Origin of the sequence: Streptomyces sp. NPDC059454 (assembly GCF_042749965.1) — a bacterium.
GTDB lineage: Bacteria > Actinomycetota > Actinomycetes > Streptomycetales > Streptomycetaceae > Streptomyces.
This window is the reverse complement of record NZ_JBHYVC010000011.1, coordinates 113,365-163,134: the sequence shown is the minus strand read 5'-3', so window position 1 is coordinate 163,134 and position 49,770 is coordinate 113,365. Positions and strand designations below refer to the sequence as shown.

The following is a 49,770-nucleotide window of genomic DNA, read 5'->3' as shown; positions in this document are numbered from 1 at the left end:
GCCCCCCCCTGTATTTTGTGTTCCCCACCTTCCCGCGCCGGGGCGGGGCGGGGGTTTCTTTCACCCACCGGGGGGGGGGGTGCCTAACTCCCCCCCCCACCGCCCTCGGCGTTCCGCTGTGTCGCGCCAGGGTTCCGCCGCGTAGTACCCGGTTTCCGGGCTGTCACGTCCGGCGCGAGGCTCCCATCGCGCGGGAGAAGACCGCCGGGTCGCCCTCGAACCCCTGGACGCCGGGACGGAACTCCCAGGGGCCTGATCCCTCCCGGACGAACTCCGCGACCGTCGCCGCCGTGGCTCCGAGGACACCGCCGAAGTCGTCCTCGGCCAGCACGGTGTAGCCCTCGCGGATGCGCAGACCGGGGTTGCCCACTCCGGAGAACGTCCGCCGTCCCTGGTGCTGCTGTATGACGACGCCGACCACCACGCGCGCGTACCGCTGGTCGAGCCGGTCCAGCTCCAGCGTCATGACCTCGTCGTAGCCGAAGCCCTTGCCGTCCTTGCTGTCCCGGTTGAGCGTGATGGTGCCGTCAGGAGAGCGACTGTCGAAGTGCACCACGTAGGCGGGATCGCCGTGCGGGGCGTCCGCCGGATAGGGCGCGGCGACGAGATCCAGGTCGGTGGAGGGCTGCCCCGACGGACTCGGGTCCCACCTCAGCGAGATCTCGACCTTGCGGATGCCCTTGTTGAGGCCGTTCACCAGTCTTCCCCTTCCCCGTGACCGTCCTGCCCGCTCACCCCAACTGTCGGGCCTTCCCGACAGGTTGCCCATCCTGCCACGCGCGTGGTGGCGGACGCCGGTAAGCAGTCACTCCGAGGGTGACCGACGCCACGCTCCCTGGCCTTACGATGGCGCGGTGCTGGTCAAGTGGATTCGCTGCACCGTGGTGGACCGCCGCGGGTTCGAGCGGGGGCAGCGTAAATGGGCGGGGCTTCTGGGGGAGCCGGGGTTTCGCGGGCAGGGCGGAGGCTGGAGCCGGGGGCGGCCGGACGTGGCGCACATCTTCTCCTTCTGGGAGAGCCGCGCCTTCTACGACTCGTTCATGGCCCGCTCCCACGACCGGCTCGCCTCGGCCCAGTCGGGCACGTTCAAGGACGCCCAGGTCAGGCTCTTCGACCACCGCTTCGACGTGAAGACCGGGTTCGAACCGCGTTTCACGGACGCCGACCTGCTCAGGGTGGCGCTGTGCCGCGTGCACGAGGAGCGGTCGGAGCACTTCGTGCTGATGCAGGAGAAGGTCTGGAACCCGGCCATGGCCGGCTCGCCCGGTATGGTCCGGGGTCTGTTCGGAGAGGCGCCCGGGCACGAGTTCCTGGTGCTGTCGATGTGGCGGTCGGCCGCCGAGCACGGCAAGTACCGCACCGAGCGGGTGGAGCGCCTCGCCCTGCGGGCGCAGACGGAGGCCGACATCGCGGCCCTCGCGGGGGACATCGTGGAGATGGAATCGGCCTGGACGGTCTGATGTCCGGACGCGGAACGGTGCGCGCCGGCGTGGCGCGGGGTGCGGGATGTGTGTGACCTACGCCGTATGGGGCCCGCACGGGTGCTTGTCCGGCCGTCACCCGATCTAGGGTCTTGGCATGGCACGACCACGGCGCATCGTCCTTGTCCGACACGGTGAATCAACGGGCAATGTTGATGACTCCGTTTATGAGCGCGAACCCGATCACGCCCTGGCCCTGACCGAGCGGGGCACGTCGCAGGCGGCGGAGACGGGTGAGCGGTTGCGGGAACTCTTCGGCCGTGAGCGCGTCAGCGTCTACGTCTCCCCCTACCGCCGCACGCACCAGACGCTGAGCGCCTTCCGGCTCGACCCGGAGCGGATACGCGTGCGCGAGGAGCCGAGGCTGCGCGAGCAGGACTGGGGCAACTGGCAGGACCGTGAGGACGTGCGTCTGCAGAAGGCATACCGGGACGCCTACGGGCACTTCTTCTACCGGTTCGCCCAGGGGGAGTCCGGAGCCGACGTCTACGACCGGGTCGGCGGCTTCCTGGAGAGCCTGTTCCGCAGCTTCGAGGCCCCCGACCACCCCCCGAACGTCCTGATCGTCACCCACGGTCTGGCCATGCGGCTGTTCTGCATGCGGTGGTTCCACTGGACCGTGGCGGAATTCGAGTCGCTGTCGAACCCGGGGAACGCCGAGATGCGCGTGCTCGTTCTGGGGGAGAACGGCAAGTACGCCCTCGACCGGCCCTTCGGGCGCTGGCGGGATCCGGAACCCTACGGGATCACCGGATAGACGGAGGGGCACCGGATAGAGTGGCAGGGCGATGACCGCTGATTCCTCTTCCGCCGGGCGCCTGGACCGCGCCCTGGCCAGCCTGCGCGGCGTGTCCGTGGGGGACGCGCTCGGCTCCCAGTTCTTCGTGCCGGTGAACTACCCGCTGCTCAAGCGCCGCGAACTGCCTCCGGCACCCTGGCAGTGGACGGACGACACAGAGATGGCGTGCTCCGTCGTCTCCGTCCTGGCCGCACACCACCGGATCGACCAGGACGCCCTCGCGAGGTCCTTCGCCACGCACCACGACTTCGACCGGGGTTACGGGCCGGCGGTCAACCGGTTGCTGCGGCTGGTCCGCGAGGGCGGCGACTGGCGGGAACTCGCCGCCGCGCTCTTCGACGGGCAGGGGTCGTGGGGCAATGGCGCCGCGATGCGGATCGCCCCATTGGGGGCCTGGTACGCGGACGACCCGGAACAGGCCACCCATCAGGCCGAGATCTCCGCCTACCCCACGCACCAGCATCGTGAGGCCGTGGTCGGTGCCATGGCCGTCGCGGCGGCGGCCGCGCTGGTCGCCGCGCCCGGCGGGCCGCCCGGCTCGGACGCCCTCCTCGACGGGGTCATCGCGCTGGTGCCCGCGAGGAGCGCGGTCGGCGCGGGGCTGCGCCGGGCCCGGGACATGCTCGACTACGGCGACGCGGCCACCGTCGCGGCCGTGCTCGGCTGCGGGCGGCGTACGACGGCTCATGACACCGTGCCCTTCGCGCTCTGGTCGGCGGCCCGGGCCCTGGGCGACTACGAGCGGGCGTTCTGGACGACCGCTCAGGTGGGCGGGGACGTCGACACGACCTGTGCGATCGTGGGCGGCGTGGTCGCCGCCGAGAAGGCGGGGGCACCGCCCGCCGAGTGGGCCGACCGGGTCGAGCCCTTGCCGGACTGGATGCGGACCGCGGTCTGAGGGCGGGGGCCGGCCGCCGCCTCGGTCCGCGGGCGGGGTTCGGAACTCTCTGTACATCCCGGGAACTCTCCGTGACCGGCTGCCCGTTGTCGAGACATCCGCTGTGTGAGACATGGGGTCTGACACGTGTAGATGCGTCTGTTGCGCGGGAGCGGTGCGGAGGAGGGGCCGTGTTGGTGATCGTGAAAGCGTTGCCCGGGGCCGTGCTCGCCCTGATGAGTGCGGGCCGGCCCGGCGTTCGCCGGCCGGGTCCGAAGACATCGGCCGACGAGCTGCCGGGCCGGACCCGCGGTGTCCCCTCTTCAGCCCATGCCCGGTCCGGCCGAGCCGGACAGCGCCTCCAGGTCGCTCTTGCGGACCCGGATGACGAACCATGCGGTGGCCAGGGCGAGTACGGCCATCGCGGCAGCCGGGATGAAGGCGGTGGAGATGCCCTCGGTGAGCACCTCGTGGCCCCAGGGAGCGGGCAGCTGGTGCGTCTGGGCGAACTCCGCCTTCTGCTCCGGCGTCCCTTCGGCGAGGAAGCCCGGGAGCTGCTTCTCCGCCTCGTCCTTGCCGGCCGTGCCGAACACCGTCGTCAGGAGGGCCAGTCCCACCGACCCGCCCACCTGCTGAGTCGCGTTGAGCAGCCCGGACGCGGCGCCTGCCTCGTGCTGGGCCACCCCGGAGACCGCGGTGAGCGTCAGCGTCACGAAGTTCAGTCCCATACCGAAGCCGAAGACCAGCATGGGGCCGAGGATGCCGCTGACGTACGAGCTGTCGGAGCTGATCAGCGTCTGCCAGGCCAGCCCGATCGCGGCGAGCGCCGACCCGACGAGCATGAACGGCTTGGGGCCGAACACGGGAAGGAACCGCTGGGACAGACCGGCCCCGAGCGCGATCACGACCGTCACCGGCAGGAAGGCGAGACCGGCCTCGATCGGGCTGTATTCCAGCACGTTCTGCACGAAGAGGACGATGTAGAAGAACATGCCGAACATCGCCGCGGCCAGGCTGAGCATGATCACGTAGGTGCCCGCGCGGTTGCGGTCGGTGAACATCCGCAGCGGGGTGATCGGCTCCTTGGCCCGGGACTCGATCAGCGCGAAGGCCACCAGCAGGACCACGGCGGCCACGAAGGAGCCGATGGTCAGCCCGTCCCGCCAGCCTTCCTCCGCCGCGCGGATGAAGCCGTAGACGAGGGAGGCCATACCGGCCGTCGAGGTCACCGCGCCCGCGATGTCGAAACGGCCGGTGTGCCGCTCGGACTCGTTGATGTACATCGGTGTGAGTACGGCTATCAGCAGGCCGATCGGCACATTGACGAAGAGCACCCACCGCCAGTCGAGCCACTCGGTGAGCATGCCGCCCGCGAGCAGGCCGATGGCGCCGCCGCCCGCGGAGACCGCGGCGAAGATGCCGAAGGCGCGATTGCGCTCGGGGCCTTCCGGGAACGTGGTGGTGATGAGCGCCAGCGAGGTGGGCGAGGCGATGGCGCCGCCCACGCCCTGCAGGACGCGCGCGGCCAGCAACTGCCACGGCTCCTGGGCGAACCCGCCGAGCAGAGAGGCGAAGGTGAACAGCAGGATGCCGGTCATGAAGACACGGCGGCGGCCGAGGATGTCGCCGGCCCGGCCGCCGAGCAGCAGCAGGCCGCCGAAGGTCAGGGTATAGGCGCTGATCACCCAGGTGAGGTCGGTGGTGCTGAACTCGAGAGCGTTCTGGATGTGCGGCAGCGCGATGTTCACGATCGTCGAGTCGAGCACCACCATGAGTTGGCAGGCCGCGATGACGGTGAGCGCGATGCCGGGACGTCCGTCCCGGCGGGCCGCACCTGGCTTCTGGTTCTGAGTCAAAGGAGAGGTTGTCACTATGGGTCCCCCACGAGTGCGTCAGTGAACGCTCGCGTTCACTGTTGCGTCAACCGTATGAGTCCCCGACAGTGAACGCAAGCGTTCACTTAATGTGTTGTCGCTCGGCGCGTCCCCCTCGGTCGCCGCGCGTTACGTGCTTCATCCCCGAATGCCCGCTTCTTCTGCTCGTTGGAGAGTCAGATGGTTTCTTCGAGCTGGGTGGCCGCCCAGGATCGGACGGCCGCCTCCCGCCGCCGTGGTGCCGTGCTGGAACGCGCGATCCTCGATGCCGCCCTGGAGCAGCTCAGTACGGTCGGCTGGAACGGCCTGACGATGGAGGGCGTCGCAGCGGCCGCCCAGACAGGGAAGGCCGCCGTCTACCGGCGCTGGCCGTCAAAGGAGGATCTGGTCGCGGACGCGCTGCGGGCCGGGCTGCCGCATTTCGACGCGGCACCGGACCTGGGCGGCGTACGCGAGGATCTGCTGCACCTGTGCCTGAGGGCGCGCGACGCGATGTTCTCCCAGTCGGGGTCTGCTCTGCGCTCGGTCATTCACGAATGTGACACGCTTCAGGCCGAGCGCTTCCACGCCGTCATCTTCGACGGGGTCGTGGAACCCACCATCAAAATGCTGCGCGACGTGATCGAACGCGGAATGGAGCGGGGAGAGGTGCGTGCCGACGCGGCGAACGGATATGTCTTCGACGCCATTCCGGCGATGATGATGTATCGCTCGAAGGTGTGCGGCAGTGAATGGCCGGACATCGATCTGGAGGAGATGATCGACCAGTTGATGGTTCCGCTGCTGCGGCCGGACGGCTCCTGACCGCGGTTTCCGCGAGCCGCCGGCGCCGCTCGGGGACCGGGGTGTCGCGGGCCCTCGCGGGCGGCGTACGCTAAGGGCGCCATGCCGTACGAACCACCTACTCACACCGTCGAGCGCTCTCTGCGCGCCGCGACCGGGGCGAAGATCGTTGCAGGTGTCGACGAGGTGGGACGCGGCGCGTGGGCCGGCCCTGTCACCGTCTGCGCGGCGATCACCGGACTGCGCCGGCCCCCGGAGGGTCTCACCGACTCCAAGCTCCTCACCGTCAGGCGGCGCACCGAGCTCGCCGAGACACTGCGGAGCTGGGTGACCTCATACGCCCTGGGACACGCCTCCCCCGAGGAGATCGACGCCCTGGGGATGACGGCCGCGCTGAGGCTGGCGGCGGGGCGTGCGCTGGGGGAGCTGCCGGTCCGGCCGGACGCGGTGATCCTCGACGGCAAGCACGACTATCTCGGCACGCCCTGGAAGGTCCGTACGGTCATCAAGGGCGACCAGTCGTGCGTGGCCGTCGCGGCGGCTTCGGTGATCGCCAAGGTCCAGCGCGACAAAATGATGGCCGAACTGGGCGTCGACCATGCAGACTTCGGTTTTGCGGACAACGCCGGGTATCCGTCGCCCGTGCACAAGGCCGCACTGGAGGTTCGGGGACCCACCCCGTACCACCGGTTGTCGTGGGCGTATCTTGATGCGCTGCCCCAGTGGCGGCATCTCAAGAAGGTCCGCGGCTGGACGGAAGGGCGCGTTCCGGAAATCGAGGGTCAGCTCGGCTTCGACTTCTGACGGACCGCTCGCACTCATGTGCCACCCGGCGGCGCGAGCCGTACCAACGTTTGATAAAAATCAGCTCATGCCTCTCATTCCCGAGGAGCCTCAGATTCACGAGAGTGCCCAGGGTCCCCGCACCGCGCCGACCCCCCGCCCCGTACCCGGTCCCCGACCTGCGGCTCCGTCGCGTCCCGGTCGTCCCGGCCCGCCGCGGCCCGCGCCGCCGGTGCAGCGCGCGTCGCGCGACGCGGCCAAGCCCGTTCCTCCGGGCCCGCCCGCGCCCGCGGCGGCCACCCCGCAGCTCCAGCTGATCCCGGCCTCGGCCCAGGGGGCGCTCGACGCCGCCGAAGAGGCCGTGGACCTGCTGCTGGACTCGGGCCGCGCCCCCGGCGACGTGCTGGTGATCACCACCGGCGACCCGCATCCGTGGGCCACCCACGAATTGTCCTTCGGCGAAGCCTCCTACTGGGCTCAGCACGACGCCGGTGACGACGTCTTCTACACGGACGCCGAGGTCGCCGAGCGCGCCGGTGCGCGGCCCGTCGTCGTGGTCGCCGTCAACGGAGGCCCGGAATCCGCGACCGCCTCCGCCCTGTCGGTGGCGCGCGCCCGGGCCGACGCCCTGCTGATCGTCTGCGGCGACCCGCAGCGCGTCAACTCGGTGCGGGGCGCGGGCGTCTGAGCCGACCCCTCGGCGTCCGGCCGGACGCCGAGGGGTCGCGGACACCGCGGTGGCGACGTCCGCACGGTCGGGGACTCGGCGTGCCCGGGACCGGAGCGGTGGATGCTCTTGGGTCTCCGCCGCCTCGATACCGGGCCGGGTCAGGCGTCGTGCGGACGCGCCGTGCCGTTGTGCGGCCCGCCCGCGCCACCATGCGATGCCCGGATGTCCGGCGGCGTCCCCGTGACGTCAGCGTGCCGCCGCGCGGCGCAGGACCTCCGACGCGGCGCCACCCGTGCGCGGTATCCGGGGCGGTGCCGCGGACGTGGCGAATGGTTCCGGTGCCGAGCCGGCGCTGGGGTGGCGGCCGCCACGTCCCTCGCCGAGGACCTGCCACCCGTCACGGGTCAGCGTGATGTACGCCCCGCAGCGCAGCCCGTGCAGGGTGCAGGCGTCCCGCAGTCCCCACATCCACGCACCGTCCTCCTCCGTCCAGCGCGCGTCGCCGTCACGGCAGTAGAGCAGCACGGCGGTGCGCACCGGGGTGCGGCGGCGCAGGTCGTGCGGGATCACCCGGCGCAACTGGTCCAGCAGCACATTGCGGAGCAGCCAGCCGTCCGCGGAGGTGGTGCGCCGGGTGAACGACGCGCTCGCCCGCACACGTTCGTCCGGATCGAGTACGGCGACGACCGCGGTCGCCGGACCGGGACGGTGCCGGGCGTGCAGTCCGCTGACGACCTCCCGCGGGCTGCCCAGCAGTGGGATTCCCGCGGCGGCCCATTCCGCGGGTTCGAGTACACGGTTGGCGGAAGCGGCGGACGTCGACAGCGATGCCGCCGAGGACGGAGCGAATCCGAAGGTCACGGTCCTCCCTTCGGCTACGCCCGGACTGCGGGCAGGGTCGGATTCGGGGGAGCGCGCACGCAACGGAGGCCTACCTGATCGGCGGGCGAGCCGTGCGGGTGCGTCCTTCAATTCTTCCTGTCGAACTTGGATGCGGCAACGAGCAATTGAGGCAGCGGCCCGGTATCGGGTGTTCTGTGGCTAATATCCCCACCTGTTGGACGGGCCGAACCATCAGCCCTGTACGGCCAGCACCAGCGGCAGCACGCCCTGTGCACCGGCCCGCCGGAGCAGGCGCGCCGCGACCGCGAGGGTCCAGCCCGTCTCCGTGTAGTCGTCCACCAGAAGGACCGGGCCGCGCGCCTCGGCCAGCGCGGCGGCGAGGTCGGCGGGCACGGTCAGCGCCCCGTCGAGGGCCTTGAGGCGCTGGGCGCTGTTGCTCCGGGAGGCGGAGTGCGCCTCGCCCGTGTAGGCCACCGATCCCAGCAGCGGCAACCGCCCGATCTCCGCGATGCGTGCCCCGAGCGAGTGGATCAGCCGGGGCCGGCTGCGGGAGGCGAGAGTGACCACCCCCACCGGCCGGGGCCGGGGATCCACCGCCCCCGGAGCCCAGCCGCCGGTCCCCTTGGCCCAGTCGGCCAGCACACCCACCACGGCCCGGGCGACATCGTCCGGCACCGGACCGTCCGGCGCCTGCGGCGTGAACATCGGACGCAGCCGGTTGCCCCAGCCGATGTCCGAAAGACGCCCCAACGCCATGCCCCGATCGGCCTGTTCCCCCGCCGGAATGCGCCCCTTGAGATCCATGCCGATCGCCGGAAGCCCGGTGGGCCACATCCGCCGGGGCTCCACCTCGACGCCCGCCCGGCCGAGATCCACACGGGCCGCCTCGAGGGCGGCCGAGGATGCCTCGGGGGTGTACCGGGCGCCCGCGCAGTTGTCGCAGCGTCCGCAGGGCTTGGCGCCCTCGTCGTCCAACTGGCGCTGCAGGAACTCCATCCGACAGTCGGTGCTCGCCGCGTACGCGCGCATCGCCTGCTGTTCGGCCTTGCGCTGGCGCGCCACCCACGCGTACCGCTCGGCGTCGTACGTCCACGGCCGCCCGGTCGCGATCCAGCCGCCCTTGACCCGCCGCACCGCCCCGTCCACGTCGAGCACCTTGAGCATGGTCTCCAGCCGGGAACGGCGCAGTTCCACCAGCGGCTCGAGGGCCGGCAGCGACACGGGCCGGTCGGAGCGCGCGAGGACGTCGAGCGTACGGCGCACCAGGTCCTCCGAGGGGAAGGCGAGCGACGCGAAGTACTCCCAGATCGCCTCGTCCTCCTTCCCCGGCAGCAGCAGCACCTCGGCATGCCGGACGCCGCGCCCGGCGCGGCCGACCTGCTGGTAGTAGGAGATGGGGGAGGAGGGTGAGCCGAGGTGCACCACGAAGCCCAGATCGGGCTTGTCGAAGCCCATGCCGAGCGCGGAGGTGGCGACCAGGGCCTTCACCTTGTTGGCGAGCAGGTCCTCCTCGGCCTGCTGCCGGTCGGCGTTCTCCGTCCTGCCGGTGTACGAGGCGACGGTGTGCCCGCGCTGCCGCAGGAAGGCGGTGACCTCCTCGGCGGCGGCCACGGTGAGCGTGTAGACGATCCCCGAGCCCGGAAGTTCGTCCAGGTGGTCGGCGAGCCAGGCCATCCGGTGCGCGGCGTCCGGCAGGCGCAGCACACTCAGGCTCAGACTCTCCCGGTCCAGCGGGCCCCGCAGCACCAGCGCGTCCGACGAGCCTCCCGTGCCAAGCTGTTCCGCGACGTCGGCGGTGACACGGGCGTTGGCGGTGGCGGTGGTGGCGAGGACGGGCACGCCGTCCGGGAGGTCGGCGAGCATGGTGCGCAGCCGGCGGTAGTCCGGACGGAAGTCGTGCCCCCAGTCGGAGATGCAGTGCGCCTCGTCGACCACCAGGAGTCCGGTCGCGGCGGAGAGCCTGGGCAGCACCTGGTCGCGGAAGTCCGGGTTGTTCAGCCGCTCCGGACTCACCAGCAGCACATCGACGTCGCCCGCGGCGATCTCCGCCTGGACGGAGTCCCATTCCTCGCTGTTGGAGGAGTTGATGGTCCGGGCGTGGATTCCGGCTCTGGCCGCGGCCTCCACCTGGTTGCGCATGAGCGCCAGCAGCGGGGAGACGATCACGGTGGGGCCGCTGCCCCGGGCCCGCAGCAGCGAGGTGGCCACGAAGTAGACCGCGGACTTGCCCCAGCCCGTGCGCTGCACGACCAGGGCCCGGCGCTTGTCGGCGACCAGCGCCTCGATCGCCCGCCACTGGTCCTCGCGCAACCGGGCCTCGCCCGAGGCGTCCCCGACGAGGCGGGCGAGAACCGCGTCGGCGGCCGTGCGGAGATCCGCGTTGCTCGTGTGCTCCATGGGTCCATACAACAGGACGCCACTGACATGCGGGCGGGCGTGCGGGAGCGATCCCCGCAGCCCGCGGTCGGTGGCATGTCCCTGATCGGACTTATCCACAGGGCAAACCGGAAGGCCGTAATCCGCGAGATGGTCTTCGCATGACGAATCACGGCGAAACCACTGGATCCCCCGAAAACGGTGACATCTCCGGGCGTGACACCGGTCCCCGGACACCCGGCGGCGACGAAGACCGCACACCGCGTCCGCAGGACGTCACCTGCACCGCGTACGACAGTCGTGGCGACGGACAACAGGTCACCCTGCGCTCCCCGGCCGAGCTCGCCGATGCCCTGCCCTACCTGCTCGGCTACCGTCCCGAGGACAGCATCGTGCTGGTCGCCCTGCACGACAAGGACGGACGGGGCCGGTTCGGCGGCCGCGCCCGGCTCGGTATCCCCGCCAACCCCGACGACTGGTCCTCCGCCGCCCGGCAGCTGACCCACGGCCTGGTGGCGGGCAGCGAGCGCCGGGGTGCCCGGCCCGAGCAGATGGTCGTCTTCCTCTGCCACGAACCGGGCCGGGGCGAATCCGGCCGGCAGGTCAAGGAGCGGCTGGGTCCGCTCGCCCGCACCCTGCGCCTGGAGTGCGGTGCCCTGGACATCCCGGTGGTGGAGGCCCTGTGCGTCTCGGACGGCCGCTTCTGGTCGTACTGCTGCGACGACGAGGGCTGCTGCCCGGCCGAGGGGACACCGATGGGCCTGCCCGGCACCTCGGTACTGGCCGCCGCCGCCACCTACGCCGGGCTCCAGGTCCGCGGCACCCTGCGCGAACTGCGCGCCCGGCTCCAGCCGTGGGAGCACTCCGCCGCCCGGGAACAGGAGGCCGCCCTGGACGCCGCCGGCCTGGCGCTGATCCCCAGGATCCTCGACGCGGAGGGCCGGCACGAGGTCGCCGAGGAGACACTGGGGCTGGCCGAGCGGATCCGGGGCCGTCTCGCCGACGCCCCGCCCGTGCCCGGCGTGCTCCCGGCGGACCTGCGGGACGACGAACTGCTCGGGCACGACGAGGCCGCCGCGCTGATTCTCGGCCTGCAGGACCGCACGACCCGCGACCGCGCGGCCGAGTGGATGGAGGGCGACGAGGCGGGCCCGGCCCTCCGCCTGTGGCGCGCCCTGGCCCGCCGCTGCGTCGGAGCGTACGGCGAACACGCCGCGGCACCCCTCACCCTCGCCGGGTGGGTCGCCTGGTCCACCGGTGACGAACTGGAAGCCCGGGAAGCACTCGCCATGGCCCTGGGCGCCGACCCCGACTACCTCTTCGCCCGGCTTCTGCACCAGGCCTGCAACGAGGGACTCGACCCGGAGTCGATCCGCCACTGCCTGCGGTCCGAGCGCGAGGGCCGTGGGCGGGCGACGCCGGACGAGTCGTCGGCCGTGGCCACGGAGCCGCGGCAGCAGGGCGGCTGTGAGCCGCCGGCTGCCGAACCCGCGGTTCCGGGCCCCGAAGCGGTGCCCCCGCCCCGCCGACGCCGCACCCGAGCGCCCGGCACCGGCAGCGCTCTCCCCCGCCGGGTCCGTACGGAGGGTGGCCGACCGGGACGGCGGGTTCCGCATCCGCGTACGTCGGTGGCGAGCGCGCGCCCCGCGGCGGGTGGCGGGACGCGTCCGGGCGGCGCGGACGAGAGCGGGACACGTCCCGGCACGGCGGGTCCCGGGGTGGGGCGCCGCCGCGGTACCTCGCAGCCGAGAGCGCAGGCCGGCCGCCAGGGCGGCGAAGGGGAGGAGTGAGCGAGCGGCGGAGCTGCGCTCATCGGGCCGGCGCCGGCCTTGCGTAGGCGTGGCGGGCAGGCGGCAGGGCAGCTGTCCGTGCACACCGCCATGATCTGTGTCGCCCTGCCCGGCTTTGCCGTCTCGACGGAACAGGGCCGGCGGACCGGCAGCGGGCTGGTGGGGGTCCACCGTGCGGGACGGCGTCCTCTTCTCCCGGTGCCGGGTCCGCGTGGCCGGGCGGGCGCCGTTCGCCGTCCGAGCGCGGAGAGCGGCCGCCGGCCGGGCCCGTTTCGTGGGGACGCCGTGCGTGTCCCCACAAGGCGGCTCGGACCCGGATGTGGCCGTGGAGCGGACACGCTGCGCGGACGGCACGGAACGGATCACGCCGCGCGGCGCGGGCCCTTGTCCGCTGCGCCTGCCCGCCGACGGCCTTCCGGCCGGGAGCCCGACCTGGTGGGACACGTCCTCGCCGGGCGGCGGGAAGAACAGGAGGACGGGCCCGCCGGGCCGAAGTGGATCAGTTGGTGTCACGGCCGGCGAAGGGAGTGTTTATCGTCAGGCAGACGACTATGATCGCCGCATGCCCTACGACCCGTCAGCCTTTCCGCCTTTCGCCGTCACCGTGGACCTGGTCGTGCTGACCGTACGCCGACATGCCCTGTGCGCGCTGGCGGTACGCCGGGGCGAAGCGCCGTTCCAGGGGCGCTGGGCGCTCCCCGGCGGCTTTGTGCGGGCCGACGAGGATCTGGCGCAGGCGGCGGCCCGGGAACTGGCCGAGGAGACGGGGCTGCGAGTGCACGACCCCGCCATCCCCGCCCAGGACAACGGCGCTCACCTGGAACAGCTCGCCACCTACGGCGATCCCGGGCGCGACCCCCGGATGCGGGTCGTCAGCGTCGCCCACCTCGCCCTCGCCCCCGACCTGCCCGCGCCCCGGGCCGGCGGTGACGCCAGCAACGCGCGCTGGGCGCCCGTCGAGGAGTTGCTGCAGCAGGGTGGTTACGGCCGGGACGGTGAGGCGGTGGCGCCACTCGCCTTCGACCACGCCCAGATCCTGTCGGACGGGGTGGAACGCGCCCGCTCCAAGATCGAGTACTCGTCGCTGGCGACGGCCTTCTGCCCGCCCGAGTTCACCGTCGGCGAGCTGCGCAGGGTCTACGAGGCGGTCTGGGGCGTGGCGCTCGACCCGCGCAACTTCCACCGCAAGGTGACGGGCACGCCGGGCTTCCTGGTCCCCACCGGTGGCACGACCACTCGGCAGGGAGGTCGGCCCGCCCAGCTCTTCCGGGCCGGCGGCGCCACCCTGCTCAACCCCCCGATGCTGCGCCCCGAGGTCTGACGCGGGACGACCGGACCCGGCCAACGGGTCCGGAGGGGTAGCGCCCTTCCCCTCCGCCGACCGACCGCGAGATGCCCGGAAAACCCGATATGGCGCGCTATCTTGCATTGGGTGATCCAGGCCACCGGACTGACCAGCAGCCCTCGCAAAGAGCTTCCGCCCGCCGTCGACGACGTCTCCTTCGAGGCGCACGCGGGCCGCGTCACCGCGCTGCTCGGAGCACCGGGCGCCGGCAAGACAACGGCGCTCCGGCTCATGCTCGAACTCCAACGCGGCCGTGGTATCACCTGCTTCAGAGGCCGCCCGCTGCACCGCATCCCCCATCCCTCCCGCGAAGTCGGCGTGCTGCTCGGCGATGTGCCGGGCCACCCCGCCCGCACCGTCCGGGGGCACCTGCGCATGCTGTGCGCCGCCGCGGGCGTCCCTGCCCGCCGGGCCGACGAAGTCCTCGAGGCGGCAGGGCTCGTGAGCCTGCGCGACGAACGCCTGGGCACCCTGTCGCGCGGCATGGATCGCCGCCTGGGACTGGCCTGCGCACTGCTGCCGGACCCGCACACACTCGTGCTCGACGAGCCCGCGCGAGGGCTGTCGGCTGCTGAGAACCGCTGGCTGTACGGCACACTCCGGGCATACGCGGCCCAGGGCGGCACGGTGCTGTGCACGACGGCCGACCCGAAGGAGGCCGCGCGGATCGCGGACCACGTGGTCACCCTGGAACGGGGAAGACTCGTCGCCGACCAGTCGGCGGCGGACTTCTCACGGACCCGGCTGCGCCCCCGCGTCGCCGTACGCAGCCCGCACGCCGCCCGCCTCTCCGCCCTGCTCGCACAGGAGGCCCGTGCCACCCGGCGGTCCGTGGAGGCCGTGCACGAGGGCGGCAACCGCCTCTGTGTCTACGGCAGTACCTGTGCGGACGTCGGCGAGATCGCGTTCCGGCACGGCATCGTCGTCCATCAACTGGCGGACGAGGTCGGAGACATGGGGCCCGGCGCCGGGGCGGCCGAACCGGCGGCGGACGAGAAGGCGCCCCCGGCCGGTGCTGCCGGGGAACCCGTGCGGCCGGAACCCGGCGCACCCCCGCCCGAGGACGACACGGCACGCGATCCGGACCACCACCCCGGCGCCCCGGCCGACGAAGGCTCTCCCGGATGCGTGTCCCCGCCGCGGAAGGCGCCGGACGCACCCGTCGCCGAGGACGCCCACCCGGCCCCCGGAGCCCGCTCGCGCCGGGCCGCTCGCGCGCGCGACGCCGGTGCCGGGTTCCCCCCTCCCGTCTCCGTCCGTCCCGCCCCCAGGCCCCTTCGGCCGCTGCGCTATGAGATCCGCCGCGCCACGAGTGTCGGCACGGGGTTCCTCGTCGGGGCGGCCGTGCTCGTCGTGTCCGCGCTCACCGCCGTACTGCTGGCGCGGGTCGGGCACACCCCGCAGCCGCGCCTGCTGGCCGCGTGGCCGAGGGAACTGCCGCTGCCGCCCGCGGCGCTCGGCGCGGGACTGCTCGGCGCGCTGGCCTTCGGCGACGAATTCCGCCACCCCGCGCTGGCGGCGGACCGCGGCACCGTGCCCCGGCGGCTGGGGCTGCTGACCGCCAAACTCCTCGTGGCCTCGGCCGCCGCGGTGGTGCTGGCCGTCCTGACCGTCGGGTGCGATGCCGAACTGCTCCACCTCGTCTACGGACGGGAGGCCGTCGAGGTCCCCGCCGACTGGCTGCCGCTGAGTGCGGGTTGGCTCGGCCTCGTGACCGGGTGCGCCTGCGCCGGCGTGCTGGCCGCCGGAGTGTTCCGGTCCACCACCGCCGGTCTCGCCGTCGTCGTCGCCGTACCCCTTCTCGTCGTGCCGCTCGTGCACAAGGTGACGGAAGGGCCGGCGGCGCGCACCCCGGTATCGCTCGCCTCGCGGCTGCGGGACGGTGGACCGCTCCGCTGGCCCTTCGGGGGCGAACGCCATCTGGACGCGGTCCTGCGCCTGATCGCCCAACCCGTCGGCGGCGCGCTGACGTTGTCGCTGGCGGCGCTGCTGTGCGCGTACGTGCTCACCGGCCTGCGGAGCAGAGTCCGATAACGACCGTCCAGGAACACATCAGCCCGCCCTTGCTCGCAACTCCTCGCAAAAAGTCCATTTCTTTTCGATAAGACGTCAATTGCGACGGGGTGAGCGATCACCCTTTCGTGTGCTTTTCACCAAAGACCTCAAGGGAGTTGGAAGCGGAGCCGACAAAGGATGCGTGAGTACCCTTGCGCACACCATGATGACCGCCGCCCGCTCCGCAGACTCCGGCCTCGCGAGCCCGGGCGAACTCGACCGCTACCCCTACGCCGAGGCGCCCGCCGTCAACCGCGTGGGGGTCCCTGCCTGGGACGGCGCGGATCCGGAGCTGGGTCGTATGGGCCGGCGGGCCGCGGGCAGCCGCGGCCGCGGGCTGCACGGCCAACTCGTCCAGCAGTTGGGTCAGATGATCGTTTCCGGGGACCTGGGCGCCGACCGCCCGCTGGTGCCGGAGGAGATCGGCCAGCGCTTCGAGGTCTCCCGTACCGTCGTCCGTGAGTCGCTCCGCGTCCTGGAGGCCAAGGGCCTGGTCAGCGCCCGGCCGAACGTCGGCACGCGTGTGCGCCCCGTCAGTGACTGGAACCTCCTCGATCCGGACATCATCGAGTGGCGGGCCTTCGGGCCGCAGCGCGACGACCAGCGCCGTGAGCTCAGTGAGCTCCGCTGGACGTTCGAGCCGCTCGCCGCCTGTCTGGCGGCCGGCCACGGACGGGAGGACGTCCAGCAGCGGCTGACCGACATGGTCGAGATCATGGGTCACGCCATGAGTCAGGGCGACGCCCTGACCTTCGCCCGCGCCGACGCCGAGTTCCACTCCCTGCTCATTCAGATCGCCGGCAACCGGATGCTGGAGCACCTCTCCGGGATCGTGTCCGCCGCGCTGCAGGTCTCGGGCGGCCCGGTCACGGGCTGTGAGCGGCCGAACGAGACCTCCCTGGCGCAGCACGGCCGGATCGTCGACGCCCTCGCCGACGGCGACGGCGCGGCGGCCGAGGCGGCCATGCGTCAACTTCTCACGGTCCATCCAGAGGTGGAACGCGTGGTGCCCGCCCCGCGCGAGCACTGACCGCGTTCCGCGGACGGCGCGGTCCGGCATGCCATCCCCCTCCTGTGGCAGTGCCCCACCGATGAGCCGTCCCCCGTCGGACCCTGCGGGATCGTCGACGATCCCGCAGGGTCCGACGCCCAGAACGGCGTGGCACACTCGGAGAGGTGACCTCCTCGCCCCTGAGTGAACGCTTTCGTGATCATTCGATCGATTCTGTGCATTTATGGGGTGTGACTCGGGCCACGCGGATTGGGCGTAACGCTCCTGGGAAGAACGCGATGACCTAAGAGGTGACAGCCGCGGAGGGAATACGGACGCCGTTCATGGCGCTGTGCGTCTTCCCCGGCCCTCGCCCGCGCCGTCGGCCCATCCCCAAGCCGGCGGTCGGCTCCTGTCCACTGTGGACGGGGCCGGAAGCCGTTTTCCAACGTTCCGAGAGGTTGTTCGTGTCGGCCAGCACATCCCGTACGCTCCCGCCGGAGATCGCCGAGTCCGTCTCTGTCATGGCGCTCATCGAGCGGGGAAAGGCTGAGGGGCAGATCGCCGGCGATGACGTGCGTCGGGCCTTCGAAGCTGACCAGATTCCGGCCACTCAGTGGAAGAACGTACTGCGCAGCCTCAACCAGATCCTCGAGGAAGAGGGTGTGACGCTGATGGTCAGTGCCGCAGAGCCCAAGCGCACCCGCAAGAGCGTCGCAGCGAAGAGTCCCGCCAAGCGCACCGCCACCAAGACGGTCGCCGCCAAGACGGTGACCGCACGGAAGGCCACCGCCACCGCGACTCCGGCGGCGCCCGCCGCCGACCCCGCCGCCGAGGAGGAGGCGCCCGCCAAGAAGGCGGCTGCCAAGAAGACGACCGCGAAGAAGGCGGCCGCCAAGAAGACCACGGTCAAGAAGACGGCCGCCAAGAAGACCACGGCCAAGAAGGACGACGCCGAGCTGGGCGACGAGGAAGTCCTCGAGGACACCAAGGCCGCGGAGGAGCCCGAGGGCGCCGAGAGCGCCGGTTTCGTGCTCTCCGACGAGGACGAGGACGACGCGCCCGCCCAGCAGGTCGCCGCCGCCGGTGCCACCGCCGACCCGGTCAAGGACTACCTCAAGCAGATCGGCAAGGTCCCCCTGCTCAACGCCGAGCAGGAGGTCGAGCTCGCCAAGCGCATCGAGGCGGGTCTGTTCGCCGAGGACAAGCTGGCCAACTCCGACAAGCTGGCGCCCAAGCTCAAGCGCGAGCTGGAGATCATCGCCGAGGACGGCCGCCGCGCCAAGAACCACCTGCTGGAGGCCAACCTCCGCCTGGTGGTCTCCCTGGCCAAGCGCTACACCGGCCGCGGCATGCTCTTCCTGGACCTCATCCAGGAGGGCAACCTCGGTCTGATCCGCGCGGTGGAGAAGTTCGACTACACCAAGGGCTACAAGTTCTCCACGTACGCCACCTGGTGGATCCGCCAGGCGATCACCCGCGCGATGGCCGACCAGGCGCGCACCATCCGTATCCCGGTGCACATGGTCGAGGTCATCAACAAGCTCGCGCGCGTGCAGCGCCAGATGCTCCAGGACCTGGGCCGTGAGCCCACCCCGGAGGAGCTGGCCAAGGAGCTCGACATGACCCCGGAGAAGGTCATCGAGGTCCAGAAGTACGGCCGTGAGCCCATCTCCCTGCACACCCCGCTGGGCGAGGACGGCGACAGCGAGTTCGGTGACCTCATCGAGGACTCCGAGGCGGTCGTTCCGGCCGACGCGGTCAGTTTCACGCTGCTGCAGGAGCAGCTGCACTCCGTCCTGGACACCCTGTCCGAGCGCGAGGCGGGCGTCGTCTCCATGCGCTTCGGTCTCACCGACGGTCAGCCGAAGACCCTCGACGAGATCGGCAAGGTGTACGGCGTCACACGCGAGCGCATCCGCCAGATCGAGTCCAAGACCATGTCGAAGCTGCGCCACCCGTCGCGCTCCCAGGTGCTGCGCGACTACCTCGACTAGGTCCGCCCGCCACGGCGCAGCGTCGTGGCGGCCTGCCTCAGGCCCGGTTCCCGTCCTCGGGAGCCGGGCCTTCGCGTCGCCGCGCGGGTGCGGGCTCGGGTGAGGTCCATCACTGTGGGTGTTCCAGGATCACCCCAGTGTGAGGAGCGTGCATGCGACGTCGTCTTGCCCGGGCCCTGGCCCGGCCGCTGGCCCTCGCGGCCGCCGCGTCCGTCATACCGCTGGCCTCGGCCGTTCCGGCGGCCGCCGACAGCATCGTGGTCGGTGGCTTCCCCGTCGATGTCTCGGAGGGGCCGTGGACAGTGGCGCTCTCCAGCCGTGACCGGTTCGGAGGTACGCGAGCGGGACAGTTCTGCGGGGGTGTGGCGGTCGGCCGGACCACCGTGCTCACCGCGGCCCACTGCATGGACGAGGAGGTGCTGGGGGCGTCCCCGGAGCGCGTGGGCGATCTCAGGGTGATCACGGGGCGTACGGAACTGCTCTCGGACCGCGGTCGGGAGATCGCCGTACGCGGCACCTGGGTGAACCCGGGCTACGACGGCGTCACCAACTCCGGCGACTACGCCGTGCTCAGGCTGGCCGAGCCGCTGCCCTCGAGCTCGGTGATAACCATGGCCGGGACCGGTGACCCCGCGTACCGGGCGGGTACCACGGCCACCGTCTACGGGTGGGGGGACACCACGGGGTCCGGGTCCTATGCCGGCAGCCTGCATGCGGCACGCGTGCGGGTGCAGCCCGACGCGCTGTGCGAGAGGGCGTATCCGGGCGGTTCCGAGGGTGCCTACCGCGCGGGGACGATGCTGTGCGCGGGAGAGGTGCAGGGGGGCCGGGACGCCTGTCAGGGGGACAGCGGAGGGCCGCTGGTGGCTCAGGGGCGGCTGATAGGCCTCGTGTCCTGGGGGACGGGGTGCGGCTGGGCGGGCAGTCCGGGGGTGTACACGCGCGTCTCCGACATCCTGCGGACCCTTGGGTGGCCGCAGGGCTGAGAACGGCCGTAAGAGCACCGCCGGCGGGCCGCTGAGCGGTCCCTGGCACGCGGGCATGAGACGGGCGGCCGCCTCCTGGATGGAGACGGCCGCCCGCTCACCGGCCTGTGCCGGGCTGCTCGTCGTCGGATGCGAGGTATCGGCGCTCTGTCAGCGCTCCTCGTCGGGAGCGGGCGCCGGAGGGGCGGTCAGCCGCTCCGTCTCGTCCTGTATCTCAGCGGCGATCTTCTTGAGTTCCGGCTCGAACTTGCGGCCGTGGTGGGCGCAGAAGAGCAGTTCTCCGCCGCTCAGCAGGACGACGCGCAGGTATGCCTGGGCGCCGCAGCGGTCGCAGCGATCGGCGGCCGTCAGCGGGCTCGCGGGGGTCAGAACAGTAGTCACGTCGCCTCTTCTCTAGCTCGACGAGCTGTCGTACCAGGGTCAACATCCAACCAGCCCCAAAACGTTCCCGCTCGTGGCTTTTCCTCGAAAAAACTTTCCGAGGTGGGTGGCTGTTGCCGGTTGGCGGCGAATGTGCCGTAGTGCGTGTCTGATGTGTCGTACGGATTCGCGTTCGTATCGGTGGTCGGCCCTCCCGGCTGGCTTGCCGGTTGTTCATGAGGACGTGCCCGGAGCCTAAATGGTTCATGCCTCGAAGGGAACGTGATGTGTGCTTCACTCCATCGAGGGATCGAACACGCATGCGACCCTGGACTAGGGTGGGCGCAAGCGAGGGTGGCGTTACAACGGCTCTACCAGGCCTCGGTACCCTCTCACCGGTGACTGAAGCCGCGCCCTTACCCAAGAGGGCCGCATCTGAAATTCAGCGAGGAGCGAACCGCGTGACCGCCGAGACGTCCGTGCCGTCCACAGCGCTGCTGGCAGGAGCAGACCGGGACGGTTCCAACTACACCGCGCGGCACCTGCTCGTCCTCGAAGGGCTCGAGGCCGTGCGGAAGCGCCCCGGTATGTACATCGGGTCCACCGACAGCCGTGGTCTGATGCACTGCCTCTGGGAGATCATCGACAACTCCGTCGACGAGGCCCTCGGAGGCTACTGCGACCACATCGACGTGATCATCCACGACGACGGCTCGGTGGAGGTCCGGGACAACGGCCGGGGCATCCCGGTCGACGTCGAGCCCAAGACCGGCCTCTCCGGGGTCGAGGTCGTCATGACCAAGCTGCACGCCGGCGGCAAGTTCGGCGGCGGCTCGTACGCCGCCTCCGGCGGTCTGCACGGCGTCGGCGCCTCCGTCGTCAACGCGCTCTCCGCGCGACTCGACGTCGAGGTCGACCGCGGTGGGCACACCCACGCGATCAGCTTCCGGCGCGGTGTCCCCGGCGCCTTCGCCGCCATGGGTCCGGACGCGAAGTTCGAGGCCGGGAGCGGGTTGCGCAGGGCCAAGAAGATCCCGAAGACCCGCAGCGGCACGCGCGTGCGCTACTGGGCCGACCGCCAGATCTTCCTCAAGGACGCCAAGCTCGCCCTGGAGACGCTGCACCAGCGCGCCCGCCAGACCGCGTTCCTGGTCCCCGGCCTGACCATCGTCGTCCGCGACGAGTACGGGCTCGGCGACGGCGGCAGCAAGGGTGAGGAGTCGTTCCGCTTCGACGGCGGAATCAGTGAGTTCTGCGAGTTCCTGGCCTCCGACCGGCCCGTCTGCGACACCCTCCGCTTCACTGGACAGGGCACCTTCAAGGAGACCGTCCCGGTCCTCGACGAGCACGGCCAGATGACGCCCGCCGAGGTCACCCGTGAGCTCGGCGTCGACGTCGCGATGCGCTGGGGGACCGGCTACGACACCACGCTCAGGTCGTTCGTCAACATCATCGCCACCCCCAAGGGCGGCACCCATGTCGCCGGCTTCGAGCAGGCCGTCGCCAAGACGATGAACGAGGTGCTGCGCGCCAAGAAGATGCTGCGGGTGGCCGAGGACGACATCGTCAAGGACGACGCCCTCGAAGGTCTCACCGCGGTGGTCACGGTCCGCCTGGCCGAGCCGCAGTTCGAGGGCCAGACCAAGGAGGTCCTCGGCACCTCGGCGGCCCGCCGCATCGTGAACACCGTGATCGCCAAGGAACTCAAGGCGTTCCTGACCTCCACCAAGCGCGACGACGCACAGCAGGCCCGCGTCGTCATGGAGAAGGCCGTCGCCGCGGCCCGGACCCGCATCGCGGCCCGTCAGCACAAGGACGCGCAGCGCCGCAAGACGGCCCTGGAGTCCTCCTCGCTGCCCGCCAAGCTCGCCGACTGCCGCAGCGACGACGTCGACCGCAGCGAGCTGTTCATCGTCGAGGGGGACTCCGCGCTCGGCACGGCCAAGCTCGCCCGGAACTCGGAGTTCCAGGCGCTCCTGCCGATCCGCGGCAAGATCCTCAACGTTCAGAAGTCGTCCGTGACGGACATGCTGAAGAACGCCGAGTGCGGCGCGATCATCCAGGTCATAGGAGCTGGGTCGGGGCGGACCTTCGACATCGACACGGCCCGCTACGGCAAGATCATCATGATGACCGACGCCGATGTCGACGGCTCCCACATCCGCACCCTGCTCCTCACCCTGTTCCACCGCTACATGCGGCCCATGGTCGAGGCCGGCCGGGTGTTCGCCGCGGTGCCGCCGCTGCACCGCATCGAGCTGATCCAGCCCAAGAAGGGCCAGGACAAGTACGTCTACACGTACTCCGACCGGGAGCTGCGCGACAAGCTCATGGAGTTCCAGAGCAAGAACATCCGCTACAAGGACTCGATCCAGCGCTACAAGGGCCTCGGCGAGATGGACGCCGACCAGCTGGCCGAGACCACCATGGACCCGCGTCACCGCACCCTGCGCCGGATCAACCTCACCGACCTGGAGGCCGCCGAGCAGGTCTTCGACCTCCTCATGGGCAACGACGTCGCCCCGCGCAAGGAGTTCATCTCCAGCTCCGCGGCGACCCTGGACCGCTCGCGCATCGACGCCTAGCGGGCGTGCCGGGCGCACACGGTTCAGTCACCTGATGGGGTGAAGCGGAGCGGGAAGAAGAGTCAGGGATCTTCCTGTTCTGTCCATCCTTGGGCATGCAGCGAAGCAACTCGGGGGACGTGAGGCACGACGATCCCTGGTACGACGCCCTCGCCTCGGGCTGGGGCGAGTCGGCCGGTCCGGCGGAGGCGGCGGTGCCGCCCCGCCGCGCGGACGGGGCGGACGTCTACCTCGAAGTACAGCGCAGCGCGGCCTTCCAGGAGGTGCGCAGCCGGTACCGGCGGTTCGTGGTGCCGGCGGTCGCCGCCTTCCTCACCTGGTACGTGGCGTACGTCGTGACCGCCACGACCGCGCCGGGGCTGATGGCACGGCCCGTCGTGGGCGCCGTGAACCTGGGCATGCTCGCCGGGCTCGGCCAGTTCCTGACCACCTTCCTGCTCACCTGGGCCTACGTCCGCCATGCGCGGCTGCGCCGGGACCGGGCGGCGCTGGAACTGCGCTGGGACGCCCAGGAGCTGGCGCGCGGGAGAGGCGGCGCGGCATGACGGGCGATCACCAGATGCCGGCCCTGCTGCTGTTCGGCACGTTCGTCGCGGTGACCCTGGGCATCACGACCTGGGTGGGCCGCCACCGGCAGGGATCGGCGGAGGAGTTCTACGCGGGCGGCCGGCTCTTCTCCCCGATGGAGAATGGTTTTGCCCTCGCGGGCGACTACATGTCGGCCGCGTCCTTCCTCGGCATCTCCGGACTCATCGCGCTCGTCGGCTACGACGGGATGCTCTACTCGGTGGGCTTCCTGGTGGCCTGGCTGGTGGTCCTGTTCCTGGTCGCGGAACTGGTGCGCAACTGCGGCCGGTTCACGCTCGCCGACGTGGTCGCCGCGCGCATGCGGGAGCGGCCGGTGCGGATCGCGGCGGGAACCTCGTCGGTCACCGTGTCCGTTCTGTACCTGGTGGCGCAGATGGTGGGTGCGGGCAGCCTGGTCGCGCTGCTGCTCGGCGGCCCGGGCGAGGCGGCCCGGGCCTGGACCGTCGTCGGCGTCGGCGTGCTCATGGTGATCTACGTGTCGTTGGGAGGGATGCGGGCCACCACGTGGATCCAGATCGTGAAAGCGGTCCTGCTGCTCGGCGGCACCATCGTGCTGACCGTCCTCGTGCTGCTGCGGTTCCACGGCGACTTCAACCGGCTGCTCCTCACCGCGGCCGAACGCAGCGGTCACGGTGAGGCGTTCCTGGCCCCCGGGCTCGCCTACGGCGCGGACTGGACCGCGCGGTTCGACTTCATCAGCCTGGGCCTCGCGCTGGTGCTCGGCACGGCGGGGCTGCCGCACATCCTGTCCCGCTTCTACACCGTCCCCACCGCACGGGCGGCACGGCGGTCGGTCGTCTGGGCGATCGGGCTCATCGGAGGTTTCTACCTGATGACGATCGTGCTCGGCTTCGGCGCCGCCGCCCTCATCGGGCCGGACGCCGTGCGCGCCTCGAACGCGTCCGGGAACACGGCGGTGCCGCTGTTGGCGCTCGATCTGGGCGGCGGCGCCGGCTCCACCGGCGGAACGATCCTGTTCGCGATCGTCGCCGCGGTCGCCTTCGCCACGATCCTCGCCGTGGTCGCCGGGGTCACGCTCGCCTCCTCGGCGTCCGTCGCGCACGACCTGTACGCCTCCCTGCGACGCCGGCGCGGGAAGCCGCGCGGCGAGGTGGCGGTGGCCCGGGTCGCCTCGGTCGGCATCGGTCTGCTCGCGATCGCCCTCGGTCTGCTGGCCCGCGACCTCAACGTCGCGTTCCTGGTGGGCCTCGCCTTCGCCGTGGCCGCGTCCGCGAACCTGCCCGTGCTGCTGTACTCGCTGTTCTGGCGGGGCTTCACCACACGCGGTGCGGTGTGGGCCGTGTACGGAGGCCTGGTCCCGGCCGTGGTGCTGGTGCTGCTGTCCCCCGTGGTGTCGGGCGGCCCGGCGTCCCTCTTCCCGGGCGTCGACTTCCAGCTCTTCCCGCTGCAGAACCCCGGTCTGGTCTCCGTCCCGCTGGGCTTCCTCGCGGGCTGGATCGGCACGCTCACCTCGCGCGAGGTCCCCGACGAGGCCAAGCACGCGGAGACCGAGGTGCGCTCACTGACCGGCGCGGGGGCGGTGTAGGGCGCCCGGCGGAGACGGACGGCGCCGCCATCCGTAAGGGGGAAGGACACGGTTCCTTCCCCGCCCCCATGGGCCGTGTCCTCAGGCGCGGGTCGCCCACACATAACGGTGCTCCGGGCGGCCCGCGTCGCCGTACTTCAGGGTCAGCGTGGCCCGTCCCGTGCGCTCCAGGAGCTTCAGGTAGCGCTGGGCGGTCTGACGGCTCACCCCCGTGCGTTCGGCGATCTCCTGGGCCGACAGCGGGCCGCCCGCGTTCATCAGGGACTGCCGTACGAGTTCGGCGGTGGTGGGGGAGTGCCCCTTGGGCAGCTGGGGCTCGGACGACGCCGACAGCGCGCCGAAGATGCGGTCCACCTCCGCCTGCTCCGCCTCACCGCCGCCGTCGAGGGTGCGGCGCAGTTCCGCGTACGCCTCCAGTTTGGCGCGCAGCCCGGCGAAGGCGAACGGCTTGACCAGGTACTGCAGGGCGCCCTGGCGCATCGCCGCCTGCACCGTGGACACATCACGTGCCGCCGTCACCATGATCACGTCGGCCTGGCGCCCGCGCCGACGCATCTCCTGCACCACCTCGAGCCCCGTCCGGTCGGGCAGGTAGTGGTCCAGGAGGACGAGATCCAGCCGGGGCAGTGCCTCCAGCCGGCCGAGCGCCTCGGCCGCGCTGTGCGCCTGACCGGCGACATGGAAGCCGGGCACCTTCTCGACGTACGCGGCGTTGACCCGCGCGACCCGGACGTCGTCGTCCACGACCAGTACCTCGATCATCGCGACTCCTCCTCGGCGGTCCCCGGGACGGACGCCCCGGTGAGAGCGGGTTCCGCGCCCGGCTCGGTCAGGGCCTCGGGCAGCACGACGGTGAACTCCGCGCCCCCGCCGTGCGCCTCGCCCACGTGCGCGCTGCCTCCCTGCCGCTCGGCGAGCCGGCGCACCAGCGGCAGCCCGATGCCCCGCTCGCGGTGGGCCGGCGGCTCCTTGGTGGACCAGCCTTCGGTGAAGATCGACTCGCGGTGCTCCGGCGGAACTCCGGGCCCGGTGTCGCGCACCACCAGCACCGCCGTACGCCCCTCGGCGCGCAGTTCGACCTCCACGCGCGCCCGCGGCGTACCGGCGACGGCGTCCAGGGCGTTGTCCACCAGATTGCCGACGACGGTGACGAGCCCTCTGGGGTCGATCAGCCGGTCCGGCAGCCGGGTCCCGTCCGACACCCACAGCGCCACCCCGCGCTCGGCCGCGACCGTCGCCTTGCCCACCAGCAGCGCCGCGAGCAGCGGATCCCGGATCTTCTCGGTGACCTGCTCCGAGGTGGCCCGGTGATCGCCGACGACCTCGCCGACGAACTCCACCGCGTCGTCGTACATCTCGAGTTCCAGCAGCCCCAGCAGGGTGTGCATGCGGTTCGCGTGCTCGTGGTCCTGGGCGCGCAGCGCGTCGATGAGTCCGCGCGTGGAGTCCAGCTCCCGGCCGAGCCGGTCCAGCTCCGTGCGGTCGCGCAGGGTGGCCACGGCGCCGCCGTCGTCCGTCGGCATCCGGTTGGTGACCAGGACGCGTCGGCCGCGGACGGTGAGCAGGTCCGTGCCGGTCACCCGCCCGGCCAGCACATCGGCGGTGCGTCCTTCGCCGAGCGCCAGGTCGGGGGAGTGGCCGACGGCCTCCTCGCCGATCCCCAGCAGACGCTGCGCCTCGTCGTTCAGCAGGCGGATACGGCCGGTGCGGTCCAGGGCGACGACGCCCTCCCGGATGCCGTGCAGCATCGCCTCACGCTCCGCGAGCAGCGCCGCGATGTCCGAGAAGGCCAGGTCGCGGGTCTGCCGCTGCACCCGCCGGGAGATCAGCCAGGCCGCGAGTGCGCCCACGGCCAGGGCACCGCCGGCGTACGCGAACAGTCCCGGGATGGCGTGGATCAGCCGGGCCCGGACACTGTCGTAGGCGATGCCGACCGAGACCGCCCCGACGATCTCGCCGTCGTCGTCCCGCAGCGGCACCTTGCCCCGCGCGGAGCGTCCCAGGGTGCCCTCGTCGATCTCCATGACGTCATGCCCGGCCAGCGCCTCACCGGGGTCGGTCGACACCAGGCCGCCGATCCGCTGCGGATCGGTGTGCGACCAGCGCACGCCCCGCACATCCAGCACCACGACGTACTCGGCGCCGGTTGCCTTCCGGATCCGTTCGGCCTCCCGCTGCACCGGCCCGTCCGGGGACGGTTCCGTCCCGCGCAGGTCCCGCGCCATCTGCGGCTGCTGGGCGGTGGTCTGTGCGATCGCGAGCGCGCGGCGCATCGCCTGGTCGTCCAGCTGGTCGCCGAGCGGCGCGAGGAACAGCCCGGTGGCCAGCACCGCGACTCCCGCGGCGATCGCCAACTGCATCAGCAGGACCTGCGAGAACATCCGCCGCGGCAGGCCGAGGCGCAGGCGGCGTGCGGGGGGAGTGGAGCTCATACCCATGACGGTACGTGGGCGGACGCGGGGTGCCGCAGGGGTGTGGCCGGGATCTCCGCACCTCGGACGGGGTCCTCGTGGCCCGGAGTGCACAGGAAAGAGACGGCCTTATGGCTGAAAGATGTCATCGCGCATGTGTAGCTGGCTACCTTCTGGCGCAGTGAACCATTTCAATAAATGGGACAAAGTCCAACAATCCACCTGAATGGAACCCTCTGTTGAAGATCGTGCGCAGAATCGGCGTACCGCCGACGGCTCGAGGGAGCATGTCCGGGCAGACCTGTCCAGACATCTTTGAGCTCAGCGACGGAAATTTCGCCATTATCGGTACGGACGCCACGGAGGCCCTGGACGGGCACCTCCCGGCCGATGCCGCACGAGCCGATCACGAGCGCATCGTCGTGATCGATCGAAAGACCCTGCTCCATGCCAAGCAGGACATCCCCGATGCCTGAGGGTCCGGCGCGGCCGAAACGCGACCCTGGACGGTCGTGACGCGAAAGTCCGGCGGGCCCATGGGGCCCGGTTCCTTTCCCTCGGACGCCACAGCGTCCCCGGCGCCCGTCTCGGCGCCCCTTCGGACCGTCATCCCGGCCCGCTCGCAGAACTTCCGTGAGGTCCCACCCGACCGGTGCCGGACCTCACGGCTTTTTCCGGCCATCTTCACGCGGCGGCGAGTCGCGTTCGGCGCGTCACGACCGGGTAACTCAGGTTAGGCTCACCTCTGTGAGTATGTGCTCAACCGCCTCTCGCAAGCTCGACGAGCCCGCTGCGGGAACCGCGGCCACCGCCAGGACCTGGTTGCTGCTCGAGCAGTCCGGCCCGTGGGGTGCCAGGGCGCTCACCTCGAGCCGTCTCGATCCCGCGCTCGGCCGTGCCCTGGAGGCCGCGACGCGTGGCACCGGGGTGCGGATCGCGCTGATACGGCGTCCGGGGCGGCACGCGGACCGTGGCACACAGGCCACGCGTCGGGTGTACGCGGCCCACACCGTGCCCGGTGGCGTGTGGTTGCACACCGCCACGACCACGGATCCCGGACAACTGCTCGCGATCGACTTCGCCGCGCTCGGCAGGGGAGAGCGGGCCGCCTTCGACACGGCCCTCGACGGGCGGCCGCACGAGGGTGATCCTCTCGCCCTCGTCTGCACCAACGGCAAACGGGACCGCTGCTGCGCGCTGCTCGGACGGCCCCTGGCGGCGGAGCTCGCCGCCTCCGGGGTCGAGGGCGTCTGGGAGGTCACCCACCTGGGCGGCCACCGCTTCTCGCCCACGGTGCTCGTGCTGCCGCACGGGTACGCGTACGGCCGGGCCGAGGCACACACGGTCAAGGAAGCCCTGCACGGCGTGCAGGAGCACCGGATCGTCGTGGAGGGGTGCCGCGGGAGCTCCGCCTGGGAGCGCCCGGGACAGGCCGCCGAACTGGCGGTGCGCACGGAACTGGGCGAGTACGCCGCGGAGGTGCTGAGCGTCGTGCGGACGCACGGGTCCGCTCCGCGCTGGGAGGTGACCGTCGCCCACGTCGACGGCCGCCGGTGGGAGGTCGTCCTGGCCCAGGGGGCGTCCCTGCCGCCGCGCCCGGAGAGCTGCGGCTCGGTGCTCGGTTCGCCGGCGCGGCTGGACGTGACGTCGGTGCGCGAGGTGACACTGACGGCGCTCGCGAGCTGAATCCCGGAGTGCCGGGGCGCGTGGACGCATGAGGGCGCGTACGGGGGCGCGCGGTGCCCTTCTCGCCCCGCCGTGACGCTCAGGCGACCCACCACTGGTCGTTCTCGTCGGCGGCTCTGGCGACGATCTCGTCGACATGGTGGGCGAGCAAACGTTCCTGCGAATCAGCGGGCAGACTCTCCCGGTGATGCTCGGTGACCTCCCAGTAGTCGCGGAAGATCGCGCTCTGGCAGATGCCGCGCATGTGGCCGAGGGCTTCATCGAGGCTCACGGTGCCCATGCGGAAGGCGTGCAGCAGGTTTCCGTACAGCGCGTTGGCGAACAAGTACTGCTTCAGCCGGGTGGAATCCATCGGGGATTCGTAGGTGTCGAGCACCGCGGCCAGGTCCGGGTCCTGCACCGCCTCGCACAACAGGTCGAACTGGAGTCGGTGTTTGGCGGCCAGGTCGCTGCGCCAGTGGTGCTGACGCTGCTCCTCGTGCATGCGCTCAAGATGCGCGAGCAGTACGTTCTCCCCGCGCAGGCGGTGCGCGGTGCGTGCCGCGAGGACTCCTGCCAGGAAGGCGAGACCAGCCGTCGCCGGGGAGCCCCACCTCCCTGTATTGCGTGTGCTCATGTCAACCCCCGAGTCAGGCAGCCGTCCGCCGGTCGTCGGGCAGTGTGGGTGGGAGGGACCGAGCGGTGGGCGGCGCTTGCCGCCTTCCAGGGTGCCGAGCGGCTCTGATCGGCGGGAAGGCGGAGAGGAGGCGCACGGAGGGAAGCGAGGGTCGCACATACCGGCGCCTTGCTCGACGTCTGCCCCGCGAGCGCTGCTAACAATCGTTCACTTCGCGGTCGCTCGTGTCGCTCGTATCCTGGGGCGTCAGTCGGTATTCCGGGCGCACGCCGAGAGCGAGCCGGTGTGCGCGCACAGGTGTGAGAGGGGTCGCGTGTCGGAGCGGAGCAGCGGGCGGCAGATTCCGGTGGTCGTACTGGCCGGATTTCTCGGCTCGGGGAAGACCACCCTGCTCAACCACCTTCTCCACCGCAGCGGCGGCAGCCGCATCGGTGCCGTCGTCAACGACTTCGGTGCCGTCGAGATCGATGCCATGGCCGTCGCCGGGGCACTCGGGGACTCGACCGTGTCATTGGGCAACGGGTGCCTGTGCTGTGCCGTGGACGGCAGCGAACTCGACGTGTACCTCGAGCGGCTCGCCCGCCCCTCCGCCGGGATCGACGTCATCGTCATCGAGGCCAGCGGCCTCGCCGAACCGCAGGAGCTCGTGCGGATGGTGCTCGCCAGCGAGCATCCGGACATCGTGTACGGCGGACTCGTCGAGGTCGTGGACGCCGCCGAGTTCGACGACACCCGGGCCAGGCACCCGGAGATCGACCGGCACCTCGCCCTCGCGGATCTCGTGGTCGTCAACAAGGTGGACCGGGTCCCGGACGCCGCGCGCGTACTCACCCTGGTCCGGTCCCTCGTCGACCGTGCGGCCGTCGTCCCCGCCACGCACGGCCGTGTCGACCCCGAGTTCCTCTTCGACTGCAGGCCGAGCGAGGAGCGCGTCGGGCAGCTGTCGTTCGACGATCTGCATCACGACGACCACGCTGAGCACCTGCACGCCGCGTACGACAGCGTCTCCTTCGTGTCCGGGCGCCCGCTCGACCCGCGGCGGCTGATCCGGTTCCTGGACAGCCGGCCCGAAGGGCTCTACCGGATCAAGGGGTACGTCGACTTCGGGCCGTACGACGTCGGCAACCGGTACGCCGTGCATGCCGTGGGGCGGTTCCTGCGGTTCCACCCCGAGCCCTGGCCCGCCGGCGGGGAGCGGCTCACGCAGCTCGTCCTCATCGGGTCGGGCATCGACGCCACCGCCCTCGGCGAGGAGCTGGAGGCGTGCGGGAGCGACGGCGCCCCACACACCGACGAGCACGGCATGTGGGGCGTTCTCCGCTATGTGCAGGGGGCGGCGGAGGATCCGGCGGCCTAGACCGGGCCCGCCACCACCGACACCGTCTTCGGCAGGGACACGCCCGAGCCGTCACGGCGCGGGTCGGGTTCCGGGAGGGCCACCGCTGTGCCGTTCTTCTGCGCGGCCCGGGCCGGGAGCGGGCCCACCCAGGCCAGGGCCAGGCAGTCCTCGCCCTTCAGGAACCGCTGGCAGCGCACTCCGCCGGTCGCCCGGCCCTTGCGCGGGTACTGGTCGAACGGGGTCAGCTTGGCCGTCGTCTGGACCGAGTCGTCCAGCGTGCCCCGCGAGCCCGCGACCGTGAACACCACCGCGTCCGCGGCCGGATCGACCGCCGTGAAGGAGATGACCTTCGCCCCCTCGGTGAGCTTGATGCCCGCCATACCGCCCGCTGGACGGCCCTGCGGCCGGACCTGCGCGGCCGGGTAACGCAGCAGCTGCGCGTCGTCGCTGACGAAGATCAGGTCCTCCTCGCCCGTGCGCAGCTCGACCGCGCCGACGATCCGGTCGCCCTCCTTGAGCGTGATGACCTCCAGCTCCTCCTTGCTGGAGGGGTAGTCGGGCACCACACGCTTGACGACACCCTGCTCCGTGCCGAGCGCCAGGCCCGGCGACGACTCGTCGAGCGTGGTCAGGCACACCACCTGCTCGTCGTCCTCCAGGGACACGAACTCGGCCAGGGGTGCCCCGCCCGAGAGGTTCGGCGTCGGCATCGTCTCCGGGAGCTGCGGCAGGTCGACGACGTTCAGCCGGAGCAGCCGGCCGGCCGAGGTGACGACGCCGATCTCGCCGCGGGCCGTCGCCGGCACCGCCGAGACGATCACGTCGTGCTTGACCCGCTTGCCGTCGTCGGCGAGCGGCTTGTTGTCCGCCGTACGGGCGAGCAGGCCGGTGGAGGACAGCAGCACGCGGCACGGGTCGTCCGCCACCTGCAGCGGCACGGCGGCGGCCGGGGTGCCGGCCGACTCCAGCAGCAGCGTACGGCGGTCGTTGCCGAACTTCTTGGCGACCGCGGCCAGTTCGGCGGAGACCAGCTTGCGCAGCTCCGCGTCCGAGTCCAGGATCCGGGTCAGCTCCTCGATCTCCGCGTTCAGCCGTTCCTTCTCGGCCTCCAGCTCGATCCGGTCGTACTTGGTGAGGCGGCGCAGCGGCGTGTCCAGGATGTACTGGGTCTGGATGTCGCTGAGGGAGAACCGCTCCATCAGGCGTTGCTTGGCCTGCGCGGAGTTCTCGCTGGAGCGGATGAGGCGGATGACCTCGTCGATGTCCACCAGGGCCGTGAGCAGGCCCTCGACCAGGTGGAGCCGGTCGCGCCGCTTGCTCCGGCGGAACTCCGAACGCCGGCGTACGACGTTGAAGCGGTGGTCGAGGTAGACCTCCAGGAGTTCCTTGAGGCCCAGGGTGAGCGGCTGGCCGTCCACCAGCGCCACGTTGTTGATGCCGAAGGACTCCTCCATCGGCGTCAGCTTGTACAGCTGCTCCAGGACCGCTTCCGGCACGAAGCCGTTCTTGATCTCGATGACCAGCCGCAGACCGTGCGCGCGGTCGGTGAGGTCCTTGACGTCGGCGATGCCCTGGAGCTTCTTCGACCCGACCAGGTCCTTGATCTTGCCGATCACCTTCTCCGGGCCGACCGTGAACGGCAGCTCGGTGACGACGAGACCCTTGCGGCGGGCCGTCACGTCCTCCACGGTGACCGTCGCACGGATCTTGAACGTGCCGCGGCCCGTCCCGTACGCGTCCCGGACGCCGGACAGGCCGACGATCCGGCCGCCGGTGGGCAGGTCGGGACCCGGGACGTGCTTCATCAGGGCGTCGAGATCGGCGTTCGGATACCTGATCAGGTGCCGCGCGGCCGCGACGACCTCGCGCAGGTTGTGCGGCGGCATGTTGGTGGCCATACCGACGGCGATGCCCGACGCGCCGTTCACCAGGAGGTTCGGGAACGCGGCGGGCAGCGCCACCGGTTCCTGTTCCTGGCCGTCGTAGTTGGGCGCGAAGTCGACCGTGTCCTCGTCGATGGACTCGGTCATCAGGCTGGTGGCCTCGGCCATCCGGCACTCGGTGTACCGCATGGCGGCGGGCGGGTCGTCGTTGCCCAGCGAGCCGAAGTTGCCGTGGCCGTCGACCAGGGGCACGCGCATCGAGAACGGCTGTGCCATGCGGACCAGGGCGTCGTAGATCGACGTGTCGCCGTGGGGGTGCAGCTTGCCCATGACCTCGCCGACGACACGGGCGCACTTCACGTAGCCGCGCTCGGGCCGCAGGCCCATCTCGTTCATCTGGTAGACGATGCGGCGGTGCACCGGCTTGAGGCCGTCGCGCGCGTCCGGCAGGGCGCGGGAGTAGATGACCGAGTACGCGTACTCGAGGAAGGAGCCCTGCATCTCGTCGACGACGTCGATGTCGAGGATCTTCTCCTCGTACGACTCGTCGGGCGGCGGGGTCTTCGTGCTGCGGCGGGCCATCGCTGCCGGCTCCTTGCTGAAGCGTGGGGACGGGATCTGATGCGGACCATTGTGGACCGTCGCACTGACAGGCGGGACCAGGACCCGATTGTGGGGGCCCTGGTGAGGGCAGGGTACGGCGCGTGTGCGGTGCGTTTCCGCGCGGGGTCACCCGGTGATCGGGGTGACGTGGGCCGGGGGCGAGGTGCGCGGCCCGGCGCCGGCGGGGCGCCGTCGCGCCCACCCGTGCCGCCCCTGCGGCACGACTGCCCGCGGGTGCGTTCCCTCTCCTCGGCATTCTCGCTCTCGGCGTAGCTCGCCCCCGCCGGGAACTTCGCCGGTGCTTCGCGCGCTTGCATACAGTGGCAGGACCGGCAGAAACGGCGGTTTCGACGACCGCCTCCACGATCGAAGGGACGTACATGCCCATGGGTCACACGGCCACAGCCCAGGCAGGCTCCGGCGGCCTGACAGCGACCGAGCACCGCCTGGCCAACGGCCTGCGCGTGGTGCTCTCCGAGGACCACCTGACCCCGGTCGCCGCGGTGTGCCTCTGGTACGACGTGGGTTCGCGTCACGAGGTCAAGGGACGTACGGGTCTGGCTCACCTTTTCGAGCACCTGATGTTCCAGGGCTCCGCCCAGGTGAAGGGCAACGGTCACTTCGAGCTGGTCCAGGGCGCCGGCGGCTCCCTCAACGGCACCACCAGCTTCGAGCGCACCAACTACTTCGAGACCATGCCCGCCCACCAGCTGGAGCTCGCCCTCTGGCTGGAGGCCGACCGCATGGGCTCCCTGCTGACCGCCCTGGACGACGAGTCCATGGAGAACCAGCGGGACGTCGTCAAGAACGAGCGCCGCCAGCGCTACGACAACGTCCCCTACGGCACGGCCTTCGAGAAGCTGACCGCCCTCGCCTACCCGGAGGGCCACCCGTACCACCACACGCCCATCGGCTCGATGGCGGACCTGGACGCGGCCACCCTGGAGGACGCCCGCCGGTTCTTCCGCACCTACTACGCGCCGAACAACGCCGTGCTCTCCGTCGTCGGCGACATCGACCCGGAGCGGACGCTCGCCTGGATCGAGAAGTACTTCGGCTCCATTCCGGGCCACGACGGCAAGCCCGCGCCCCGCGACGGCTCGCTGCCCGACGTCATGGGCGGGGAGCTGCGCGAGATCGTGGAGGAGGAGGTCCCCGCGCGTGCGCTGATGGCCGCCTACCGCCTGCCCGAGGACGGCACGCGCGCGTGCGACGCCGCCGACCTGGCGCTCACCGTCCTCGGCGGTGGCGAGTCCTCGCGGCTCTACAACCGGCTGGTACGGCGTGACCGCACGGCCGTGGCCGCCAACTTCGGCCTGCTGCGGCTGGCCGGGACGCCCTCCCTGGGCTGGCTGGACGTGAAGACGTCCGGCGACGTGGAGGTGCCGGTCATCGAGACCGCCATCGACGAGGAGCTCGCCCGGTTCGCCGAGCAGGGCCCCACGGCCGAGGAGATGGAACGCGCGCAGGCCCAGTTGGAGCGCGAGTGGCTCGACCGGCTCGGCACGGTCGCGGGCCGGGCCGACGAACTGTGCCGGTACGCCGTCCTGTTCGGCGACCCGCAGCTCGCCCTGACCGCCGTACAGCGCGTCCTGGAGGTGACGGCGGAGGAGGTGCAGGAGGTCGCCAAGGCGCGCCTGCGCCCCGACAACCGCGCGGTGCTCGTCTACGAGCCGGTCGCCGCCGAGGCAGAGGACACCGGGGAAGCCGCCGCGGCCGCCGGCACCGACGAGAACGAGGAGGCGGCGAAGTGACCGAGCTCGCCACGATGGACTTCCACCCGCAGCCGCAGGCGGGCGACGCCAAGCCCTGGGCCTTCCCGGCCCCCGAGCGCGGCACGCTCGACAACGGTCTGACCGTGCTGCGCTGCCACCGCCCCGGCCAGCAGGTCGTCGCCGTCGAGGTGCTCCTCGACGCGCCGCTGGAGGCCGAGCCGGCCGGTCTCGACGGTGTCGCCACGATCATGGCGCGGGCCTTCTCCGAGGGCACCGACAAGCACTCCGCCGAGGAGTTCGCGGCCGAGCTGGAGCGCTGCGGCGGCACCCTGGACGCGTACGCCGACCACCCCGGCGTCCGCCTCAGCCTGGAGGTCCCGGCCTCGCGGCTCACCAAGGGACTCGGTCTGATCGCCGACGCCCTCAGGGCGCCCGCGTTCGCCGACAGCGAGGTCGAGCGGCTGGTCCGCAACCGCCTCGACGAGATCCCGCACGAGCTGGCCAACCCCTCCCGCCGCGCCGCCAAGGAGCTCTCCAAGGAGCTGTTCCCGGCGAGTGCGCGCATGTCGCGTCCGCGCCAGGGCACCGAGGAGACGGTCACCGGCATCGACTCCGCGGCCGTACGCGCCTTCTACGAGAAGCACGTCCGCCCCGCCACGGCCACCGCCGTGGTCGTCGGTGACCTCACCGGCATCGACCTGGACGCGCTGCTCGGCGACACACTGGGCTCCTGGACCGGCTCCTCGGCACAGCCGCGGCCCGTCCCCCCGGTGGTCGCCGACGACACCGGCCGCGTCGTGATCGTGGACCGTCCCGGCGCCGTCCAGACGCAGCTGCTGATCGGCCGTATCGGCCCCGACCGGCACGACCGCGTGTGGCCCGCGCAGGTGCTCGGCACGTACTGCCTGGGCGGCACCCTCACGTCCCGCCTGGACCGCGTGCTGCGTGAGGAGAAGGGCTACACCTACGGCGTCCGGGCGTTCGGGCAGATCCTGCGGTCCGCCCCGGACGGCACGGGTGCGGCGATGCTGGCCATCAGCGGCTCCGTCGACACCCCGAACACCGGCCCCGCCCTCGAGGACCTGTGGACGGTGCTGCGCACGCTCGCCGCGGAAGGGCTCACCGACGACGAACGCGATGTCGCCGTGCAGAACCTCGTGGGTGTGGCGCCGCTCAAGTACGAGACCGCCGCGGCGGTCGCGAGCACCCTGGCCGACCAGGTCGAGCAGCACCTGCCCGACCACTACCAGGCCGACTTGTACCGGCAGTTGGCCGCGACCGGCACCGTGGAGGCCACCGCGGCCGTCGTGAACGCCTTCCCGGTGGACCGTCTGGTGACCGTCCTCGTCGGTGACGCGGCGCAGATCAAGGCGCCCGTCGAGGCCCTCGGGATCGGTGAAGTCACCGTCGTGGCGGCCGAGTAGGAGCCGCGAAGGCGCACGCGCGCGTGGGGCCCTGGTGACACGAAGGTCACCAGGGCCCGCTTGTGCCCGAATCGGGGCGGAAGTTGCCTGTCTGCCCTGTGGGATGCGCTACAAAAACCGGGATTCGTTTGAGGACGGGGGGACGGCCCGCTTAGCGTCATCCGGGCTGTTCGTCGGGCAGTGCGCCGCATCCGCGGCACCGGACAGCCATCGCCGAGTCCCCGTACGGCGCGAGCCAGGGGAGCCGGGGACCCGTGCAGTCCCTGGGGTGAATCGGACGCCCGCGCGTGTCGCGAGGGGGTCCGTAGGAGACCTTCCTGCTCCGAACCCGTCAGCTAACCCGGTAGGCGAGAGGGAAGGAAAGGACCAGCCTGTACATGGCGTTCACCCGCGCCCCGGGCAAGCACCGTCGTCCCAGCCGGACGCAGCGCGGCACCGCCCGCGCGGCGGGCGTCGCGGCGCTCACCACCACCGGCGTCGTCGGTTCCCTCGCGGCTCCCGCACTCGCCGCCGAACCCGCCGCCGCGCAGACCGGCCTCACGCCCGTCGTCACCCTGGGCGACGCGGTCGCCGACCGGATCGACGCCCAGGCGGCCGCCCAGCACGAGGCCGCCCGGGAGGCGGCCGAGGCCGCCGCACGGAAGGCCGCCGAGGAGACCGCGCGCGAGAAGGCCGCCAAGGCGGCGGAGGAGGCCCGCGCGGAGAAGGAGCGCGCCGCGCGTGAGGCCGAGCGTGAGCGCCTCAACACCTTCGTCTCCCCGATCCCCGGCTCGTACGTCTCGACCAGTTACCAGGCCGGCAGCTCGCTGTGGTCCTCCGGCAGCCACACCGGTGTCGACTTCCACGCCGCGAGCGGCACCCCCGTCCAGTCGGTCGGCATCGGCACCGTCGTCGAGGCCGGCTGGGGCGGCTCGTACGGCAACCAGGTCGTCATCAAGATGCACGACGGTACGTACACCCAGTACGGTCACCTGTCGTCCATCGGCGTCTCCGTGGGCCAGCAGGTCGCCGCCGGGCAGCAGATAGGCGTCTCCGGCGCCACCGGCAACGTCACGGGCGCGCATCTGCACTTCGAGGCCCGTACGACCGCCGAGTACGGCTCCGACCTCGATCCCGTCGCCTACCTCCGTGCGCACGGGGTGAACCTCTGACCCGACCGCTTCCCGATGCCCCGGCTCCCCGAGCCGGGGCATCGGTGTTTCCGGGGGCCTGTCCAAAAAATATGCATGGATTCCGGTCCGCCGTCGTGAATTCCCGCTGATTGGAATAGAGTCACGGAACACACGTCAATCGTCGACGTTTCACGGGGATTAAGCCGGAGGTCGGTCATGCGTATTCCCGCGCACTCGGTGTGCACGGCGATCCGGGACGACATCGTCGCGGGTGTCCACGAGCGCGGCGGCCGGCTCACCGAGGAAGTACTCGCCCGCCGTTACGGTGTCTCCCGCGTCCCCGTCCGGGAGGCGCTGCGCACGCTGGAGGCCGAGGGATTCGTGGTGACCCGGCGGCACGCGGGCGCGTGCGTCGCGGAACCCACCGAGCAGGAGGCCGCCGACCTGCTGGAGATGCGCATGCTCCTCGAGCCGCTCGGCGCCTCCCGCGCGGCCCAGCGCCGCACCGAGGCCCATCTGAAGGTGCTGCGCGGCCTGGTCCGGCTGGGGCAGGAACGCGCCCGCCAGGGCAGCAGCGACGACCTGCGCTCCCTGAGCGGCTGGTTTCACGAGACGCTCGCCCAAGCCACCGGCAGCCCGGCACTGACCTCGACGCTGACCCAGCTGCGGCACAAGATCGCCTGGATGTACACCACCGAGGGGCCGCCCGACCCGGTCGGGTACTGGGCGGAGCACGGCGCGATCGTGGACGCCGTGGCGCGCGGCGACGGTGACCGCGCGCGGTCCGTCACGGCACTGCACACCGAGCGCGCGAGCGCCGGGCACCGCCTGCGTTTCGTCTCCGGCGCCGGCCGCGCGGACCGTGTGAGGAACTCGCAACATCCTGTAAACATGCCGAGCCTTCGGCATTAACACAGGTGCCGTATACAAAGAGGGTTCATTTCTCGGGGGTTATCTCTGCTGCCCGTAAAGGGAAAAGCAAAAGGCCCGCCCGGTGGTCCGGGCGGGCCTTTCGGTTGCGGTGCGTGTCGGTGAGGAGACATTCCCGCACCCCATACGTGCTCAGACGGTCTCGGGGAGCTCCTCGAGACCCTCGGAGACCAGCTTCGCCAGCCGGTCCAGGGCGGCGTCGGCGCCCTCGGCGTCGGACGCGAGGACGATCTCCTCGCCGCCCTGGGCGCCCAGGCCCAGCACAGCCAGCATGGAGGCCGCGTTGACGGGGTCGCCCCCGGCCTTGGCGATCGTCACCGGGACGCCTGTGGCCGTGGCGGCTCGGACGAAGATGGAAGCGGGGCGGGCGTGGAGGCCCTCGGCCCAGCCGACGTTGACGCGGCGCTCAGCCATGTGTTGCTGCCCTTCGGTGTTCAGGGTTGTCTAGACCAGTTTCCCACATCGTGAAGCGTGCCCGGAGCGTGTACCGGAGCGTGCCCGAAGTGGCATCCGCTCCCGCTCCCGGCGACAGCCGGACCGCGGCCTCGGCCCGGCTGTCGTCCACCACAGACTGCCTCGCGCCGTTGTCGTACGCGAGCCGTAGTCTGGGGCCCATGCAGATCTCGTCGGACCGGCACGAGTATCCCGCCCACTGGGAGGCCGACGTGGTGCTGCGCGACGGCGGCACCGCGCGCATCCGCCCCATCACCGTTGATGACGCCGAGCGCCTGGTCAGCTTCTACGAGCAGGTGTCGGACGAGTCGAAGTACTACCGCTTCTTCGCGCCCTACCCTCGCCTGTCCGCCAAGGACGTCCACCGCTTCACGCACCACGACTTCGTGGACCGGGTGGGACTCGCGGCCACCATCGGCGGCGAGTTCATCGCCACCGTACGCTACGACCGCATCGGCGCCGACGGGACGCCCGCCTCGGCGCCGGCCGACGAGGCCGAGGTCGCCTTCCTCGTACAGGACGCCCACCAGGGCCGGGGCGTAGCCTCCGCCCTCCTCGAACACATCGGTGCCGTCGCGCGCGAGCGCGGCATCCGCCGGTTCGCGGCCGAGGTGCTGCCCGCCAACACCAAGATGATCAAGGTGTTCACCGACGCCGGGTACACCCAGAAGCGCAGCTTCGAGGACGGCGTGGTCCGCCTGGAGTTCGACCTCGAACCCACCGACCGTTCCATGGCCGTGCAGTACGCGCGCGAACAGCGTGCCGAGGCGCGCTCCGTGCAGCGGCTGCTCGCCCCCGGCTCGGTGGCCGTCGTAGGGGCCGGCCGCACACCCGGCGGCGTGGGCCGCAGCGTCCTCGACAATCTCCGGAACACCGGCTTCACCGGCCGGCTCTACGCGGTGAACAAGGCGTTGGGGGAGGGGGAGAAGGAGCTCGGCGGGGTGGCCGCGTTCCGCTCGGTGCGGGACATCGACGGGCCCGTCGACCTCGCGGTCGTCGCGGTGCCCGCCGAGCGCGTCCCCGAAGTCGTCACCGAGTGCGGCGAGCACGGCGTGCAGGGGCTCGTCGTCGTCTCCGCCGGCTACGCCGAGTCCGGCCCCGGGGGCCGCGACCGCCAGCGCGCCCTCGTACGGCAGGCGCGCTCGTACGGCATGCGGATCATCGGCCCGAACGCCTTCGGCGTCATCAACACCTCCCCGGACGTACGGCTGAACGCCTCGCTCGCCCCCCAGATGCCCCGCCCGGGCCGGATCGGACTGTTCGCCCAGTCCGGCGCCATCGGCGTCGCCCTGCTGTCCCGCCTGCACCGGCGCGGCGGCGGCGTCACCGGCGTCACGGGCGTGTCCACCTTCGTGTCGTCCGGCAACCGGGCAGACGTCTCCGGCAACGACGTCCTGCAGTACTGGTACGAGGACCCCGACACCGACGTCGTCCTGATGTACCTGGAGTCCATCGGCAACCCCCGCAAGTTCACCCGCCTCGCCCGCCGGACCGCGGCGGCGAAGCCGCTGGTCGTGGTCCAGGGCGCACGCCATGGAGCGGGTCCCCGGGGGCACGCCGTACGGGCGACCCGGCTGCCCCACGCGACGGTGTCCGCGCTGCTGCGGCAGGCCGGGGTGATCCGCGTGGACACCATCACCGAACTGGTCGACGCGGGCCTGCTGCTCGCCCGCCAGCCCCTGCCGGCCGGGCCCCGGGTGGCGATCCTCGGCAACTCCGAGTCCCTGGGCCTGCTCACCTACGACGCCTGCCTCGCCGAAGGGCTGCGTCCGCATGCCCCGCTGGACCTCACCACCGCCGCCTCGGCGGCGGACTTCCACGCGGCGCTCTCCCGCGCGCTGGCCGACGACACGAGCGACGCGGTCGTCGTGACGGCGATCCCGGCGGTGGGGGAGGGCTCGGTCGGCGACGCGGCCCTGGCCCAGGCCCTGCGCTCGGCCGCCGCCGCGACCCCGTCCAAACCCGTCCTGGTGGTCCACGTGGAACTCGGCGGCCTCGCGGCGGCCCTGTCGGCCGCCACCAGCACGGCCCCGCAGGCCCCGGCGGTCCCGGCGCCACAGCCCCGGGCGGACGCCGCTTCCGCGACGGCCCCGCCGCTCCCCGAGGGCGCCCACCTCATCCCCGCCTACCCCGCTTCCGAGCGTGCCGTCCGGGCGCTCGCCCAGGCCGTCGCGTACGCGCAGTGGCGGCGGGACGCCGCCGAGCCCGGCAAGGTGCCCGAGTACGACGACATCGACCAGCGGGGCGCCGCCGCCCTCGTCGACGGACTGCTCTCGCGCGGGCAGGGCCTCGCCCTCGGCACCGCCGAGACCTGCGACCTGCTCGGCACCTACGGCATCCACGTCCACCGCGCCCTCCCCGCCCCGGACCCCGACGCCGCCGCCGAGGCCGCGCGCACCCTCGGCCACCCCGTGGCCCTCAAGGCGACCGCCCCCCATCTGAGGCACCGCGCCGACCTGGGCGGCGTCCGCCTGGACCTGGCCGACGAGGAGCAACTGCGCCGGGCGTACAGCGAGTTGACGGAGCTGTTCGGCACCCCGGAGGAGCTGCGCCCCGTGGTGCAGCGGATGGCACCGCGCGGTGTCGACACCGTCGTACGAGCGGTCATCGACCCCGCCGCCGGAGCCGTCCTGTCCTTCGGGCTCGCCGGGCCCCCCTCGCAGCTGCTCGGGGACATGGCGCACCGGCTGATTCCGGTCACCGACCGGGACGCGACCTCACTGGTGCGATCGATCCGGACCGCCCCGCTCCTGTTCGGCTGGCGCGGCTCGGCACCGGTCGACACCCCGGCGCTGGAGGAGCTGATGCTGAGGGTGTCGCGGCTGGTCGACGATCATCCGGAGGTCGTCGTGGTCACCCTGGAGCCGGTCGTCGTCGCCCCGCACGGCGTGAGCGTCCTCGGCGCCTCCGTACGCCTGGCCCCGCCGCCCGCCCGTGACGACCTCGGCCCGCGGACCCTCCCCGCGTACTGACCGGAGCCGGGGGAGCGGAGTGCGGTGAGCGGTGCCTCGCAGTCAGTGGTCCCCCGTAGGATGGGCGTCATGGCCAAGACCAGTACGACGACCCAGGGGCTGCGGGCGGCGATCGAGCGCAGCGGCTACTACCCGGCCCTCGTGGCCGAGGCGGTGGAGGCCGCCGTGGGCGGCGAGCCCATCCGGTCGTACCTGGTCCACCAGGAGACGACGTTCGACTCGAACGAGGTGCGGCGGCACGTCACCGTGCTCGTCCTCACCGGCAACCGCTTCATCGTCAGCCACACCGACGAGCAGGCCGCGGACACCACCTCCTCGACGCCGTACGCCACCACGTCCACGGAGTCGGTCAAGCTCGGCCGGATCTCGTCGATCGTGGTCAGCCGGGTGGTCGCCAACCCGGAGTCGTACAAGCCGGGCACGCTGCCGCGCGAGATCGTGCTCACCATCGGCTGGGGCGCCGTCTCCCGCATCGACCTGGAGCCGGCCGCCTGCGGCGACCCCAACTGCGAGGCCGACCACGGCTACACGGGCAGCTCCACGGCGGACGACCTGAGCCTGCGCGTCAGCGAGGCCGGTGACGGCCCGGAGACGGTGCGCCAGGCGCTCACCTTCGCGCAGGCCCTGTCCGAGGCGACCGCGGACCAGACACGCTGATGACCCAGCCCACACCCGGCGCGCAGTCCGTGCCCGGCGCCCAGCCTGCGTCGGGCGTGCGGCCCACTCCCGGCGCCCAGCCTGCGTCGGGTGTGCGGCCCGTCCCCGGTGCGCAGTCCGCGCCCGGCGTCCAGCCTGCGCCGGGTGTGCGGCCCGTCCCCGGTGCGCAGTCCGCGCCCGGCGTCCAGCCTGCGCCGGGTGCGCGGCCCGCCCCCGGTGCGCATCCTGTACCGGGCGTGCGGTCCGTATCCGGTGCGCAGCCCGCGCCGCGCCCGCGGGCCCCCCGCCCCACGCCGCCCGCCCGCACCCCGCAGTCCACATCCACGGCACGGCCGACGCCTCCCGCCCGGCCCGCGCCTCCCGCCCGGCCCACGCCGGCCCCGCACCCCACCGCCTGGGACGACGCGCATCCGCGCCCCCTCACCCCGGACTCCGCGCCGCTGCCCGAATACGGCACCGGTTCGCTCGCCGACCTGCTGCCCACGCTCGCCGCCGGCATGGCCGTCCCCGGTACGACCGCCGCGATCCCCGAGCTGGCCCCCGCCGACCGCAACTGCGTGTTCCTGATCGACGGGCTGGGCTGGGAGCAGCTGAAGGCGCACCCGGACGAGGCCCCCTTCATGACGTCCCTGCTCGCCTCCTCGCGCGGCGGCACCGGACGCCCGATCACCGCCGGATACCCGGCGACGACCGCCACCTCGCTGGCCTCCGTCGGCACCGGCCTGCCGCCGGGCGCGCACGGCCTGCCCGGCTACACCGTGCGCAACCCGGACACCGGCGAGCTGATGAACCAGCTGCGCTGGCAGCCCTGGGCCCCGCCCGGCCCCTGGCAGCCGTACCCCACCGTCTTCGAGCTGGCCCACCGCGCGGGCGTGCACGCGGCCCAGGTCTCCTCGCCGACCTTCGCGAACACCCCGCTGACCAAGGTCGCGCTCAGCGGCGGCACCTTCCTCGGGCGGCTCTCGGGGGAGGAGCGCATGGACACCGCGGCCGAGCAACTCGCCGCCGCCGACCGCGCCCTGGTCTACACGTACTACGCCGAGGTCGACGGCGCCGGCCACCGCTACGGTCTCGACTCCGACACCTGGCGCGGCCAGCTCATGTACGTCGACCGCCTGGTCCAGCGCCTGGCCGAACAGCTCCCCCCGCGCAGCGCGCTCTACGTCACCGCCGACCACGGCATGATCGACGTCCCCTTCGACGAGGACCACCGCATCGACTTCGACGAGGACTGGGAGCTGAAGGCGGGCGTCGCCCTGCTCGGCGGCGAGGGCCGCGCCCGGCACGTCTACGCCGTACCGGGCGCCGCGAACGACGTGCTGACCTGCTGGCGCGAGGTGCTCGGCGAGCAGTTCTGGGTGGCCTCGCGCGACGAGGCGATCGAGGCGGGCTGGTTCGGGCCGGCGGTCGACGAGCGCGTGTACCACCGGATCGGCGACGTGGTCGCCGCCGCGCGGGACGACGTCCTGCTGATCGCCTCCGAGCGGGAGCCCAGGGAGTCGGCGATGGTCGGCAACCACGGCTCGATGACCCCTGCCGAGCAGCTGGTCCCCCTGCTCGAAGTACGCTCCTGAACTCCTGACGATCCGCCCGCAACCTCTGCCGAAAGGTGCCCGACCCCCCATGCCCGAGCTGGTGTTCTTCTGTGGAACGATGGACTGCGGGAAGTCGACGCTGGCTCTCCAGATCGAGCACAACCGTTCGGCACGCGGCCTGACCGGCATGATCTTCACCCGCAACGACCGGGCCGGCGAGGGCAAGCTCTCCTCCCGCCTGGGCCTGGTCACGGACGCGGTGGAGGTCGGCGACGGCGCGGACCTGTACGCGCACCTCGTCGACCACCTCTCCCGGGGCCGGCGCGCGGACTACGTGATCGCGGACGAGGCGCAGTTCCTGGCGCCGGAGCAGATCGACCAGCTCGCGCGCGTGGTGGACGACCTGGAACTCGACGTCTACGCCTTCGGCATCACCACCGACTTCCGCTCCAAGCTGTTCCCCGGCTCCCAACGGCTGGTGGAACTGGCCGACCGGGTCGAGGTGCTCCAGGTGGAGGCCCTGTGCTGGTGCGGCGCCCGCGCCACGCACAACGCCCGCACGGTCGGCGGGGTCATGGTCGTCGAGGGCGCCCAGGTGGTCGTCGGCGACGTCACCGGCTCCGCGGACGAGGTCGGCTACGAGGTCCTGTGCCGCCGTCACCACCGCCGCCGCATGACGGCCGTGACGGCCCATGCGGCAGCGCTGTCGCCCGACATATTGCCGGTCACGTCGGGCTGACCGTGTGCTCGTGGGGCACCGGTCGGTTCGGGGACGGCAAGGGAATCGTGGGTGACCTCTCGTCCTGCACCGGTGTGGCTGGGTGACGGGTGCGGCGGACGCACCGGCCGCAGGGCCGGGTGCCGGGGCCGCGAGAGCCGGAGCCTCGGGGCGGCAGCCGAGGGCCGTGAACCCCACGAGGTCCGGGGAGGGGCGCGTGACCGGCCGAACATCCGCTGGTATCAGGTGAGCTGAGGGTCGAACTCGACGAAGTGGCCGACTTGCAGCCTCGGCCTTCTCTACGCTGGTGAGCGATCGACTGCACAGTCACGGCAAGGCGGAAGAGAATCATGCGCGGCCTCACCGAGGCGAACCTCAAGACGCTGGCCGGTGCCCGTTCCTTCGAACGCGCCCTCGGGTATCTCGAAGCGGTGTCCGGGGTCGAGGTGGGCGACGGCTGGATCACCGCGAGCGTCCACGGGACGGAGCGGTACGAGGCGGAGCTGACCCTGGACGGGCCCGGCGGGCTGTCCGGCGCGTGCGACTGCCCGTACGGTCTTGAGGGCAACTTCTGCAAGCACCTGGTCGCCCTCGGCCTGACCGTGCTCGCCCGGCCGGAGAGCCTGCCGCGGCAGCGGAAGGCGGCCCGGGAGCGCGCGCAGGACCTCGACGGGTGGTTGTCCGCCCTGTCCAAGGACGAGTTGCTCGCCCTGCTGCGGGAACAGATCGACGAGGACCGGCAGGTGCGGCGACGCCTGGAACTGCGGGCCGCGAGCGCCCGAGGGGACCTCACCGCGGTCCGGTCCCGTATCCGCGATCTGCTCGACATCGGCCCCTTCGCGCGGTACGGCTACGTCGAGTACGCCGATGCCCGCGCCTACGCCGACCAGGCCCGGCAGGCGGTGTCCGCGATCGGCGCGCTGACCGTCTCGGGCCGGGCCGCCGACGCGGTCACCCTGGCGCGGGAGGCGATGCGGTTGCTGGCCGAGGCGGCGGAGAGTGTCGACGACTCCGACGGCCGGCTCGGGCAGATCGGCGCGGACCTCGCCGACGCCCACCTCGACGCGTGCCGCGCGGCACGCCCCGACCCCGAGGAGCTCGCACGCTGGCTGGCCGGCCATGTGCTCGGCGACATCGACGACGGTCTGACCGACATCGATCCGCTCGACTACGACGACGTGCTCGGAGAGGAGGGCATGGCCGTCCTGCGAAAGCTGGCCGTCGAGGCGTGGCGCCGCAACCGCCGCGGCTGGGCGGAGAAGTACCTGATGGAGCGTCTGGCCAAGGCCGGGGGAAACGTCGACGCGGTGATCGCCGTGCACGCGGCCGATCTCGCACCGAACGGCCACACCCACCTGGTCATCGCCCGCGAGCTGGAGGCCGCCCGGCGTTTCGACGAGGCCCTGGACTGGGCGGAACGCGGTGTCCGGGACGCCCGGGACCTCTCCGCCGTGGACACCGCCCTCGTCGACCACCTCTGCGACCGCTATGTGCGGGCGGGCCGGATCGCCGACGCCGTCGCGGTGCGCCGCGACCACTTCGGCGCCCGCCGCTCACTGCTCGCGTACCAGCAGCTGCGCGCCGCCGCGCGGGCCGCGGACAGCTGGCCGGCCGAGCGCGAGGGAGCCCTCGCGCTGTTGCGCGCCGACGCGGAGCGGCCGCGACAGGGCCGGTACGGCGGCTCCGTCCTGGTCGACGCTCTGCTCGACGACAAGGACGTCGATGCCGCCTGGCGGGCCGCTGCCCGAACCGGCGCCCACGACCGGCAGTGGCTCACGCTCGCCGACCGGGCGCGGGCCACCCGTCCCGCCGACGCGCTCGGCGTCTACCTGCGCCTGGTGGAGCCGCTGACCAAGGAGACCGGCAACACGGTCTACGAGCGGCTCGTCGGCCTGCTGCTGAGCATCCGCGACTGCCACCGCCGCCTGGGCACCGAAGACGAGTTCGCCGCTTACGTCACCGCCTTGCGCACCGCCCAGAAACGCAAGCGGAACCTGATGCGCCTGCTGGACGAACACGGCCTGTGAGCCGGACGGCTCCTCGGAGATCCGTCAGGCCCACGCCCCCGGTCTCCCGATGGTGCTCCTCACATGGCCAGAAGCCCGCCCATCGGACTGGACGGCCAGTGGTGCGAATGGTCGGCGGCGCAGGGACCGAGGCCGAGAGCAACGGGCGGCTCGCGGCCTGCGTGGACGAGGGGGGCGGGGTGCGGTTCTGTGCCTGATGCCGGCCAGCGCTTCGAGAACCCACCGTGGACTGGCGGCAGGCGCTGTCGGGCGCGGTCCGGGAAGCCGCCGCGTGGGCCGCCGGGGCCGTCGACTGCACCTACCGCCGCCCGTCGCGCCGCACCCCGGCGCCGCGCGGCGTCGTCCTGCCCAGCCTGCGCCGTCCGCTGCCCCGGGTGGCCGTCGTCGACACCTCGGGCTCGATGGGCGACGCGGAACTCGCCGCCGCCCTGGGGGAGGTCACGGGCGTCCTGCGCGAGGTCGGCGTGCGCGGCAACCGCGTCACCGTCCTCGCCTGCGACGCCGACGTGCACGCCGTGTCCCGGGGGACGGCCACCGAGCAGATCACCCTCGGCGGCGGGGGCGGCACGGACATGCGCGTCGGCATCGAAGCGGCCCTCGCGGCCCGCGACCGCCCCTCGATCGTCATCGTCCTCACCGACGGATACACGACCTGGCCCGCCGAAACGCCGTCCTGCCGCCTCATCGCCGCCCTGATCGGACCCGAGGCACCGCAACCCCCGAGTTGGGCGGAGACGGTACGGGTCACCGCCTGACGGCGCGACTGCGGGCCTCCGCGGACGAGTTCCCCACGGGACATACTTGCCGCACGCGATGCACCGTTCACCCGTGCTGTCGGCAACGAACCGACTGCGCACTCCAAGTACTCGATCTTGGAACCTGAGAACGTATCGGCCCTGCCTGGGCTTGAGTCGTAAGTACCTGCAACATTGCCTGGTGCAACCTCGCGCGTCCCAACTTTTCCTGGGGGGTCTACTTGAGTAAGCGTCCCAAGCCACCAAGGTATTTGATCACGGCCCATTGGTATTCCAGGAGACGATCCTCCACCGAATATGCATGGAACTTCTATCGAGCATGTGAGCGTGCGGAGAAGCTCGCAGCCCGAGGCGCCAATGTTTACCTTGACAAGAGGGATGACTCTGAAGTCGAGTGGTATGAGGTCAAGCACTTTCTGCCCCGGTGCAAGCGCTCGCAAATCGATGAGCAGCAGGGAGTGGCTGATGAGGCCAGAAAAGAAGTGACGCGACGTGAGCGGGTTGCTGCCGAAACCGAGCGCCTGCTAAAGGAGTTGCGCGACCGTAAGGCGGCGCAGGAACAAGCTGAAATCCGCGAAGAGATCATGGAAGTTTTTCCTGGTTCGATCCCGCACCAGCACCCGGCCCCACGCAGGCCCCGCGATCCTGCGGGGACGAGATCGCGGCGCGCCGAGCGTGCACCGGTGACGTTCGCCGAACGGCGCGTGGCTTATCCGGATAACCACGATGCCGCGTTTCCTGATCTTCACGGTTTCCACAACTGACCCGGAAGGAAGGGGCGGATCCACGCACCTACGTGAGAGCTCTGCCACCCGACAGGAACGAGCCGTTGGCCGGATCCGGCAGGTAGATGTTGTTGGCGAATCCGTCGGACGGCCGCCGGACACCTGTACCGGCAACATGATTGGAGCGTTTCTCCAGCGAAACACCGTGTAGGCGGCGTCACGTTGGGAGAAACGCTCCAATCACCGAACAGGGACGGATTCGCCAACGGCATCCGCCCGGTGGTCCGGTCCTGCGGGTCCGGACCACCGGATACGACGGCAGCGTCTCAGGCAGGGACCGGCAATGCTCCCGAGCCCGTACGAGCGTCAGACGCGCCGCTCCGAAAGGCCGGCCCGACGAAACCCGTCCAGGCCTCACGGGAGACCGTGAGCATGGGACCGGCCTCAGCCTTCGAGTCCCGGACGTGCACAACTGCCGTAGCAGGCGCGACCTCTACACAATCACCGCCCTCGGTTCCGCTGTAGCTGCTCTTGAACCAGGCCAGGCCGGAGGCGACGGTCGAGGACTCGGCGTTGTTCATAGTGATCCCAGCACCCCTTCGATGAGCTCCGGTGACTCTCGCGGACTGAGAGCCTGCGATCGGACAATCCCATGGCGGGCGGCGGCCAGAACCCCTTGCTCGGGGTCGGTCTGCAGAGAGCCGCCCCCTGTGCCTCGGCGTACACGAACTTCTTGCCGTCCTTGCGCGTGACGACCGTGAACGGCCCGTTCACACCGGCATCGTCCTCGCGGTCGACCGGCATGACCTGGATCTCGACATTGCGCCTCTGTCCGATCAGCAGTAGGTGCTCCAACTGCCCGCGCAGCACGCGCTTGCCCCCGTAAGGGCGCCGCAGGATCGCCTCGTCGAGTACGAAGCTCAGTAGCGGGGCGGGGCGGGGCGACGATCGAAGGCGTCCCGCCGGGCCAAGCGTGCCGTCACTCGCTGCTCGACGGTCTCCTCGTCCAAGGGAGGCCGCCTCATGGCGAGCAGCGCCCTCATGTACTCCTCCGTCTGAAGCAGCCCCTTGACCATCAGGGTGTCGTAGGCGACCAGCTCAACGGCCTCCTTCTCCAACACCGCCATCCCCTGAAAGAACACCGGATACTGAGCCCGCTCCACCTGCTCCTTCCACAGGCACAGCAACCCACCCGCCCCAACACCTCATCCGCCCGCTCGATCGTCCGGGGCGTCGGAATCCGCCGCCCCTGCTCGAACGACGCAACGGTGGACGCCGAATACCCGAGCCGCCGCCCGAACTCCTCGCGTTCCAGCCCCTCCCGCACGCGCAGCGTCTTCATCGTCTGCCCGAACGCGACGACGACACCTCGCCCCGCCTCGTCCTCGGGCCGCCGCCCGGCCCCGTCGTCGTTCTCCCACCCGTCCCCGAGACTCACGACCGCCGCTCCCGCGTCGCCGCCGTTCTCACGCTCCCCGGG

Annotated in this window: 39 protein-coding genes, 2 pseudogenes and 1 riboswitch (1 of these 42 only partly in view); of the genes and pseudogenes, 29 read left to right on the top strand and 12 right to left on the bottom strand. The window is 71.6% G+C overall.

Translation table 11 applies throughout. The features are described from left to right. Positions 1-163 precede the first annotated feature (163 nt). Positions 164-697 carry a TerD family protein gene (locus ACFXAE_RS11230; RefSeq protein ID WP_384711444.1) on the bottom strand — a complete coding sequence of 178 codons (534 nt, stop codon included), beginning with the start codon at positions 695-697 and terminating at the stop codon, positions 164-166. A 157-nt stretch (positions 698-854) separates the two neighbouring features. Here ACFXAE_RS11230 and ACFXAE_RS11225 point away from each other — a divergent pair, with 157 nt between their 5' ends. The 3 genes from ACFXAE_RS11225 to ACFXAE_RS11215 all read left to right on the top strand — a co-directional run bounded on the left by ACFXAE_RS11225 (position 855) and on the right by ACFXAE_RS11215 (position 3,178). Continuing rightward, positions 855-1,460: a YdbC family protein gene (locus ACFXAE_RS11225; protein ID WP_384711441.1), complete on the top strand. Its 606-nt coding sequence runs from the start codon at positions 855-857 to the stop codon at positions 1,458-1,460. Between the two features lie 118 nt (positions 1,461-1,578). Further along, on the top strand, positions 1,579-2,238 hold the full coding sequence (locus ACFXAE_RS11220; RefSeq protein ID WP_384711438.1) for a histidine phosphatase family protein: 660 nt from the start codon (positions 1,579-1,581) through the stop codon (positions 2,236-2,238). A gap of 31 nt (positions 2,239-2,269) precedes the next feature. Beyond that, positions 2,270-3,178, top strand: coding sequence for an ADP-ribosylglycohydrolase family protein (locus tag ACFXAE_RS11215; protein ID WP_384711435.1), 909 nt, complete (start codon positions 2,270-2,272; stop codon positions 3,176-3,178). A gap of 302 nt (positions 3,179-3,480) precedes the next feature. Here the strand turns inward: ACFXAE_RS11215 and ACFXAE_RS11210 are convergent, their stop codons facing one another. Next, positions 3,481-5,028 (bottom strand): MFS transporter, encoded by a 1,548-nt coding sequence (locus ACFXAE_RS11210; protein ID WP_384711432.1) that lies wholly within the window; start codon positions 5,026-5,028, stop codon positions 3,481-3,483. Positions 5,029-5,211: 183 nt separating this feature from the next. Here ACFXAE_RS11210 and ACFXAE_RS11205 point away from each other — a divergent pair, with 183 nt between their 5' ends. From ACFXAE_RS11205 to ACFXAE_RS11195, 3 genes are all read left to right on the top strand, one after another. Then, positions 5,212-5,835 (top strand): TetR/AcrR family transcriptional regulator, encoded by a 624-nt coding sequence (locus ACFXAE_RS11205; RefSeq protein ID WP_384711462.1) that lies wholly within the window; start codon positions 5,212-5,214, stop codon positions 5,833-5,835. Between the two features lie 81 nt (positions 5,836-5,916). Next, positions 5,917-6,618, top strand: a complete 702-nt coding sequence (locus ACFXAE_RS11200) for a ribonuclease HII (RefSeq protein WP_384711429.1) — start codon at positions 5,917-5,919, stop codon at positions 6,616-6,618. 67 nt (positions 6,619-6,685) lie between these two features. Then, positions 6,686-7,285: a hypothetical protein gene (locus ACFXAE_RS11195; protein WP_384711426.1), complete on the top strand. Its 600-nt coding sequence runs from the start codon at positions 6,686-6,688 to the stop codon at positions 7,283-7,285. 228 nt (positions 7,286-7,513) lie between these two features. Here ACFXAE_RS11195 and ACFXAE_RS11190 read toward each other — a convergent pair whose 3' ends face one another. Beyond that, positions 7,514-8,128, bottom strand: a complete 615-nt coding sequence (locus ACFXAE_RS11190; RefSeq protein ID WP_384711423.1) for a hypothetical protein — start codon at positions 8,126-8,128, stop codon at positions 7,514-7,516. 213 nt (positions 8,129-8,341) lie between these two features. Continuing rightward, positions 8,342-10,507, bottom strand: a complete 2,166-nt coding sequence (locus ACFXAE_RS11185) for a RecQ family ATP-dependent DNA helicase (RefSeq protein ID WP_384711420.1) — start codon at positions 10,505-10,507, stop codon at positions 8,342-8,344. Between the two features lie 140 nt (positions 10,508-10,647). Between ACFXAE_RS11185 and ACFXAE_RS11180 the strand changes: the two genes are divergently transcribed. The 6 genes from ACFXAE_RS11180 (at position 10,648) to ACFXAE_RS11155 (ending at position 19,650) form a co-directional block, all read left to right on the top strand. Then, positions 10,648-12,276 carry a DUF4192 family protein gene (locus ACFXAE_RS11180; protein ID WP_384711417.1) on the top strand — a complete coding sequence of 543 codons (1,629 nt, stop codon included), beginning with the start codon at positions 10,648-10,650 and terminating at the stop codon, positions 12,274-12,276. Positions 12,277-12,838: 562 nt separating this feature from the next. Next, positions 12,839-13,597 (top strand): NUDIX domain-containing protein, encoded by a 759-nt coding sequence (locus tag ACFXAE_RS11175; RefSeq protein WP_384711414.1) that lies wholly within the window; start codon positions 12,839-12,841, stop codon positions 13,595-13,597. 111 nt (positions 13,598-13,708) lie between these two features. Beyond that, entirely contained in the window at positions 13,709-15,655 is a 1,947-nt protein-coding gene (locus ACFXAE_RS11170; protein WP_384711411.1) for an ATP-binding cassette domain-containing protein, read from the top strand. Between the two features lie 163 nt (positions 15,656-15,818). Continuing rightward, a complete protein-coding gene (locus ACFXAE_RS11165) occupies positions 15,819-16,706 on the top strand; it encodes a FadR/GntR family transcriptional regulator (RefSeq protein WP_384711408.1) in 888 nt (295 codons plus the stop codon). 428 nt (positions 16,707-17,134) lie between these two features. Continuing rightward, complete coding sequence (locus ACFXAE_RS11160; RefSeq protein ID WP_384711406.1) at positions 17,135-18,664, top strand: RNA polymerase sigma factor; 1,530 nt, start codon at positions 17,135-17,137, stop codon at positions 18,662-18,664. Positions 18,665-18,816: 152 nt separating this feature from the next. After that, positions 18,817-19,650 carry a S1 family peptidase gene (locus tag ACFXAE_RS11155; RefSeq protein ID WP_384711403.1) on the top strand — a complete coding sequence of 278 codons (834 nt, stop codon included), beginning with the start codon at positions 18,817-18,819 and terminating at the stop codon, positions 19,648-19,650. A gap of 150 nt (positions 19,651-19,800) precedes the next feature. Here ACFXAE_RS11155 and ACFXAE_RS11150 read toward each other — a convergent pair whose 3' ends face one another. Next, entirely contained in the window at positions 19,801-20,031 is a 231-nt protein-coding gene (locus tag ACFXAE_RS11150; protein WP_384711399.1) for a hypothetical protein, read from the bottom strand. A 440-nt stretch (positions 20,032-20,471) separates the two neighbouring features. On the opposite strand from ACFXAE_RS11150, the gene ACFXAE_RS11145 reads away from it, so the two are divergent. The 3 genes from ACFXAE_RS11145 (at position 20,472) to ACFXAE_RS11135 (ending at position 24,729) form a co-directional block, all read left to right on the top strand. After that, positions 20,472-22,595 carry a type IIA DNA topoisomerase subunit B gene (locus ACFXAE_RS11145; protein WP_384711396.1) on the top strand — a complete coding sequence of 708 codons (2,124 nt, stop codon included), beginning with the start codon at positions 20,472-20,474 and terminating at the stop codon, positions 22,593-22,595. Between the two features lie 95 nt (positions 22,596-22,690). After that, entirely contained in the window at positions 22,691-23,140 is a 450-nt protein-coding gene (locus tag ACFXAE_RS11140; protein ID WP_384711393.1) for a DUF485 domain-containing protein, read from the top strand. Then, positions 23,137-24,729 (top strand): cation acetate symporter, encoded by a 1,593-nt coding sequence (locus ACFXAE_RS11135; RefSeq protein ID WP_384711387.1) that lies wholly within the window; start codon positions 23,137-23,139, stop codon positions 24,727-24,729. The genes ACFXAE_RS11140 and ACFXAE_RS11135 overlap by 4 nt, the downstream gene beginning before the upstream one ends. Before the next feature lie 81 nt (positions 24,730-24,810). Here ACFXAE_RS11135 and ACFXAE_RS11130 read toward each other — a convergent pair whose 3' ends face one another. Continuing rightward, entirely contained in the window at positions 24,811-25,491 is a 681-nt protein-coding gene (locus ACFXAE_RS11130) for a response regulator (RefSeq protein WP_384711384.1), read from the bottom strand. Beyond that, on the bottom strand, positions 25,488-27,161 hold the full coding sequence (locus ACFXAE_RS11125) for an ATP-binding protein (protein WP_384711381.1): 1,674 nt from the start codon (positions 27,159-27,161) through the stop codon (positions 25,488-25,490). The genes ACFXAE_RS11130 and ACFXAE_RS11125 overlap by 4 nt, the downstream gene beginning before the upstream one ends. Before the next feature lie 218 nt (positions 27,162-27,379). Between ACFXAE_RS11125 and ACFXAE_RS11120 the strand changes: the two genes are divergently transcribed. Together ACFXAE_RS11120 and ACFXAE_RS11115 are read left to right on the top strand one after the other, a co-directional pair. Then, complete coding sequence (locus tag ACFXAE_RS11120; RefSeq protein WP_384711378.1) at positions 27,380-27,616, top strand: hypothetical protein; 237 nt, start codon at positions 27,380-27,382, stop codon at positions 27,614-27,616. Between the two features lie 271 nt (positions 27,617-27,887). Beyond that, positions 27,888-28,826 (top strand): sucrase ferredoxin, encoded by a 939-nt coding sequence (locus tag ACFXAE_RS11115; RefSeq protein WP_384711376.1) that lies wholly within the window; start codon positions 27,888-27,890, stop codon positions 28,824-28,826. 79 nt (positions 28,827-28,905) lie between these two features. Here the strand turns inward: ACFXAE_RS11115 and ACFXAE_RS11110 are convergent, their stop codons facing one another. Continuing rightward, on the bottom strand, positions 28,906-29,442 hold the full coding sequence (locus ACFXAE_RS11110) for a DUF6082 family protein (RefSeq protein ID WP_384711373.1): 537 nt from the start codon (positions 29,440-29,442) through the stop codon (positions 28,906-28,908). 313 nt (positions 29,443-29,755) lie between these two features. Between ACFXAE_RS11110 and ACFXAE_RS11105 the strand changes: the two genes are divergently transcribed. Then, a complete protein-coding gene (locus ACFXAE_RS11105) occupies positions 29,756-30,799 on the top strand; it encodes a CobW family GTP-binding protein (protein ID WP_384711370.1) in 1,044 nt (347 codons plus the stop codon). Here ACFXAE_RS11105 and ACFXAE_RS11100 read toward each other — a convergent pair. After that, entirely contained in the window at positions 30,796-33,246 is a 2,451-nt protein-coding gene (locus tag ACFXAE_RS11100) for a DNA topoisomerase (ATP-hydrolyzing) subunit A (protein WP_384711367.1), read from the bottom strand. The two genes, ACFXAE_RS11105 and ACFXAE_RS11100, sit on opposite strands and share 4 nt — an antisense overlap. Before the next feature lie 401 nt (positions 33,247-33,647). Here ACFXAE_RS11100 and ACFXAE_RS11095 point away from each other — a divergent pair, with 401 nt between their 5' ends. The 4 genes from ACFXAE_RS11095 to ACFXAE_RS11080 all read left to right on the top strand — a co-directional run bounded on the left by ACFXAE_RS11095 (position 33,648) and on the right by ACFXAE_RS11080 (position 38,430). Continuing rightward, positions 33,648-35,021, top strand: a complete 1,374-nt coding sequence (locus tag ACFXAE_RS11095) for a M16 family metallopeptidase (RefSeq protein WP_384711363.1) — start codon at positions 33,648-33,650, stop codon at positions 35,019-35,021. Further along, positions 35,018-36,406: a M16 family metallopeptidase gene (locus ACFXAE_RS11090; protein WP_384711360.1), complete on the top strand. Its 1,389-nt coding sequence runs from the start codon at positions 35,018-35,020 to the stop codon at positions 36,404-36,406. Before ACFXAE_RS11095 ends, ACFXAE_RS11090 begins: the two co-directional genes overlap by 4 nt. Positions 36,407-36,607: 201 nt before the next feature. Next, positions 36,608-36,771: riboswitch (cyclic di-AMP (ydaO/yuaA leader) on the top strand. Between the two features lie 12 nt (positions 36,772-36,783). Further along, positions 36,784-37,557 (top strand): M23 family metallopeptidase, encoded by a 774-nt coding sequence (locus ACFXAE_RS11085; RefSeq protein ID WP_384711357.1) that lies wholly within the window; start codon positions 36,784-36,786, stop codon positions 37,555-37,557. A gap of 177 nt (positions 37,558-37,734) precedes the next feature. Continuing rightward, the gene (locus tag ACFXAE_RS11080) at positions 37,735-38,430 is read left to right on the top strand and encodes a GntR family transcriptional regulator (protein WP_384711354.1); all 696 of its coding nucleotides are present in this window, start codon (positions 37,735-37,737) and stop codon (positions 38,428-38,430) included. A gap of 150 nt (positions 38,431-38,580) precedes the next feature. Here ACFXAE_RS11080 and ACFXAE_RS11075 read toward each other — a convergent pair whose 3' ends face one another. Further along, positions 38,581-38,862 carry an HPr family phosphocarrier protein gene (locus ACFXAE_RS11075; RefSeq protein ID WP_356336625.1) on the bottom strand — a complete coding sequence of 94 codons (282 nt, stop codon included), beginning with the start codon at positions 38,860-38,862 and terminating at the stop codon, positions 38,581-38,583. A gap of 200 nt (positions 38,863-39,062) precedes the next feature. Between ACFXAE_RS11075 and ACFXAE_RS11070 the strand changes: the two genes are divergently transcribed. From ACFXAE_RS11070 to ACFXAE_RS11040, 7 genes and pseudogenes are all read left to right on the top strand, one after another. After that, a complete protein-coding gene (locus ACFXAE_RS11070; RefSeq protein WP_384711351.1) occupies positions 39,063-41,873 on the top strand; it encodes a GNAT family N-acetyltransferase in 2,811 nt (936 codons plus the stop codon). 69 nt (positions 41,874-41,942) lie between these two features. Further along, positions 41,943-42,530, top strand: a complete 588-nt coding sequence (locus ACFXAE_RS11065; protein ID WP_384711348.1) for a DUF5998 family protein — start codon at positions 41,943-41,945, stop codon at positions 42,528-42,530. A 236-nt stretch (positions 42,531-42,766) separates the two neighbouring features. Beyond that, positions 42,767-44,104: an alkaline phosphatase family protein gene (locus tag ACFXAE_RS11060; protein WP_384711345.1), complete on the top strand. Its 1,338-nt coding sequence runs from the start codon at positions 42,767-42,769 to the stop codon at positions 44,102-44,104. 49 nt (positions 44,105-44,153) lie between these two features. Beyond that, the gene (locus tag ACFXAE_RS11055) at positions 44,154-44,804 is read left to right on the top strand and encodes a thymidine kinase (protein WP_384711342.1); all 651 of its coding nucleotides are present in this window, start codon (positions 44,154-44,156) and stop codon (positions 44,802-44,804) included. A gap of 329 nt (positions 44,805-45,133) precedes the next feature. Then, positions 45,134-46,810, top strand: a complete 1,677-nt coding sequence (locus ACFXAE_RS11050) for an SWIM zinc finger domain-containing protein (protein WP_384711339.1) — start codon at positions 45,134-45,136, stop codon at positions 46,808-46,810. A 215-nt stretch (positions 46,811-47,025) separates the two neighbouring features. Further along, a pseudogene (locus ACFXAE_RS11045) lies at positions 47,026-47,565 on the top strand (VWA-like domain-containing protein); the annotation flags it as partial. A 458-nt stretch (positions 47,566-48,023) separates the two neighbouring features. After that, entirely contained in the window at positions 48,024-48,329 is a 306-nt protein-coding gene (locus ACFXAE_RS11040) for a hypothetical protein (RefSeq protein WP_384711336.1), read from the top strand. Between the two features lie 287 nt (positions 48,330-48,616). Here ACFXAE_RS11040 and ACFXAE_RS11035 read toward each other — a convergent pair whose 3' ends face one another. Beyond that, entirely contained in the window at positions 48,617-48,871 is a 255-nt protein-coding gene (locus ACFXAE_RS11035; RefSeq protein ID WP_384711333.1) for a DUF397 domain-containing protein, read from the bottom strand. Next, positions 48,868-49,770: pseudogene (locus ACFXAE_RS11030) on the bottom strand (helix-turn-helix domain-containing protein); it runs 42 nt beyond the window's last position. The gene ACFXAE_RS11035 and the pseudogene ACFXAE_RS11030 overlap by 4 nt, the downstream one beginning before the upstream one ends.

Bases quoted from the DNA above. Each gene is read 5' to 3' on its own strand.
- ACFXAE_RS11220 (WP_384711438.1), top strand. From the start codon at position 1,579: ATGGCACGACCACGGCGCATCGTCCTTGTCCGACACGGTGAATCAACG.
- ACFXAE_RS11215 (WP_384711435.1), top strand. From the start codon at position 2,270: ATGACCGCTGATTCCTCTTCCGCCGGGCGCCTGGACCGCGCCCTGGCC.
- ACFXAE_RS11205 (WP_384711462.1), top strand. From the start codon at position 5,212: ATGGTTTCTTCGAGCTGGGTGGCCGCCCAGGATCGGACGGCCGCCTCC.
- ACFXAE_RS11200 (WP_384711429.1), top strand. From the start codon at position 5,917: ATGCCGTACGAACCACCTACTCACACCGTCGAGCGCTCTCTGCGCGCC.
- ACFXAE_RS11195 (WP_384711426.1), top strand. From the start codon at position 6,686: ATGCCTCTCATTCCCGAGGAGCCTCAGATTCACGAGAGTGCCCAGGGT.
- ACFXAE_RS11185 (WP_384711420.1), bottom strand. From the start codon at position 10,507: ATGGAGCACACGAGCAACGCGGATCTCCGCACGGCCGCCGACGCGGTT.
- ACFXAE_RS11180 (WP_384711417.1), top strand. From the start codon at position 10,648: ATGACGAATCACGGCGAAACCACTGGATCCCCCGAAAACGGTGACATC.
- ACFXAE_RS11175 (WP_384711414.1), top strand. From the start codon at position 12,839: ATGCCCTACGACCCGTCAGCCTTTCCGCCTTTCGCCGTCACCGTGGAC.
- ACFXAE_RS11155 (WP_384711403.1), top strand. From the start codon at position 18,817: ATGCGACGTCGTCTTGCCCGGGCCCTGGCCCGGCCGCTGGCCCTCGCG.
- ACFXAE_RS11140 (WP_384711393.1), top strand. From the start codon at position 22,691: ATGCAGCGAAGCAACTCGGGGGACGTGAGGCACGACGATCCCTGGTAC.
- ACFXAE_RS11135 (WP_384711387.1), top strand. From the start codon at position 23,137: ATGACGGGCGATCACCAGATGCCGGCCCTGCTGCTGTTCGGCACGTTC.
- ACFXAE_RS11130 (WP_384711384.1), bottom strand. From the start codon at position 25,491: ATGATCGAGGTACTGGTCGTGGACGACGACGTCCGGGTCGCGCGGGTC.
- ACFXAE_RS11125 (WP_384711381.1), bottom strand. From the start codon at position 27,161: ATGAGCTCCACTCCCCCCGCACGCCGCCTGCGCCTCGGCCTGCCGCGG.
- ACFXAE_RS11110 (WP_384711373.1), bottom strand. From the start codon at position 29,442: ATGAGCACACGCAATACAGGGAGGTGGGGCTCCCCGGCGACGGCTGGT.
- ACFXAE_RS11100 (WP_384711367.1), bottom strand. From the start codon at position 33,246: ATGGCCCGCCGCAGCACGAAGACCCCGCCGCCCGACGAGTCGTACGAG.
- ACFXAE_RS11095 (WP_384711363.1), top strand. From the start codon at position 33,648: ATGCCCATGGGTCACACGGCCACAGCCCAGGCAGGCTCCGGCGGCCTG.
- ACFXAE_RS11085 (WP_384711357.1), top strand. From the start codon at position 36,784: ATGGCGTTCACCCGCGCCCCGGGCAAGCACCGTCGTCCCAGCCGGACG.
- ACFXAE_RS11080 (WP_384711354.1), top strand. From the start codon at position 37,735: ATGCGTATTCCCGCGCACTCGGTGTGCACGGCGATCCGGGACGACATC.
- ACFXAE_RS11075 (WP_356336625.1), bottom strand. From the start codon at position 38,862: ATGGCTGAGCGCCGCGTCAACGTCGGCTGGGCCGAGGGCCTCCACGCC.
- ACFXAE_RS11070 (WP_384711351.1), top strand. From the start codon at position 39,063: ATGCAGATCTCGTCGGACCGGCACGAGTATCCCGCCCACTGGGAGGCC.
- ACFXAE_RS11065 (WP_384711348.1), top strand. From the start codon at position 41,943: ATGGCCAAGACCAGTACGACGACCCAGGGGCTGCGGGCGGCGATCGAG.
- ACFXAE_RS11055 (WP_384711342.1), top strand. From the start codon at position 44,154: ATGCCCGAGCTGGTGTTCTTCTGTGGAACGATGGACTGCGGGAAGTCG.
- ACFXAE_RS11050 (WP_384711339.1), top strand. From the start codon at position 45,134: ATGCGCGGCCTCACCGAGGCGAACCTCAAGACGCTGGCCGGTGCCCGT.
- ACFXAE_RS11035 (WP_384711333.1), bottom strand. From the start codon at position 48,871: ATGAACAACGCCGAGTCCTCGACCGTCGCCTCCGGCCTGGCCTGGTTC.